The organism is uncultured Shewanella sp., from assembly GCF_947491715.1.
Taxonomy (GTDB): domain Bacteria; phylum Pseudomonadota; class Gammaproteobacteria; order Enterobacterales; family Shewanellaceae; genus Shewanella.
Genome location: NZ_CANLKR010000018.1, coordinates 57672 through 110031 on the forward strand (window position 1 = coordinate 57672; position 52360 = coordinate 110031).

Annotated in this window: 47 protein-coding genes and 1 tRNA gene (1 of these 48 running past the window's edge); 21 read left to right on the forward strand and 27 right to left on the reverse strand. The window is 39.5% G+C overall.

What is annotated here, in order from left to right; all coding sequences use genetic code 11:
* Window positions 1-384, reverse strand: the start of a protein-coding gene (locus tag Q0779_RS13235) for a hypothetical protein (RefSeq protein WP_298773224.1). The gene continues 669 nt to the left of window position 1, outside the view; the window shows 384 of its 1053 coding nt (coding positions 1-384); the start codon lies at window positions 382-384; the stop codon falls past the left edge of the window.
* Window positions 385-688: 304 nt separating this feature from the next.
* On the reverse strand, window positions 689-1045 hold the full coding sequence (locus Q0779_RS13240; protein ID WP_298773226.1) for a cupin domain-containing protein: 357 nt from the start codon (window positions 1043-1045) through the stop codon (window positions 689-691).
* A gap of 161 nt (window positions 1046-1206) precedes the next feature.
* On the opposite strand from Q0779_RS13240, the gene Q0779_RS13245 reads away from it, so the two are divergent.
* On the forward strand, window positions 1207-2106 hold the full coding sequence (locus Q0779_RS13245; protein ID WP_298773227.1) for a hypothetical protein: 900 nt from the start codon (window positions 1207-1209) through the stop codon (window positions 2104-2106).
* A 788-nt stretch (window positions 2107-2894) separates the two neighbouring features.
* On the opposite strand, the gene Q0779_RS13250 is transcribed toward Q0779_RS13245, so the two are convergent.
* A tRNA-Leu gene (locus tag Q0779_RS13250) sits at window positions 2895-2979 on the reverse strand.
* A 357-nt stretch (window positions 2980-3336) separates the two neighbouring features.
* Here Q0779_RS13250 and Q0779_RS13255 point away from each other — a divergent pair.
* Window positions 3337-3471, forward strand: a complete 135-nt coding sequence (locus Q0779_RS13255; protein ID WP_298773229.1) for a DUF3149 domain-containing protein — start codon at window positions 3337-3339, stop codon at window positions 3469-3471.
* A gap of 81 nt (window positions 3472-3552) precedes the next feature.
* Here Q0779_RS13255 and parC read toward each other — a convergent pair whose 3' ends face one another.
* The 7 genes from parC to Q0779_RS13290 all read right to left on the reverse strand — a co-directional run bounded on the left by parC (window position 3553) and on the right by Q0779_RS13290 (window position 11556).
* A complete protein-coding gene (parC, locus tag Q0779_RS13260; protein ID WP_298773231.1) occupies window positions 3553-5829 on the reverse strand; it encodes a DNA topoisomerase IV subunit A in 2277 nt (758 codons plus the stop codon).
* Window positions 5830-6957 (reverse strand): PQQ-dependent sugar dehydrogenase, encoded by a 1128-nt coding sequence (locus Q0779_RS13265; protein WP_298773232.1) that lies wholly within the window; start codon window positions 6955-6957, stop codon window positions 5830-5832.
* Window positions 6958-7012: 55 nt separating this feature from the next.
* On the reverse strand, window positions 7013-8899 hold the full coding sequence (gene parE / locus Q0779_RS13270) for a DNA topoisomerase IV subunit B (RefSeq protein ID WP_298773235.1): 1887 nt from the start codon (window positions 8897-8899) through the stop codon (window positions 7013-7015).
* A gap of 46 nt (window positions 8900-8945) precedes the next feature.
* Window positions 8946-9524, reverse strand: coding sequence for a YqiA/YcfP family alpha/beta fold hydrolase (locus Q0779_RS13275; protein WP_298773236.1), 579 nt, complete (start codon window positions 9522-9524; stop codon window positions 8946-8948).
* A 66-nt stretch (window positions 9525-9590) separates the two neighbouring features.
* Window positions 9591-10430, reverse strand: a complete 840-nt coding sequence (gene cpdA, locus Q0779_RS13280) for a 3',5'-cyclic-AMP phosphodiesterase (RefSeq protein ID WP_298773238.1) — start codon at window positions 10428-10430, stop codon at window positions 9591-9593.
* A 21-nt stretch (window positions 10431-10451) separates the two neighbouring features.
* Complete coding sequence (locus tag Q0779_RS13285; RefSeq protein WP_298773240.1) at window positions 10452-10925, reverse strand: DUF1249 domain-containing protein; 474 nt, start codon at window positions 10923-10925, stop codon at window positions 10452-10454.
* On the reverse strand, window positions 10912-11556 hold the full coding sequence (locus Q0779_RS13290; RefSeq protein WP_298773242.1) for an NUDIX domain-containing protein: 645 nt from the start codon (window positions 11554-11556) through the stop codon (window positions 10912-10914). The genes Q0779_RS13285 and Q0779_RS13290 overlap by 14 nt, the downstream gene beginning before the upstream one ends.
* 273 nt (window positions 11557-11829) lie before the next feature.
* Between Q0779_RS13290 and tolC the strand changes: the two genes are divergently transcribed.
* Entirely contained in the window at window positions 11830-13170 is a 1341-nt protein-coding gene (gene tolC / locus Q0779_RS13295) for an outer membrane channel protein TolC (protein ID WP_298773244.1), read from the forward strand.
* A gap of 83 nt (window positions 13171-13253) precedes the next feature.
* On the opposite strand, the gene Q0779_RS13300 is transcribed toward tolC, so the two are convergent.
* From Q0779_RS13300 to Q0779_RS13310, 3 genes are read right to left on the reverse strand one after another with little or no spacing between them, the layout of a single operon-like run.
* Complete coding sequence (locus Q0779_RS13300; RefSeq protein ID WP_298773246.1) at window positions 13254-13991, reverse strand: TIGR04219 family outer membrane beta-barrel protein; 738 nt, start codon at window positions 13989-13991, stop codon at window positions 13254-13256.
* A gap of 2 nt (window positions 13992-13993) precedes the next feature.
* Window positions 13994-14965, reverse strand: a complete 972-nt coding sequence (locus tag Q0779_RS13305; protein ID WP_298773247.1) for a DUF2333 family protein — start codon at window positions 14963-14965, stop codon at window positions 13994-13996.
* Window positions 14966-14980: 15 nt separating this feature from the next.
* On the reverse strand, window positions 14981-15454 hold the full coding sequence (locus Q0779_RS13310) for a copper chaperone PCu(A)C (RefSeq protein ID WP_298773249.1): 474 nt from the start codon (window positions 15452-15454) through the stop codon (window positions 14981-14983).
* Between the two features lie 41 nt (window positions 15455-15495).
* Here Q0779_RS13310 and Q0779_RS13315 point away from each other — a divergent pair, with 41 nt between their 5' ends.
* Complete coding sequence (locus tag Q0779_RS13315) at window positions 15496-16248, forward strand: enoyl-CoA hydratase-related protein (protein WP_298773250.1); 753 nt, start codon at window positions 15496-15498, stop codon at window positions 16246-16248.
* Window positions 16249-16316: 68 nt separating this feature from the next.
* Here the strand turns inward: Q0779_RS13315 and Q0779_RS13320 are convergent, their stop codons facing one another.
* From Q0779_RS13320 to dusA, 3 genes are all read right to left on the reverse strand, one after another.
* Entirely contained in the window at window positions 16317-16508 is a 192-nt protein-coding gene (locus tag Q0779_RS13320) for a PspC domain-containing protein (protein ID WP_298773252.1), read from the reverse strand.
* 138 nt (window positions 16509-16646) lie between these two features.
* A complete protein-coding gene (locus tag Q0779_RS13325) occupies window positions 16647-16952 on the reverse strand; it encodes a hypothetical protein (RefSeq protein WP_298773254.1) in 306 nt (101 codons plus the stop codon).
* Window positions 16953-17165: 213 nt separating this feature from the next.
* Window positions 17166-18152, reverse strand: coding sequence for a tRNA dihydrouridine(20/20a) synthase DusA (gene dusA / locus Q0779_RS13330; RefSeq protein ID WP_298773256.1), 987 nt, complete (start codon window positions 18150-18152; stop codon window positions 17166-17168).
* A gap of 1189 nt (window positions 18153-19341) precedes the next feature.
* Between dusA and Q0779_RS13335 the strand changes: the two genes are divergently transcribed.
* The 10 genes from Q0779_RS13335 to Q0779_RS13380 all read left to right on the forward strand — a co-directional run bounded on the left by Q0779_RS13335 (window position 19342) and on the right by Q0779_RS13380 (window position 33093).
* Window positions 19342-21222 (forward strand): VTT domain-containing protein, encoded by a 1881-nt coding sequence (locus tag Q0779_RS13335; protein ID WP_298773257.1) that lies wholly within the window; start codon window positions 19342-19344, stop codon window positions 21220-21222.
* A gap of 147 nt (window positions 21223-21369) precedes the next feature.
* Entirely contained in the window at window positions 21370-22095 is a 726-nt protein-coding gene (locus tag Q0779_RS13340; RefSeq protein WP_298773259.1) for an EboA domain-containing protein, read from the forward strand.
* A 312-nt stretch (window positions 22096-22407) separates the two neighbouring features.
* Window positions 22408-23433 carry a hypothetical protein gene (locus Q0779_RS13345; protein WP_298773261.1) on the forward strand — a complete coding sequence of 342 codons (1026 nt, stop codon included), beginning with the start codon at window positions 22408-22410 and terminating at the stop codon, window positions 23431-23433.
* Between the two features lie 177 nt (window positions 23434-23610).
* Entirely contained in the window at window positions 23611-24930 is a 1320-nt protein-coding gene (locus tag Q0779_RS13350) for a hypothetical protein (protein WP_298773262.1), read from the forward strand.
* 126 nt (window positions 24931-25056) lie between these two features.
* Window positions 25057-25668: a LysE family translocator gene (locus Q0779_RS13355; RefSeq protein WP_298773263.1), complete on the forward strand. Its 612-nt coding sequence runs from the start codon at window positions 25057-25059 to the stop codon at window positions 25666-25668.
* 190 nt (window positions 25669-25858) lie between these two features.
* The gene (gene bla, locus Q0779_RS13360) at window positions 25859-26722 is read left to right on the forward strand and encodes a class A beta-lactamase (RefSeq protein ID WP_298773264.1); all 864 of its coding nucleotides are present in this window, start codon (window positions 25859-25861) and stop codon (window positions 26720-26722) included.
* A gap of 288 nt (window positions 26723-27010) precedes the next feature.
* Entirely contained in the window at window positions 27011-27421 is a 411-nt protein-coding gene (gene sicP / locus Q0779_RS13365) for a chaperone SicP (protein WP_298773265.1), read from the forward strand.
* 5 nt (window positions 27422-27426) lie between these two features.
* Window positions 27427-31155: a type III secretion system effector BopA family protein gene (locus Q0779_RS13370; RefSeq protein WP_298773266.1), complete on the forward strand. Its 3729-nt coding sequence runs from the start codon at window positions 27427-27429 to the stop codon at window positions 31153-31155.
* 68 nt (window positions 31156-31223) lie between these two features.
* Window positions 31224-32018, forward strand: a complete 795-nt coding sequence (locus Q0779_RS13375; protein ID WP_298773267.1) for a hypothetical protein — start codon at window positions 31224-31226, stop codon at window positions 32016-32018.
* Between the two features lie 133 nt (window positions 32019-32151).
* Window positions 32152-33093 carry a M14 family metallocarboxypeptidase gene (locus Q0779_RS13380; RefSeq protein WP_298773269.1) on the forward strand — a complete coding sequence of 314 codons (942 nt, stop codon included), beginning with the start codon at window positions 32152-32154 and terminating at the stop codon, window positions 33091-33093.
* A gap of 68 nt (window positions 33094-33161) precedes the next feature.
* Here Q0779_RS13380 and alr read toward each other — a convergent pair whose 3' ends face one another.
* From alr to Q0779_RS13415, 7 genes are all read right to left on the reverse strand, one after another.
* Window positions 33162-34238, reverse strand: coding sequence for an alanine racemase (alr, locus tag Q0779_RS13385; protein WP_298773271.1), 1077 nt, complete (start codon window positions 34236-34238; stop codon window positions 33162-33164).
* Window positions 34239-34335: 97 nt separating this feature from the next.
* The gene (dnaB, locus tag Q0779_RS13390; RefSeq protein WP_298773273.1) at window positions 34336-35742 is read right to left on the reverse strand and encodes a replicative DNA helicase; all 1407 of its coding nucleotides are present in this window, start codon (window positions 35740-35742) and stop codon (window positions 34336-34338) included.
* Between the two features lie 661 nt (window positions 35743-36403).
* A complete protein-coding gene (locus tag Q0779_RS13395) occupies window positions 36404-37072 on the reverse strand; it encodes a response regulator transcription factor (RefSeq protein WP_298773275.1) in 669 nt (222 codons plus the stop codon).
* Between the two features lie 306 nt (window positions 37073-37378).
* The gene (locus Q0779_RS13400; protein WP_298773276.1) at window positions 37379-38182 is read right to left on the reverse strand and encodes a CsgG/HfaB family protein; all 804 of its coding nucleotides are present in this window, start codon (window positions 38180-38182) and stop codon (window positions 37379-37381) included.
* A 6-nt stretch (window positions 38183-38188) separates the two neighbouring features.
* A complete protein-coding gene (locus Q0779_RS13405) occupies window positions 38189-38578 on the reverse strand; it encodes a curli assembly protein CsgF (protein ID WP_298773278.1) in 390 nt (129 codons plus the stop codon).
* An 11-nt stretch (window positions 38579-38589) separates the two neighbouring features.
* Complete coding sequence (locus Q0779_RS13410; protein WP_298773280.1) at window positions 38590-38979, reverse strand: curli production assembly/transport protein CsgE; 390 nt, start codon at window positions 38977-38979, stop codon at window positions 38590-38592.
* A gap of 310 nt (window positions 38980-39289) precedes the next feature.
* Window positions 39290-40576 carry an aromatic amino acid transport family protein gene (locus tag Q0779_RS13415; RefSeq protein WP_298773281.1) on the reverse strand — a complete coding sequence of 429 codons (1287 nt, stop codon included), beginning with the start codon at window positions 40574-40576 and terminating at the stop codon, window positions 39290-39292.
* Window positions 40577-40960: 384 nt separating this feature from the next.
* Between Q0779_RS13415 and yjjX the strand changes: the two genes are divergently transcribed.
* Window positions 40961-41503, forward strand: coding sequence for an inosine/xanthosine triphosphatase (gene yjjX, locus Q0779_RS13420; RefSeq protein WP_298773283.1), 543 nt, complete (start codon window positions 40961-40963; stop codon window positions 41501-41503).
* 292 nt (window positions 41504-41795) lie between these two features.
* Here yjjX and Q0779_RS13425 read toward each other — a convergent pair whose 3' ends face one another.
* Complete coding sequence (locus Q0779_RS13425; RefSeq protein ID WP_298773284.1) at window positions 41796-42416, reverse strand: hypothetical protein; 621 nt, start codon at window positions 42414-42416, stop codon at window positions 41796-41798.
* A gap of 100 nt (window positions 42417-42516) precedes the next feature.
* On the opposite strand from Q0779_RS13425, the gene Q0779_RS13430 reads away from it, so the two are divergent.
* The 3 genes from Q0779_RS13430 to Q0779_RS13440 all read left to right on the forward strand — a co-directional run bounded on the left by Q0779_RS13430 (window position 42517) and on the right by Q0779_RS13440 (window position 45349).
* Window positions 42517-43560, forward strand: coding sequence for an NADP(H)-dependent aldo-keto reductase (locus Q0779_RS13430; RefSeq protein ID WP_298773285.1), 1044 nt, complete (start codon window positions 42517-42519; stop codon window positions 43558-43560).
* 97 nt (window positions 43561-43657) lie between these two features.
* Entirely contained in the window at window positions 43658-44872 is a 1215-nt protein-coding gene (locus Q0779_RS13435; RefSeq protein ID WP_298773286.1) for an aminotransferase class V-fold PLP-dependent enzyme, read from the forward strand.
* 39 nt (window positions 44873-44911) lie between these two features.
* Entirely contained in the window at window positions 44912-45349 is a 438-nt protein-coding gene (locus Q0779_RS13440; RefSeq protein WP_298773288.1) for a SufE family protein, read from the forward strand.
* A gap of 8 nt (window positions 45350-45357) precedes the next feature.
* On the opposite strand, the gene Q0779_RS13445 is transcribed toward Q0779_RS13440, so the two are convergent.
* From Q0779_RS13445 to Q0779_RS13455, 3 genes are all read right to left on the reverse strand, one after another.
* Window positions 45358-46221 carry an alpha/beta hydrolase gene (locus Q0779_RS13445; protein WP_298773290.1) on the reverse strand — a complete coding sequence of 288 codons (864 nt, stop codon included), beginning with the start codon at window positions 46219-46221 and terminating at the stop codon, window positions 45358-45360.
* A gap of 121 nt (window positions 46222-46342) precedes the next feature.
* Window positions 46343-46672: a hypothetical protein gene (locus Q0779_RS13450; protein WP_298773291.1), complete on the reverse strand. Its 330-nt coding sequence runs from the start codon at window positions 46670-46672 to the stop codon at window positions 46343-46345.
* Between the two features lie 371 nt (window positions 46673-47043).
* Window positions 47044-47580, reverse strand: a complete 537-nt coding sequence (locus Q0779_RS13455; RefSeq protein ID WP_298773292.1) for a hypothetical protein — start codon at window positions 47578-47580, stop codon at window positions 47044-47046.
* 264 nt (window positions 47581-47844) lie between these two features.
* On the opposite strand from Q0779_RS13455, the gene Q0779_RS13460 reads away from it, so the two are divergent.
* The 3 genes from Q0779_RS13460 (at window position 47845) to Q0779_RS13470 (ending at window position 52172) form a co-directional block, all read left to right on the forward strand.
* Window positions 47845-48207 carry a YgiW/YdeI family stress tolerance OB fold protein gene (locus tag Q0779_RS13460; protein WP_298773293.1) on the forward strand — a complete coding sequence of 121 codons (363 nt, stop codon included), beginning with the start codon at window positions 47845-47847 and terminating at the stop codon, window positions 48205-48207.
* A 126-nt stretch (window positions 48208-48333) separates the two neighbouring features.
* Complete coding sequence (locus tag Q0779_RS13465; RefSeq protein WP_298773295.1) at window positions 48334-49338, forward strand: cytochrome c peroxidase; 1005 nt, start codon at window positions 48334-48336, stop codon at window positions 49336-49338.
* Window positions 49338-52172, forward strand: coding sequence for a PAS domain-containing hybrid sensor histidine kinase/response regulator (locus tag Q0779_RS13470; RefSeq protein WP_298773297.1), 2835 nt, complete (start codon window positions 49338-49340; stop codon window positions 52170-52172). Before Q0779_RS13465 ends, Q0779_RS13470 begins: the two co-directional genes overlap by 1 nt.
* The last annotated feature ends 188 nt before the right edge of the window (window positions 52173-52360 follow it).

The window sequence follows — 52360 nt, forward strand, 5'->3', positions numbered from 1 at the left end:
ATGATGCGAAACCATCTGTTTATCTTGCCGCCGAATATACACAATGATTTTCACATTAAACCCTAACAGAGCTTGGCGAATATGAGCAATACGGCTTTCACGAAAAATCCAACTCAGCATCTCATTGGAAAAGATAATATTGGTTTGATCCACATCTTCACAATATCGCCTTAATTTATCTAATGCTAATACATGTGCATGACCGGAATGGACATCATCAGTCATCACCCAATCATTAGGGTGTCCATGCTTACCCGAAGGGCCTTTTATATCAAAATAATGAAAATTCTGTCGGTGCAATACACTCTGCTGTGCTAACAAAGCCTCTTGAATCGAAGAGCTCCCTGTTTTATGGCTGCCAATATGCAAAAAGATCTGTTTCATTAAGCGCATTCACTCTGTTTATCATGAAAGTGGTCCTTTTTCAGATAAAAAAAGCAATAAAAGGTTCAGTCGTACCCAACCAATGCATTGAACACTTCACAAACAACACTGAAGACATAAAAAATGCCCACACTCTAGAATATCTAATTAAAAACAATTAAATTCAGATAAATAAATGTCTAGCAAAAAAGGGGGGCAAGACAAAATGAAGAAGCACTCTTTAAAAAACAGTCGTTAACTGACGTAACACCCAACGCTTTTACCTTTTTTTACGCGATAAAACAGAGTCCAACCATCAAAAACATCACACCCAAATACAATCTCCTTCACTCCAATGGGTTTTAAACACGATATATTCAAAGGGTTCAGCATAAGGATTTTCTGCACTGTGAATAGCCTTAGGATTACAGGTTAACGTATCCCCTTTGGTTAAATGGAATAACTCACCATCAATCACCATATTCCCTGCACCGGATGTGATATGAAATACTTCCAGCGTTGATTGGTGATAATGCGCCGCCACCGAAGTGTGAGGTTCAATCACTAATAATTGAATTAATGCCTCTGCCACCAACAAATCGGCCTCACCGGTTAACAACACACTCTTTTTATAGCCTGCCATATTCAACCATCGATTTTTGCTCACGGGAAAATAAGCCATCGTTAACTCGCTTTTCTTCAAATTGATTTGGAATATGGTTTCAGTTTAGTTGAAACATCAGGCTGATACTTTAAGAGCCATAATAATTTAATTTTTCATTTTCTTTGTAGCAACTATGCTTAATTCTAATTAGAAAAATAGATCATATAGGAAGGGGAATAATGTCAGTCTATCAAACAAAAATCACACATAAACAGCAATATCAAACTTCCAAAACCCCACTGTTAACCAAGAAAACACCTTCCAAGAATGTAAAAGAAACCACAAAAGGACCTAAACACAATATTAGCCAACTACAGCTTAAACCGAGTAATACAGGACTACCCGATCATTTAAAAAACGGCATGGAACACTTATCCGGTACCAAGCTTGATCATGTTAAAATGCACTTTAACTTACCCAAACCTGCTATTGTTCAACCCCATGCGTATACACAAGACCACAATATTCATTTAAGTGCAGGCCAAGAAAAACATTTCCCTTATCAGTTAAAAGCAATCAATGGCACCATCGAAAAAGAACGAGGTGCTTGGAAAACAAAAGGCGCATCCCATACACCACCAACAATCAATAATACTCAAGTTAGAGTCGCCCCTGATAACGATGCAACCAAAGATTTATTAACTCCAAGCAATGGATTCATTTGGGGACACTTAATAAAAGCGGCATGGGATGGCGGAAATGAAACATCAAGACTCACACTATGGAATCAAGCTCGAGAAAATGCTTGGACACGTGTCGAACAGAGCGCACAACAGGCCATCAATCGTGATAGCGTAGCTGACGGAGTTTATGACATAAATGTAGAAACCGCTGATGATTTGTGGGGAACAAAAATACTCGGGGGCAACGGCAAGCAGCCTAGCTACAACCCCAAGTGGCTACAAACTGCAAAGAAAATCGATATCAATACAGCACGAATTCACAATGCAAGAAACGCATTGGATACGGTCGTCACATCCGCAACAATGAAAATACTGGATGGGAAGAAAGTCTTGTACGCCTCAGGAAAAGTAGAAGTCGGTAAGCCCAACAACTTGACCGTATTAAATGTTCATTAGGACAAGTTCCTCAGACACAAGCCGTAATAACCTGATAAATCAATGCATTTAAATTTATCATTGTTAATTAGTTTTCCAACCCATTAATATAAATTGCGAAAAAATGGTTAAATAAACCTAATGCAACTCACAACAACGAAAAATGCTCATAACCTATACTCACTCGTTGAATCGACTAAGTGCCCCGTAATGCTCGAACCACTCTCTCATTAGAAGGAGTTAATAATGAAAAAGATGATGATGTTTTTCAATTTGCTTCTCTTAATTTCGGGCTTTACCAGAGCCGAAGGACTATTTATATCCGTGATACCTAGCCGCGAATAAAGTCTGGAAAAATGAAGGGGACTCCCCATCAATGGAGGAAACAATTGCGGCAGCCTAAGTCTCTGAGTTGAAGTTATCCGGTATTTTTTGAGTTTTCACTTTTCTAGGTACATCGACTATCTGATATCCCATGGGTTCTAGCAGTCTATAGGGGGAAACCCAACCTTTGAAAACTTTTACCTAAGCACTTAACAGCATGGACAGGTTATGCTCATCTCAAATCATGACTAAATGGAATACCGTATCTAATAGTTAGCTATTAGTAGAAAAAACAACACAGATAGGGGAAAAGATAGCGGTATTAAGCAGCGCTGCTTAACCCGAGTTCAGGTTATCCTTCAAGGCGAAGATACCTTTACACAAGTATGCCCTTCCTGTCTTTAGCGGCTTATTTTTGGCACAAAAAAACCGACGCTAGGTCGGTTATAATATTTCAACTTTTAAAAAGTTGAAATGAGTATTAATGGTACCGGTGGACGGACTTGAACCGTCACTTCCGAAGAAATCGGATTTTGAATCCGACGTGTCTACCAATTCCACCACACCGGCTTCATTAATACTGTGACTTAACAAAAGTAGTACTAATACTGCTCCCCGTTAAGTTGGAGAGAATTATACTCAAGCGCCGCCTAATGGCAAGTACTTTACTTGAAGTTTATCACTGACCGCGCGAAATTCACTCAGAAGTCCTCTTGCAGGCTTTTTTAAATCCTGAATCCTCCTTCCTTTACATCACCTACATCACATCATAGTGCTCGAAAAAATGTGAGCATGTTAACAAAGTGTATTGATTCTATTTGCTCACTTCTGTTTAGGCTAAGCTGATTGATCCAGATCAATGGTTCAGACTACCAGCAAAGCTATATTGTTTGTCACTGAAGAAAAATAAAGAAAAAGGATTTAATAATGGCATTTTGGCTTGATCTCATGTTTGGTAACGCCATCGGCTTGCTGTCTATGATAGTCATTTTTAGCACCATTGGAATTGTAAGCTATATCCTATGGATGTTTGTTAAAAAGTCTGCAGAGCCTGAAAAATAAAATCAGCATAAAAAAGCCCTTACTCTTGTACAAGTAACAAGAAACACAAGGGCCAAATGTTTATCAGTGCGTAGCACGATATTACTCTTGAGAAGGGCTCTGTGGCATATCTTCTAAGGTCACCTTATCGACACGCTGCAAGCCCCGAGGCAGTTTAGCACCTCGCCGGCCTCTCTCGCCACGGTAATGCTCTAAGTCACTGGGTTTTAAAGTGAGCTTACGTTTACCCGCCCACAATGTGACTGGCGTATCCACAGGCACGAGCTGTAAATGGATCAGTAATTCTTCTCGGTTTTTCGCCCGCTCAGTGGGAATACCAATAATCTTATTCCCCTTACCTTTAGACAATTGAGGTAAAGCATCAAGGCCAAAGAGTAACATGCGTCCTTCATTCGTAATCGCCAGAATGGATTCATTACGTTCAACGCTGACTTTTTGCGGCACTAATACCTTCGCATTGCTTGGTAAAGTAAGTAAGGCTTTACCCGCTTTATTTCTTGAAATCATATCCTTATAATCGGCGATAAAACCATAACCCGCATCACTTGCCAGTAAGTAGCATTGCTCATCGTCACTGAGGAGCACATGTTGCGCACTCATACCCGGCGCCAAATTGAAGCGTGTCGTGATCGGTTCACCCTGAGAGCGCGCTGAAGGTAAACTGTGAGTGTCTGTCGTAAAAGCACGGCCACCAGAATCAATAAAAACGCTGGCCTGATTACTGCGCCCCGCCGCTGAACCTAAGAAGGCATCACCTGCTTTATAAGACAAGGTTGTACCATCAACATCATGCCCTTTAGCACAACGTACCCAACCCTTTTCAGATAACACCACTGTCACCGCTTCGACAGGGATCAATTCTTGTTCAGTGAGTGCTTTGGTTTCAGCCCTCACCACTAGAGGCGAGCGTCTATCATCACCATAAGCCTGCGCATCTTTTTGCAGTTCTTTTTTAATCAAGGTTTTCATGCGGCGATCTGAGCCCAATGTAAGCTGTAACTTATCGCGCTCAGCCTCAAGTTCACTTTGCTCGGCCTTGATTTTGACTTCTTCTAACTTTGCTAGATGACGTAATTTTAAATCTAAAATGGCATTAGCTTGCAGCTCACTGAGCGCAAACCGGCTCATTAATTCGATTTTCGGATCATCATGATGACGAATAATTTCAATCACTTCATCAATATTTAAAAAAGCAATCATCAATGCATCAAGGATGTGCAGCCGCGCTAAGATTTTATCTAATCGATGCTCTAATCGACGCTTAACAGTATTAAAACGGTATTCCAGCCACTCGGTTAAAATCTGTTTTAACCCTTTAACCTGTGGACGACCATTTAATCCTAAAATGTTTAAATTAACCCGATAGCTTTTTTGCAGATCCGTTGTCGCGAACAAATGGGCCATTAATTGCTCACAATCGACGCGATTAGAACGGGGGACAATCACTATGCGTACCGGATTTTCATGATCCGACTCATCACGTAAATCGGACACCATAGGCAATTTCTTTGCCTGCATTTGCCCGGCAATTTGCTCTAATAATTTGGCACCACTCACTTGATGCGGCAACGCAGTGATCACCACCTCACCCGACTCAACGCTATAGACTGCTCGCTGCTTAATGGAACCTTTTCCTGTTTCATACATTTTTTTAATGTCGGCGGCAGGGGTAATGATTTCCGCATCGGTAGGATAATCAGGCCCAGGTAGACATTCCATCAAGCGCTCTAAATCCGCCTTTGGATTATCTAACAATTCCACACAAGCAGACACTAGCTCTTTGACATTATGTGGTGGCACATCAGTCGCCATGCCCACAGCAATACCCGTAATACCATTCATTAAAATATGAGGTAAGCGCGCCGGTAACACTAAAGGCTCTTTCATGGTACCGTCAAAGTTGACTCCCCAATCAACCGTACCTTGACCTAGCTCACCGAGCAGCACTTCAGCACATTTTGAAAGCCTGGCTTCGGTATAACGCATCGCGGCAAACGATTTAGGATCATCCGGTGCCCCCCAGTTACCCTGTCCATCCACGAGCGGATAACGATAAGAAAAAGGTTGAGCCATTAATACCATGGCCTCATAACAAGCACTGTCACCATGAGGATGATATTTACCTAACACATCACCCACTGTACGGGCTGATTTTTTATGTTTCGATTGCGCCGTGATCCCTAATTCACTCATCGCATATATAATACGACGTTGCACGGGTTTGAGTCCGTCACCAATATGGGGCAATGCACGATCCATAATCACATACATCGAATAATTCAGATAAGCTTCTTCGGTAAAGCGGCGCAGTGGCATCTGCTCTACCCCATCAAGGCTTAAATCTATTGCATCACTCATCTATAAAATATCCTGTACTTGATGATCATTATTATTATAAAAGAGTCGATAAACTCGACCTTTAAAATCATCAGAAATAAACAAAGCACCATCAGGTGCCGTGATTAAAGAATAAGGTTGAGCTATCGGAAATTCACTGTCTAAAAAGCTCACCATGGTTTTCCGTTTAACCACCCGTTGAGACTCAAGCACCAATAACATGACTTGATAGCCCACTTTACTTGAACGATTCCAAGAGCCATTTTCAGCAACAAAGAGTTGATTTTGATACTGACTGGGAAATTGATGCCCACGATAAAAATGCAATCCCATTGGACCCACATGTGCCGGTAACTCATACACAGGTTCAGTCACTTTCAGGCCTTTAGGCTTAGTAAAAGCCGCTTCTTTTACCGCTTTACCATGAAAATATGGAAAACCATAATGGGCGCCCACTTGATCCACTCGATTAATCTCATCTGCTGGTAAATTATCACCGAGCCAATTTCGCCCTAAATCGGCAAACCACAATTGATTATCTTTAGACCAATCAAACCCTGTCACTCGACGGATCCCCTTTGCAATCACTTCACTGTCACCGGTGTCGATATTAATCGCTAACATCTGGCCTAAAGGTGGCTTAGCCTCACACACATTACAATCCACACCTAAACTGACATATAAACGTCCATCTGGGCCAAATTGCATGGCACGGCGACTTTTTATCACCTCAGCAGGGAGTTTCTTATACACTTCTTCGGGCCTAACACGTCGCCTAAGATTGTTTTCAATATCCCGATAACGTAAAATTTTTTTCTCACTCGCCACAAACAAATCGCCCTGATAAAAAGCAATTGCTTCCGGCATATTCAGGCCATGAGCCACCACATAGCGTTTATTGACACGACCACTGCCATTTGTGTCAACTAACGCATGAATAAGCCCACTTTTTCCTGTACCAATAAATAACGTACCTTTATCGCCTATGGCTAATTGTTTTGCATCCCCTAGATTAGAAGCATATAAGCTAATTGAAAATCCATCGGCCACTTTCACCTTTGATAAATCAACAGCATGGGACTGAACACTCCACGCATAAACCGTCAATAACCATAATCCAAACCATTGTTTTCTATGAATACGTATCATGATCATTACCCTAAGATTATTCCCTTAACCATTCATGTAACCAGAAGCTAAAACACTAAATTTGTGCTAAATCACCCTTAGTTTCGAGCCAAGCCTTACGATCATTAGAACGTTTTTTGGCAAGTAACATATCCATCAAAGCCATGGTATCTTCTGCATCATCAATGGTTAGCTGCACTAAACGACGCGTATTGGGATCCATTGTCGTTTCTCGCAATTGCAAAGGATTCATTTCCCCCAATCCTTTAAAGCGAGTCACTTGTACTTTCCCTTTGCGTTTTTCAGCAACCAGTCTATCGAGTATGCCTTCTTTTTCAGCTTCATCCAGTGCGTAAAACACCTCTTTACCGATATCGATTCGAAACAATGGGGGCATGGCAACATAAACATGACCTTGCTCGACCAACACTCGGTAATGTTTTAAAAACAAGGCACAAAGTAAAGTGGCAATGTGTAAACCATCGGAGTCAGCATCCGCTAAAATACAAATTTTACCATAACGAAGCTCTGAGATATTATCGCTGTCTGGATCGCATCCAATGGCCACTGAAATATCATGCACTTCACTGGATCCTAATACTTGAGAAGCGTCTACTTCCCAAGTATTAAGGATTTTACCTCTAAGGGGCATAATCGCTTGAAACTCACGATCTCTAGCTTGTTTAGCACTGCCACCTGCAGAATCCCCCTCCACTAAAAATAACTCACCTTTCATAGGATCTTGACCACTACAATCGGTCAATTTCCCAGGTAATGCCGGTCCTGAAGTCACTTTTTTACGGGCCACTTTTTTGGCCGCTTTCAGCCGCTTCAATGCATGATTAATGCACATATCAGCCAGCGCTAAGGCCTGTTCAGTATGAGTATTTAGCCACAAACTAAAAGCATCCCGAACCACACCAGACACAAAGGCGGCACACTGGCGGCTAGACAATTTCTCTTTGGTTTGTCCTGCAAATTGCGGATCTTGTATTTTCACCGATAGAATAAAGGAACTGCGATCCCATATATCTTCAGGGCTCAGCTTTAAACCTCGAGGAATGAGATTGCGAAATTCACAAAACTCCCGCATAGACTCTAACAAGCCTTGTCTAAAGCCATTGACATGGGTTCCACCTAACACGGTTGGGATCAAGTTAACATAACTTTCGTTAAGGTAATCTCCCCCCTCAGGTAACCAAGTAATCGCCCAATCTGCCGCCTCTAAATTACCTTTAAAACTCCCTACAAAAGGGGCTTGGGGTAACATTACCGCCCCTTTTACCGTGGCTTTTAGATAATCTTCCAAACCACTTTCAAAACACCACTCTTCGGTTTCATTGGTTTGTTTATTCACAAACTTTATCTTTAAACCTGGGCACAGTACTGCTTTTGCGCGCAATAAATAAATCAATTTAGAAATAGAAAAATTTTCTGAATCAAAATAACTTGGATCAGGCCAAAAATGCACTCGAGTTCCCGTATTACGACGGCCACAAGTCCCTGTAATCGTTAATGGCTCCACTTTATCGCCGTGTTCAAACGCCATGTCATGAACTTGAGCATTACGTCTTACCGTGATTTCGACTCGACTCGAAAGGGCATTAACAACCGAGATCCCTACACCATGAAGCCCACCCGAGAATTGATAATTCTTGTTGGAGAATTTCCCCCCAGCATGTAACTTAGTCAAAATTAATTCAACGCCAGGGATCCCCTCCTCTGGGTGAATATCCACAGGCATGCCTCGGCCATCATCAATCACTTCAAGGGAATTATCTTTATGTAAAATAACCTCGATTTTACTGGCATGACCTGCAAGTGCTTCATCCACACTGTTATCGATCACTTCTTGACCTAAATGATTCGGGCGAGTGGTATCGGTATACATACCGGGCCGGCGTTTTACAGGTTCAAGTCCATTTAGCACTTCAATGGCATCAGAGGTATATTGATTAGTCATGGCAAACTTAATTCTTATAATATTAGGGCTTAATTGCCCTTAGAGTTTAATGGTCTAGCTGCAAAAAGTCACAAATCGATGTCAGCTGCTTATCATATCCGATAAAACTATGATTTCCGCCGGGCTGAATAAGTAATTGGCAACAATGATATTTTTTTACTGCAAGAGTATAGTCCAGCACTTCATCACCGGTTTGTAACAGCACTAAAAAACGATCAGGATGCAAAATAACAGGCGTATTATAGGCCATAAGCTGGGTTTTATGCTCAGGTTTAATCTGGTATGTTTCATTCGTATAAGGATTATATTGCTCGCCGATTAGCGCATCAAACAACACATCAGGATCCACAGCGGGATTAATCAATACCGCTTGTCCACCATGATGTTCAGCAAGATAACTCGCTAAATATCCCCCTAGTGACGAACCAATATAATGTAATTTCTGCCCTTCTTTTTTAGCCTTTTCAACAATACTCTCAAGTAAGCTGATGGCTGCTTGAATATCACTGGGCAACTGAGGCTGACAAAATGTCACATCAGGGTAATATTGGGCCATAAATTGCGCCGTCATCACAGCTTTGTCGGATAACGGAGAACTATTAAAACCATGAATATAGAGCAGCATACATCCCCATGCTGCGGTTACGACTCACCTTTCATCAAATTCATCGCTTCAATCTTGAGAAAAGGATTAATAACCGCCAGCGTCCTTGTCAGGCGAAAAGTGTTCACCTGGCACACGATACACATTAGTAAGAATGCTACCATCTGCATTGAGATCCAGCAAACGATAACCCGGCTGGAGCGCATCTAATGCGAAATAATCTGATTTAGGCTTAAATTGAATACAAGTCGAAGGGGTAGCCATTAACTTTATGTTACCAAATTGGCCGTGATATGTTTCTTCTATGGTTTGATGAACATGACCCCAGAGCAACCCTTTGACTTGAGGAAAACGGCCTACATGCGCTAAAAATGCATCACCATTTTTCATCCAATGATTATCGAGCCACAAACACCCCACCAAAATCGGATTATGATGCATAGCAAGTAACACATGTTTGTCTGGCGCCGCTTCTATCGCTTGCTCAATAAATTCACACTCAGATTCAGACATCTCGCCACCAGGAGAGCCTTTAATCGTTGAATTGAGCATCAAAATTTGCCAATGACCAATATCAATACATCTATGACCATGCACTCTCTCACCTTGCATGTGTAAATTCATTAACCGTAAGTCATCATGATTACCCGGTAAGTAATGGCAAGGTAATCCCACAGGTTGAATCGCTTGAATAAAGTTATGATAGGACTTATCTGTATAATCTTGACTAATATCCCCAGTCACTAGCATTAAATCGGCTAGATACGCAGTGGCAAGTAAAGTATTTAACACGGCTTCTAAACTGTGCGCAGTATTCACTCCCAGTAATTGTGCATCAGGATCGGCAAATAAGTGAGGATCGGTGATCTGTACCAATCTCACAGCTTGACTGTTTGCAACGGAATAAGAGATCGCCTCTTTCAACACAATTGATTACCTAGCTGATAATTAACAGACGGTTTTCACTAAACCGCCTATTTTCAATAATTCCTCTAGAAAAGCATTAACACGATACTTTTCATCTTCGTGATGCATTTCAACATTAGGGTAATCATACACTGGGCGTAATTGAGAAATCTGTTGACTAGTTAACACTTCTGCTAATTGAGCATCATGAAAAATGCGAACAGAGACATAAGGAGTAGATAATAAGTTAACGGGCTTTGCTTGTGTACAACGAATCGAAACAGGCTCTTTTAAATTAACATCTCTAGATATATTAATAACTTGAGTATAAGGTGTATCTTCTGATATGTGCACATTTAAACAACCAAATTCCCCAACAACTTGCCAGTGGTGTCCTTTTGACAAGCTACTGGGTAACCAACGCAAAATATTGACATAGTTACGCCCACATAAAGCAAGAAATCGGCTTATGTTTGGCTGATATTTTGTTTTCTTCGCAGATCTAAATTGTGTCACTTTCTGTTACGACCTCTAAAGCACTATAATTCATCATTAACCACTGTAAACCTATAATCGTTGGTGCACTGACAATTTCACCTGATATCACTTTATTATACGCATTAATTCGGCTTATCACATGAACACGTATATCTTCGTGTTCACTCGCCAGTCCGTGTATACCACCCGCTTTTGATGCATCCACGATAGCAAGATAAAGTTCAACTCGCTCACTGCACCCACCAGGGCTGGGATAAAAATGATTAATTTTATTCAGTTGTATTGCATCAAGCCCCGTTTCTTCCAGCAACTCTCGTCTAGCCACTTCCTCAGGCAATTCATTTAACTCTATCATACCTGCAGCCAGCTCTAACAGCCAAGGCGATTGCACTGTTGATTCATGCATATGGGTTAAAATAGGTACTCTAATTTGTTCCACTAATATCACCTGATCACAACTGGGGTCATAAGCTAACACAACAACAGCATTGCCTCTTTCAAACACCTCTCGCTTCACCTCAGCGCTCCATCCGCCAGAAAAAAGTTTATGTTTAAAAGTCAACTCATCAACGTGAAAAAAACCGTGATAATTGACTTTTTTATTCATCAATTTGACATCAGCCAAATTAAACGTTTCTTTTAATGTCATATTCTGCATCCTCAGATTCAATTAGAATTATTACTCACCTACTACTTTCATTCTAACTAAATAGAAAGAATACAAAAAATAGTTATTTTGAAAAAAACTGTTACACTTGCTAGTTGACTTAGAAAGTGGATTTTTTTTAAAATCTAAACACAAGTTAATCTGACATTAACTTGAGAAGCGTCGGGAAACGCAATCGTCTAACTCTAATTAACGCATGGCTACACATAATTAAAGCCTTTCCTCTGGAAGCGTTTTTCCTAACAAGGACATAAAATGAAATTTAAGATCCGTTCTCTCTGCATCGCGTTATCGCTTGCAGCATCAGCCAACACCGTTCAGGCGACCGACCTTTTACAAGTTTATGAGCAAGCATTAACCAACGATCCCGCGACCTTGCAAGCGAAAGCACAGCGCAACTCCTTATATGAAGAAATTGAACAATCCCGCGCTTCTCTATTACCCACAATTAGTGGCAGTGTGAGTTATACAGAAACTTGGAATGATCTTCCAAGCAATTTTTCATCAGCAGGCGGTCAAAGCTCTGTTGGACTAAGCTTATCACAGACTTTATACGATAATAGTTTATGGTCCAGTTTAACCATTGCAGAAAAAAGCGCCACTCAAGCCGATGCCACCTATGCAGCTGCCCTACAAGATTTAATTATTCGTGTCAGCACGGCCTATTTTAATGTCTTAAGCGCTCAAGATGATTATGAATTTCAAGGGGCAGAGAGACGCGCTTATGAGCGCCAATTAGCTCAAACAAAACAACGTTTTGCCGTAGGTTTGTCGGCCATTACCGACGTGCATTCGGCGCAGGCCCAATATGATTTAGCCACGGCTACCGAAATTACCGCCAAAAATACTCTGATCAATAACTATGAATCATTGCGCGCCATTACTGGCGTGGATTATAAAAACATTGATATTCTCGATACCAGTCGTTTCTCTGCCACGGCAGTCTCTCCCACCAATGTTAAAGATTGGGTAAAAACATCAGAAGAGCAAAGCCTTTCATTATTGTCCGATAAAATCGGCAAAGATATTGCGGAAGAGACTATTTCTTTCTATAAATCAGGTCATTTACCTACGTTAAGCTTAGATGCCTCTGGAGCCCGAACCGACTCAAATTCCAACAGTTCTATCTATGGTGGAAAGCAACATAACGGCTCACTTGCCGTGACATTAGACGTACCTATCTTCTCTGGCTTCAGCGTGAATTCTCAAGTTCGTCAGGCACAATATGATTACGTTAATGCCAGCGAAGTGCTAGAAGAAACCCATCGCAGTGTGGTCCAAAATGTTCGCAGTTACTTTAATAATGTAAACGCGTCAATCAGCTCCATCCGCGCTTATGAGCAATCGGTAATTTCATCACAAAGTGCACTCGAAGCCACGCAAGCCGGTTTTGAAGTAGGCACGCGTACCATTGTTGATGTGCTTAACAGTACGAGTACACTTTATAGCTCTAAAAGCGAACTCTCAACGGCGCGTTATAATTACATCAATTCTGTTCTAGCGCTTAAACAAGCTGCAGGAACCTTAAATGAACAAGATCTCGCGTTAATCAACCGTGGATTAACTACGCCACCTAAAAACACCACAACGCAATAAAACACCCATTAGGCTAAATAAAAAAACCGCGATATTCGCGGTTTTTTTATACCTACTCGATAAAAATTAAAAAGCCGCTTCCATTAAAAGACCACTTCGACACCCGCAAAGTAACCACTAGACTTAAGATCAGTCGTCACATCAGAAAAATCATTTACATCAAACATAAATTCGCGATAACCCACACGCAAATTATAATCCAGTGCCAAGCCTTCTATTTTCCAGCCCAAACCCAGTGAGTAATCATAAACATTGGATTCATTGGCACCGACCATAACATTAGTAAAACCGTATAATCCTATGCCTGGTACGCTTGCCATCGCATCCACATAGCCCATCACAATCCCACTGTTCACATTCGTTTTAGAGCTTGAACTGGTATCGCTGACTTTAATAGAACCATGCATTTTCTTGTAAGCACCACCGACATCCAATGAAACAATATCGTTGTCCAGTAATTCATAATACAGAATAAAGTCCGTATTACTTAAATCCGTTCGCGTATTTGCCGCACCAGTATAGCTGACTCCATTAAAGGTAAAGTTCGCAGCAGAGGTACTACCATCACTCACAAGACGATTTTCACGGATTTTAATATTAGGAATAATAGGAACGGGATGTTCAAAAGCAAACCAAATGCTGCCTTGAGAGCCATCACTATAATTAAACCCTTGTTGTGAACTTCCATTACTGCCTAAGGTACCACTTGTATCAGCTCTCCAGTAATCCGCTCCGGCTTTAAAACCAAGCAAAGTTGATGCTTGAGCACTTGATCCGATAAAACCACTGAATAATGCACACGCTAATAACGTTTTTTTCATAGTTAACCTTGAGTTAATAAATTAGTAAGATCAATAACGGCCGCATTGGCACGAGAAATATAATTAGCCATCACTAAAGAATGATTGGCCATCAAACCAAAACCCGAACCATTGAGCACAATCGGACTCCAAACCGTTTGCTGTGTTTCTTCTAATTCACGAATGATCTGCCGTAAACTGACTCTGGCATTTTTCTTTTCAAGCACATCCGCAAAATCGATTTCCACCGCTTTCATAAAATTGAGTAAAGCCCAACTCGCTCCTCGAGTTTCATAAAAAACATCATCAATTTTCCACCAGCTGGTTTTCACCATCTCGATATTGGCATTGGGTGTAGACTGCTTAGCGGTTAAGTCACCGGCTAAATCGGTATTTAACCTTTCTTGACCGACACTGGCAGACAAACGCTGAGATAAACTGCCTAAACGCTTCTGGACCTCTTTTAGCCATTCATTCAGGTTATCTGCACGAGCAAAAAATTGCGCATTGGGGGAATTCGGATCGGCTAATCTGGCTCGATAAAGTTTTAACAATTTCACTGATTGTTTATATTCACCTTCAGCACTAGGGACTAACCAACTCGTATGCTCAATATTCAATTTTGACTGTGCCGCTAACAAATCTTTATCTGCTGCTGATTGAGATTGTGAACGGCTAAATTCCTTACGCATAACCAAAGCTAAATCACGTGCTTGCTCTAACGCACCAAACTCAAATGCAGGCATATTATCCATAAAAACAGAAGGTGGCATCACATCATTTGATAACCAGCCTCCCGATTTATTCAATAATGTATCCATTGTCATGATTAATGCTGATGTGGTGGTATAACCAACAACCTCACGCTCACTCGCCGTAGTATAAGTATCAGGGTTAAGCACTGGAGGTTCGATACTCCACCAAACACTCACAAAATAACCAATAATAATTAAGCCACTCACTAAGGCTATGAGCTTCTTCCATGTCAATTTCATCAAATAAAACTCCCGTTAATGGTGAGAATGTGCAGCCGTTGCACTATGTTGTTGTTTTTTTACGGGTAAGCTCACTGGCAATGTTTCACCATTATCAAACAATAAAACTAAATCGACTGTATTACCCACTTCTAAAGTACGATTTAAACCAATGAGCATAATATGATTTCCTGTTTCTACTAGCGTCAACTCACCATTGTTTGGTACCGTAAACTTAGCAGCTTGGCGCATTTTGATCATGCCGTTCTCTTCAATCAAACGATGCAATTGGGCCTCTTCTGCCACATTTGTTTGAACGGACACTAAATCAATCTCCTCCCCTTGATTACTTAAACTCAAATAAGCCGCTGAATTGGGGACGCTCGCTGGCATAGCTCTCACATATCCTGTTAACAATTCGACTTTTGCCGAAACAGAAAAGGATACACTAAACAGAACAACGAAATTAAACAAGTGTTTGAATATTGGCTTCAATGTCTTAAACTCCATTTAAACTTATATTTATAATAATGTCATAAAGGAAATCACGTATGAGCAAAATCCAGGTTAAAGATGTTAATGGTGTGCGCATTTTGATACTTAATCGACCAGAAAAGCGTAATGCAATTGACCTAGAGATGTATACGCAATTAACAGAATACCTCATTCAAGGTAACTCAGACAATGATATTCGCGCCTTTATGATCCAAGGGCAAGCTGATTGTTTTACAGCAGGAAATGATCTAACAGACTTTCTAAAACACACTAATATTGATCCCCAACATCCCGCTTTTCGCTTTCTGTTTACATTACTGGATATCACCAAACCCGTAGTTGCTGCTGTTGCAGGCGCAGCTGTGGGTATTGGCACTACATTGTTGCTACATTGTGATTTAGTGTACGCTGACAAAAGCGCAAAATTTCAATTACCCTTTGTTCACTTAGCGCTAGTACCAGAAGCCGCATCCAGCTTACTCTTAGCTCAAACCGTCGGTCCACAAAAAGCCGCAGAGCTATTATTATTAGGTGAAAGCTTTGATGCAGATACGGCTAATAATTTAAACATTATCAATGAAGTTTTACCATCAGACAATTTGTTTAATTTTGCCTTTAATCAAGCCACTAAATTAGCTTCAATGCCACCTCAGGCATTACAAGCCAGTCGCCGTTTAATGCGAGGAAATACTGACGCTATCCGCACACAAATGCATGCCGAGCTGGAAGAGTTTAGTACTCGCCTAAAAAGTGATGAGGCCAAAACACGCTTTCATGCTTTTTTAAACAAAAAAAATAAACAAACATAACACAGTGTCGAGGAAGCAAGTTCATGTGTCACTGCTAGCAACTCTGCTTCCCTAGAATTGAATTTATTTCATTCATATTTTGACAATATCCATGCAAGCACAAAGTAAGTCAGTAAACCAAATACTGGATTGATAATAATAAAGATACTACTCACAATACGGCTCCAAAAAAGCGACCAACCAAATCGTGATGATATTCTTGCTATCACGCCACAAAAAATATAATCACTATCTGATGATTTAACAGTACTTGAACGCATATGAACCTCCTTCGCTGGTTAATGTAAACGTTAAATATGCAAATTACTCCGCCGCATTAAAATAATGAATAATCACGGCAAAAAACGCTAAACTCGCTATGGGTGTTAATAATATGATTAAAGTCACGTACAAGAAGCTCATTCTTGCTCCCACATTTGACTTTTCGTATTTTCAACTGCAGTTTTAGAAGCTGAGTCGAATGCTGCATCTAACTCATGCTCAAATAACATTTCAGCCATTTGCAATTGGATTAAAAGCGATAATTCTGATTTAAGCGAGTCGACAGCCTCATCCATTTGCGTTGTCATACTGTTTTCAATATGACGGGATAAGTCTATATCGAATAGCGAGTCAGCATGAGCCGATACCGTTAACCCCGTTAGTAAAACAAATGACACTAAACCTTTTTTAGCTGTATTGGTAATATTTGTTAAAGTAAACATGATGGCCTTCCTTCTCCAGTTTAAACAACTCAATTTAATGAACAATCACAATTTACTTAACTATAGCAATCAACATGCCAAAGATTATAATCGCATGATTTTATTGAGTTATATAAATATTAAGGAAAGGGAAGCTCTGATTTGAATATTCAATACATAAGAAGGTTTTGCAAAATTAACCAACATATGGTCAATTTTGCAAAATAAAAGCTGTTACGACACTTGCTCCATTTTTTCTCTTGCCTGTAAAACCACTTCAACACCGGCACCACTTCTGTGCGCATTTTCACTTAAATGACGTCGCCAAACCCGCGACCCCTTCTCTCCCTGATAGAGTCCTATAATATGCCGAGTAATATGGTTGAGCTTACCCCCTTCACTGACATGTTTTTCGATATAAGGTAACAGAGCATTCAATACGTGATCTCGGCTCAGTATTACCTTGTTCAATCCACATAATTGTTGATCGACCTCAGCGAGAATATAAGGATTTTGGTAGGCTTCTCGCCCTATCATCACACCGTTTAAGGTTTCTAAATGTTCCTTCGCATCAGCTAATGTTTTTATCCCCCCATTAATACTCAGGTTTAGCTGCGGATAATCTTGCTTTAATTGATGCACTCGAGAATAATCTAACGGTGGTATTTCTCTATTTTCCTTTGGACTTAAGCCATTAAGCCAAGCTTTTCGGGCATGAATAATAAAAGTATCACATCCCGCTTCCTTCACAGTTTCAACAAACTCAGTTAAAAAAGCATAACTGTCTTGTTCATCAATGCCGATGCGTGTTTTCACCGTAATAGGAATGTCGGCCACTTGTTTCATACTTGACACACACTCAGCAACCAACTTAGGTTCACTCATTAAACACGCGCCAAACCGACCATTTTGCACTCGATCGGATGGGCAACCCACATTAAGATTAACTTCATCATAGCCTCGGTTATAGGCCTCTTTAGCACAAACGGCTAATGCTTGAGGATCTGATCCCCCTAATTGCAAAGCAAGTGGGTGCTCTTCTTCGTTATAGGCAAGGTAATCGCCTTTCCCATGAATAATAGCGCCCGTCGTGACCATTTCGGTATACAAAAGGGCTTTAGAAGACATTAACCGAGCAAAATAACGATAATGTCGATCAGTCCAATCCAACATAGGCGCAATGGAAAGCGTCCTATCAATAATTTTTTCTTTACTTTTCATCACTTACCTTAAAAATACTACTCTTTACTTTTAGCCTAAACTTCCTGTAAGTGCTTGTAAATTCCTCTGACTTCGATATAGAGTACCCCATATGTACCCCATTTCGGGTGGGATTGATCAATAGCTTAGGAAACATCATGGCATCTTATTCTATCGAAAATCGCAAAAAAGCAGATGGAACGTTTAGCTACCGTTGCGGCGTCAAAGTTAACAATCTGACGAGATTATACAGGCTGGTAAGTCAACATGGAAACCATCATCAAAAATCAATCAACCAATAAAGGCGGGGCACTCAAAGCAACGACAAATTTAAATCCTGACTCATTCAATGCATACCTATTCAGAGAGCGAATACTCAACCTTCTTTTTGCCTATCTCCTTTATCAATAATGAAATAAAAGTCTGCACATTTGTCCCCATTAAATAAAGCATGATTACAAAATTAAAAAAATGAAAACACCAGTAAGGCAATATTCTGCTTTATATCAGTAGAAAGAACCTTATTTAGTTGAATTCGTTATAATCATTAGCCATTACGCTCTTATACCCGTGATACTTGAAGATGCCTGTTTTCAGAGCTTGTAAAAGTGCCTAATTCAAGGCGTATTACTGCAAGAATGCTTATTGCCTTTTAAGGTGATACAACGCAGAAGTAGGTGATTTTACAGACTCCCAAAGGGCTGGTTTAAAAGCCTTTTATACTGCGTTATTGAACATCAGCTTAGAATGACTAGGCACGCTGTTCAAAGCCTTGCCTAAAAGGCTTTTAATTCCAGCTGAATCCTGCATCTTCAAGTATCACGGGTATAAGTCTAAGTCAGAAATTTATTGAAGGAATATCATTCTCAACTGACTCAGGGAAGACAACTAAAGCATGTATACCCATACTCAATATCAATGTAAGAAAAGTGACATATTTCACATTTTTATGATTATGACTATTGCGTTAATTATTTGTAGACACTATGTTGCTATAAATTAAGTTTTAATATTCATTTGTATATTTTGTATCAAGAAAAGCCATTTGGTATCAATTTTCAACCGACTAACGAATAGATACCACAGACAAAGGCATATTGAGTCGCATTGGGATTAAACAATATCGCTTTTGCCACCTTGACTAAAGATGCTCATCATTCATTTGATTTAGGGCAGCCGTTTTAAGGGCCAATTTACACAGGAGAAAAACATGTTGCGTTCGGCTCACCTTTGCATCCTCTTAACCAGCCTAACCTTAATGGTCATTCTCTCTTTTCTCTTTTTAGAACAAAATACAACAGAAATCATTTCAAATACTTTCCTAAAATTACAGCAAGAGAGCCAACAAACTTATTTATCAGCCATCTTTTTAATCTTGATATTAAGTATTAATGTCATCTTACCCGTCCCCGATAACTTAGCATCCGTTTTTGCAACGAGTCACTTTAATCACTTTTTAGCCCCAATGATAATATGCATAGGTCTCACCATCAGTTCTATGGTTGGATATTGGCTCGGTAGCACACTGCATAAAATCACTTCCCAACACAAATCCAACTACCCGATGACTGATAAAACAAAGAAAAGTGCTCATAGTGCATCAATCATAATGCTAATATTGTTTCGTGCTATCCCTGTCCTAGCTGAAATATCCGTCATTACCGCAGGGATCATACGCCTTCCTTTTAAACAATTTATTTGGCTCATCATTTTAAGTAATATAGGGTTAGCATTCGCCTACAATCAATTAGGTGTTTTAGCCTCAAGTAGCCATTCCATTTTATTCTTAATCATTGCCAGTACTCTTTTGCCAAGCAGCATCATTGCCATACGAGTCTGCCACGCATTCATCACACACTTATTAGCCCATAAAGAACAACACATCAATAGAAGGACGAAGGCAGTCCTTACTACACAGAAAAGTGCCCCTATTTCGGCTTCACACTCTCTCTCCCCTCATGTCCCTGTATTTGTTGTTAATCATTTATGGTCAACCGTGCCCAATCAACCTTCTCCTTTGCTCACTTTTTTGAATGCTCAGCAAAGCCACTCTCATTTTTGTTGTGTTTTAGATCAAAATATCCTTAAAAAACATGTTCGCTTATCGGAAGATATCCAACATTTTTTCAACCTATATTCTCACCTAAACCTAATCGCCCCCCCCATCGTGACCAAGGTGGATCCTGTTAAAACAATCAAAGCATTACTTCCCTTTTTACTCACAAAAGATGTCAGTGAAAAAACCCTATTTATTGCCGTTGGTGCAGAAGGCTTATTTAATGCACTCCGCTTAACACTCAATCAATATAATCTCACATCGCCAACTATCTATATCCCTTCAAGCTTATCGACACAAGCCTATACTAGCATCATAGAACACCCTGCCTTCACCAAAAGTGTGTCAGAAAAAACCAGCAAGCCTGCCTCAGCGCCATGGGCTATTTTTAATGACTTTAGTTTACTCGCGCCAGTCCAAAAACAGGATCAACTACGAGGACTGATATTAATCATCAAAATAGCATTACTAAAAGATGCACAATTCTTTAACTGGATTGAAATTAATATCAAGCCACTACTTGCATCTGAAGCAAAAGAAACCCAATATGCCATTTCGCGTTGCACGCAATTAATCCTTCAACACATCAAGAGTTCATCACATTTTTATCATCAAGAGAATGTCAGTCAACTTGAATATGGACAGTGGAGCCTTCAAGCCATATCAAATAAGCTTGCACTACCATTAGAGCATGCTGAAGTTATCGCAACAGGGATCCTATTAGATGCCTATTATTCAAGCCAAATAGGCTTACTCAGTCAGGATAACACCTTAAGGGTCGTTAAATTATTCAGCAAAATAGGGCTCATTTCATGGCATACAGAGCTGGCAGATGAACAACAATGCCAGCACTTCTTAGGTCCCTCCAACCTTGAATCTCTATCGAGTTTATCCATTCCTTTATTAACTACAATCGGATACAGTAAAACAGTGCAAGGCATAGAACTACATCAAATGAAAAAAGCATTTAACACTTTAACCATGCATGAATCTATAATAAAACCAACACCTACAAAGGAAGCTTTTGTCGCATGAAGACATTATGGAGGAGGGAGTAAATAGCTTTCTTTATAAAAATAAAGAGACCCTATACAGTACAGAGTCTCATAATAAATAAATCCTATTATTTGAAAATGAAGTCGAATAATCATAGTTAAATGAACAACAATGCAAGGAGCTACGATGGTTTCATCAAATAAAAAAGCAATTAAACAATTAACACAACAACTCACTGAAACATTAAATACTGAGCAAACTCATTGGTTTTATGACGTAATAGGTCAAATACAAGCCACTCTACCGAATAATACACCAATACAACTGGCAAAATTATGGAGTGAGGCGAGTAATAAAACATCCCATTACCTCGACAATACCATCATAAAATATAAAACGACCTGCTGGGAGTGTGATCATTTGGCTCGCTTTTTATTGTTTACACATACATTATCTTGCTGCCACGAGCTCCAAAGAAAAGAATTATGTGAGTTATGTTTTCATTTTGCGGATGATGCAGAAGCCATATCAATTGTAAAAGGTTTAGATCTTGCCGATACTGAAGGAAAGTTAGTCCAACAATTTATCCAATTAAGTCATACAAACTACCCACCTTTATTTTCGGCCATCGCACTCAATCACCCTTGGCCAGCCACCCACTTTGATACCGAAGAGTTTAACCAACTCGTTCTAAAAACCTTATTCCTTGATTTAGATGCCTCTGAAATTATCGATCTCAAAAAACGACAGAATCCAGCATTATCAATCTTAGCAGCCGACTTATTACGTGAACGTTTATTAAGCAAGCGCCAGCCACCACAAGCCATTTTAGCGGTGATAAACCCCAAGCATCTTAATGTCAACGATAAGACCTTAATCAATCGTTTTTGTTTAGAAGGGATTCCAGCGTAAAAATACTAGCCAAATAAAATCATACCGCAATCAGGCTAACGCATATCATTATATATGCCAAGTTCGTTCAATCATTGAATGAGATTAAGGATAATCTGAGCCGATTGAGGTCCACAAGCTAAATCACTGGGCATTTTTCTATTCCAAAATACCCGTTTATCAATATCACTTTCACAATATCGGTTTAATCCTTTTTTTGATTATATTGCCCTGCTAAATGTCGCTACAGAAGCTAAAATAAAAAACAAGTGTATAAGATTGTCAATTGACTGTGCAACCCACTCTTGATCACGTTGAAAGAAGGAAGCAATAATGTCCCCATTTCACCTACTCACTTGTCTTCACCGCTTTGTGCTAAAAGCAAGTTTTTCACTATTATCTTGTCTCATGATTTTCAGTACAAACACTCAGGCAAATTCACTTTCAAACAAGCATAAAGCCAGTACCAATAAACCCTCTAATAATTATGAAACCTACGGGGTACATAATAATTTAGGCTGTGACAAAGACAATGCATATTGCCTCGCTCCTCGTTCTAGAAATGCCCCAAGTAATCCCATTCTTCCACTAGAATGGATCAGTGATTGGGTCATGTTCAGAGTGACAAAAAACTACAAAGATAATCCTCCCCCCTACACTAATCCTCCTTCAACATTAGAACCTGAAGATTACAGCGTTTCCTATGGCACCACTTTCTATGACGCCAACTATCTGCCTCTGCATGGTGACGGTACAGGCGCAATGATGGTACATTACGATAAATACTGCCTGCCTATTTTTCCCATTGAAAATAATAATTACACATGCAGTTTCATATCATTAGGCAACAAAAGCTATTTTCTTACCTACCAACATAATAGACCTAAACACATGCCAGCTTGTTGCTTGTTCTCCTCAAATCATCACGCAATGCGTCCCGATTTTGTCAAACACCTAAACTATGATTTTTTACGCAGCAAACAACTTAATCATTCTATTTTAGCGTATTCAAGAGAACAATTAACCCTGCATGGACAAGTACTTTTTGGCTTTGCTTTTCACAAGGCTGTGTCACCAGATGCTTTTAACACTCCAGGGTATCAACACCCACATTCTTACTTTTTCTCGGGCGATTTTAACACAGCTAACGCCCCCATAGTCAGTCAAAACTACACCAGTTTTCGAGCTGAAAAGCCCGATCCTGAGCAGACATGGGAACGTATATCGAGAATGTGCCCAGCAACACCAAAACCCTGTCAGCTTTTTAATTATTCAAGTTTACTGAAAACAGATAAAAATAAATTAAAAATATTGCCTGCTGGATCGGGCTGGGACAAGATTAAATCCGAAAAAAATTGATAACAGTACCTAAACTTGAATATGAAAATAAATATCATCATTCAGTGACTTTCCTGTTCAAAAAAAGCACTGTTCGACATTGTATTTTCATTATAAAGTCGCACATTAATTGAGCCATAACATAGATAAAATGATACATCCCCCCTTTCTTAAAAAGACTATTAAAAAGGATATATTATGAATAAAATTATTGTTTATTTAGCGCTTGCCATTATTATTGTTTGTGTACTATCACTGATCTTTTCACCCCAGCATTCAACACAAACAAGCTCAATTTCCCCCTGTCACTTCCCCAATTACGCCCCTTCCCCAAAGGGAACGATAACCGATTTCAATCAATACAGTTGGCGACAATTTATCGCACTGAATTGGCCCTCACAAACACAGCACAAAGGAAAACCTGATTGCAGCTTATCTCTTAATGATAAGCAACAAAGTGTCTGGCAAAGCTTTAAAAACATCAATGAACTTTTTAATAATGCCCAAAAGTTCCCACCTCTTTGGAACAAAAAACAACAGCAAGCACCTTTGTCTCAATTAACCAAAGTCACAAGCCAAGCAACCAACCTGTCTACCTTACAACAGATAGGCGGTTGGCTCATTGATCAACAAGGTAACCCTACCTATTACGAAATATTAATCAATCAAACATCATTCGATTATATCGTAAAAAATAAACTCTATGATTACAGCCAACTCAAAAACAAACAGATGCTCCGCTTCCCTCACTCGTCCACGCACATTAAAGCAAGTTGGCGGTTGTTAACCCCCATGAAAGATGACTTAAGTCGCTATATAACTAAACAGGCCAAAGTACAAGTGTTTGACTCTTTTGGACAAGCAACCAATGAAATTAAACATGCAACACTTGGGCTTGTCGGGCTACACATAGCCACAAAGGCGGCAGGGTACCCTCAATGGATTTGGTCGACATTTGAGCACAATGATAATGTACCAATACAAATAATGGAAAATAATACTATTGTCAACCAGCCAAAATCCGATATTGATTATCATTATTACAATGCTAATTCTCCTTCCAGTGACGTCAATCAATCGCCTTGTCTATGGATTGAAAAGCCCTCTTTTGATCCCCTAACCCTCCCCCTTACCTCAATGAACGTCCCAGTCATTTGCCAAGCCAAAAAAAACATTAATTTTAACACTCCAACACCATTGGATCGTGTCATCCCTATCAATGAAATGACAAAAGAAGTCAATCAATACCAACAAAAAAATATTCCCGTCAAGCAAACGGCATTAGCAAACTACCAACTGATTGCCACCCAATACCCAACTGAACCGAACAATGCCAGCGATCCACTTGGAAAACCGACACCGACGCTAGTGGCCAACACCACAATGGAAAGTTATATACAAGACACAAGCAGCTGCATTGATTGCCACTCTCAGGCAACCCTCCCCAGTACGCAGGTCCATTCAGATCACAGCTATTTATTTTTATCCCTCCCTTCATCACCCACGCCACATCAATAAACGCCTCCCCTCAAAAAATCTACCTTCTATTCGAACATTAGTTTTCTTCCTCAAAAAATGTTAATATATTGATAGTATTTAATTTTAATAAAAAATTAGAATACAATCATATCAAGGAGTCAGATTTTGATTGAAGCAATAATATCCTTAATCACCACAACAGCCTTATTACTCGGGTCGCCAGGTCCAGCACCACTTGCGTTAGCTGCAACAGGCGCGACACATGGCATTAAGAAAGGAACCCCCTTTTTAATCGGCATCTTGCTCGGCTTATCTGTAGCCATTATCGGAGCTACATTTGGACTCGCCACGCTTTTCTCTTACTGGCCTAAACTACAATTCGGCATGCAATTACTCGGCGCCCTCTACCTTGCTTATATTGCCTTTAAAATTGCTACTGCTCCTATCACTTCAACGCTTCATACCACAGAGGATTCGACGCCTTTATTAAGTGATGGATTTATTTTAAATCTGCTCAACCCAAAAGCTTATGCGGCATTTTTGGCTATTTTCTCCCAGTTTATTCTTCCCTTCTCCAACGAAACTCATTCTTATATCGCCACAGGCATAGTCTGTTTAATCGTCGCAGCTGTTGTCGATACATTATGGTTATGTTTCGGAGGACTATTGCGCCCTCTTTTTAGTCATCCTCTCCAAGCAAGGGTATTAAGGGTAACCTTTTCTACTCTCATGATGCTTGCCGTCGTTTGGACCTTTATACCGAGTTTAGAATGGTAGAGCCAAATACTACCCACATCATTTTATTGACATATTTAATCTTAATATCGCCTTTATCAAGTAATGCATGTTTAATTAAAAATATGGTCTAATACTTAATACTTCATTTTCTACTTGGCTCTATATGCGATTACAAAAAACCATAGCTTGCTGTCTATTTAGTGCATATCTGCTATCAGTTACTCCACTGATGTCATATGCAAATTCCGCTATAAAAGCTGCAAATACCAACACCCCAGCATCGCAGCAATCAATCAACATGCAAGTGACTCAAAAGCTGCTTGCCCTTGAGAAGCAATATGGCGGCCGCATTGGCATATCACTCATAAATATCCAGAATAATAATACTATTGATTATCGCGCTAATGAGCGTTTTCCATTAGCCAGTACCTTCAAAGTCATGGCGGTTGCAGCCATACTGAAAAAAAGTGAATCGACACCTCAGTTATTAGCAAAAAATATTATTTATACTGAGCAACAAGTGAAAGATTCCGGTTATGCCCCTATTACCTCAAAACATTTAAAAACAGGAATGACCGTTGAGGCTTTATGCGCCGCAGCCCTTCAATTTAGTGATAACACTGCAGTGAATTTATTAATGCAACAACTGGGCGGCCCAGAAAAGGTAACCGCATTTGCACGCAGTATAGGCGACACGCAATTTAATCTCACTCGATGGGAGCCAAAACTTAACCTTGTCTACCCAGGCGAAACTCAAGACACAACCACACCTAATGCCATGTCGTTAAGCCTTCAAAAATTAGTCTTTGGCGATATATTGCAAAAATCACAACGAGACAAACTCAAAAACTGGCTCATTAATAATACAACGGGTGACACAAAAATTCGTGCGGTAGTGCCAACCACTTGGATTGTCGGTGATAAAACCGGAAGTGGCAGCTTTGGCGCCACAAATGACATTGCTATACTCTGGCGCCCCAAAAAGGAACCTGTAATTCTCAGCATTTATTACGTACAAAAAGATATAGATGCAACGCAAAATAACCAGCTTATTAAAATAATAACAACGACCGCATTAAAACATCTAAATTAATTCACTCAAAAAAACACATGGAAACCAAAAAGCTAAATTTTACAACAAATTAAAGTTAACTATAGATTAGCTATAGATTAATTAATTTTTAGCTAATTAAGCCCTAATACAATGAATAATATCAAAGCCTTTATTTTTAAAATGAAAATTTCTACTTAGTGGAAATAGTGTTATCAAACTACCTACCTCAATATAAGGTCTACACCTTATATTGAGAACGAATACATCTCTTTATTCTCATTGCCTGATAGCCCCCACTATATCTCCATTTATAATAGGTTAACTCATATGGAATCCAGTAAATTATTAGCAAATCTTGGCCAATCATTAGGTTTACCTTTACATTTTGATACCAATAAACAATGCCTGCTCCTAATGGACGAAAGTTTAATAATTTCAATTCGTAGAAAAGAAACATACTGGCTACTTTATTGCTTGTTAGGCGAAATTAACACAGATATATCCTCCCCACTATGGGAATGGTATTCAGCAACTAATTTATTTTTGATCGAAAATCAGTTAGGAGGACTCTGTTACGAGAAAAAAACAAATACCTTATTTTATATCCACTCTGTCGACACACCAAATACAGATGAATTTATTTTCAATGCCTTCGAAACAATTGTTGATACTTATGATGGCTTATTATTGAAAATAAAAGACACAAACTTAATCACTCCACCCATTAACAACAGGTAATCATAATGGCATTAGATTTAAGTCGTTTTTCAAACGTCTCTCAAAATGAACTTTCTGACGCTCCCATGCATGTAAGTGGAACAGATACAGACACTACACTCATCACGGCTAAAATGGGATTTAAGGGAAAAGTCCTCTCAACATTAAGCCGTATTCCCTTACTTAAAGATTTAACTGCAGTACAAGAACATGTTGATAATTCTCAAGTCAAAAATAAAAATGCAGTCACACAATTTTTAGCGGCTATTCGTGTACGCCATGGCGAAGATGTGTCTAATGAAATAGCAAAAAGTGCACTTATTGACGTCAATGGTGCCAAACCCCTCACTGAACGCACAGTTAAAACATTAATGGATTTAGCTGAAACATGCGTAAATATCAAAATCTTACAAACAAAAATTGCAAACCAAGCGAATCCATTGACAGTCAAAGATCTCCCTATAGCGCCTAATGCCCCCAATGAAGAGAATGAGGCTAATTATGTTCATGTTATAGCCGCTCCAGCACCTAAAAAAATACCTCAACAGCCTCAAGTGGCCACTCAGCACCACCAAGACTTTTCTCAAAAGTTATCACAATTTCAACAGTCAACCTTACCTAAAACACTAATATTAGAACAAGGTATATTAAGTGGGGTTGGTAATTGGTTAGTTGGTCATTCCGATCCTAAAATGGAAGCCGTACAAACACAAGTTAATCGTTACAACAACTTACTCACACGTACTAACGTACCACAAGAAATAGCAAGAATTTTGTTAGCAATCGATCCAAAAGCCAAGCACATTATTGATGGCGCGACTCCATTTGAACCTTTAAGAATGGGGCTACAATTAACCGTTGACGCATTAACCGATACACTAACAGCAATCGAAAAGCAGTACCCTAATCTGAAAGAGAGCCCACGACCTGTATTAATACAAAATCTTTATAATGCTGCTCTAGCGGAACGTGATAATATTATTGCATTAGGTCAGAATACTGGGGCCCTGCGTACTATTAATCAATCTTCATTGCATAAAGAGATAAAACAATTTTACAACAGCCTACCCGACACACTCCAATCAGGTCTAACTACTCAACAGTTACACTCTTGTTTCGATCTTTTTCATCAACTCCCCCATGAAGAATCGCAAGCAGCATTAAAAGAGCGTTTAAGTGCAGCAATTTACAACAGAGTCGATTTACCAAAAGTCGAATTTCTCACGCAGTTAATCACACTCTTTTCACCAAATTTAAGCCTTGAAGAAACATTACCTCATCTTAAAGATACTCAACAAGCTGAGGCAGCACTCACATTATTCAACGAATCTAACCGATGGGCTAATGCTTGTTTACAGCAAAATTTAAAAGAAGTGCGCCAAGAGTTTAAACCCAGTCAAAAAGTTGAACAGCTAACTCAACAATTCAAGGTACTAGTAACACCGAGAAAAGAACAACAAAAAGGATTGCTAACACCAGAAATCACACACAACTTATTACAACAGTTAGACCCGAAATCAGGTGTAGAACGCAGCGATATTGGATCTCAAATCATCAATCAATCTAAAGCCGGTTTAGCAGAAGCTGCTCATCAATTTTTAACGATTGAGCAACACCTCGAAAACCAAGCTTCTAAGATGGCCTTATCAATAGCACTAGAAAGTAATCAAGGCGTGACTGAAACTGCATTAATTAAACGTTTTAAACAAGACCCCTCGCAATATATTACTGATTTGGAAACCCTTGTAAAACTTAATACGCAATATATTCAACACTTAGAGCATTTAATTACACAATTGCCAAAAGATGATCTATTCACCAAAGTACTTCAGCAGAAAGTCACGGATATGGAAGCCATTGCTCAATTTAACAAACAACTCCTCACTTCAATGGTATCAACGAACATCGCTTTAAGTCAGGAGATCCCCGTAATTAGAGCACTAAAGCGCACCAAGGCAATTAACCAAGCAATAGTTCAGAGCTCGACGGCACTAAAAAGGACAAAAGCACAAGCAAATCAAGCAAAATATATTGAATTTACAACAAAGTTAAAAAATAAAAACAACCAGCTCAGAGCCATATTGACCATGAAGGCAAAGCTCGATCCTAAGAACCCAAAGGATCAGCAAGCCATAGCGATATTTGATGAAGGAATTCAAAAAAATAAACTCGAATATCACAAAATATTACTCGAGTTAAAGCAATTTGATACTCAAGCGCCTAAATTAGGCAGCTACCCACATCAAGGAGACTATAATAGCCTTGATGCTTGGCAAAGCTGGGCAGGACAGACATTTGCAGGTGAATTGTCCCCTAATTACCAAGCAACCATGCAAGAGCTCATTTTAGAACGGCAACTTGCTAATAATAACATGAGCAGCATAACAGAGGCTTATAGTCACTTATATCAACAGTACAGTGGTGGCGCGCTTGAAAGCATAGAAAACTTGGCCATACCAGAAACGAAAGAAATGGTTGAAAGGGTGAAAACCGCTGTTGCTGACTTACACGCATGGGCAATGAATCACCCAATAGAAGCACGCGAGTTAGCCGGCGATTTAACCCAAGTCTATAACATTATTAGTTCATCACCGGGCACTTTTGGTACTGATTTCGCCAAGTTTGTCAAAACCAGCTGGCAAATAGGCACTGTCGAAAACCAAGTAACTGATGTTCTATTGGGCAAAAGAGCACTTATCCCATCTGAAGCTGGCTTGGAAATGACACCTGAAATGATTGCTCTACTGCATATGGCGCGTATTGCTCCTTATGTTGCAGGTGGCGCTCAGGGCGCATCAGGACAAGGGCTCGGTGCACACCTGTTAACAGGGGTTGCTGGCCATTTCATCCCAGGTGGCAAATTACTAACCGGTGCCATTGGTGGCATCATGGAAGTTAAGGCTCAAAAACTAGCCGCTCAGAAAGTGGTAGAACATCGAGATACTGAAGTCATGGTTAATGCCTTGCTAACTGCAATTCAAGGTACTGATGGCTTAGGCTTAAAAGCGCGAACAGCACGAATGAGCACGTACATGGCACAGCGTAATGCAGTGCAAAGTTTAGGTACCGTTAATCGAGATGTATTTGAAGTTGGAGCTAAAGGCACCGCAACCCGCTTTGTCACTGATATGACTAATTGGTGGCAATTTTCTTCCACTAAAGCCAAAGTCGCTACCTTAGCAATTACCGCTACAAGTATTGTAGGCATGTCGGCAGCCGCGGTCGGATTTGGTTTATTAACCGTCGGAACAGGCGGCGCAGCTGCTATCATTCTTGCTGCAATTTTAGGTGTCGGTGGTGCGACCGCTGGTATATTTACCAGTCAAAGCTTGCTCAACTGGGTCGCCTCACTTCCTTTTGCTGATCCTCTTGGTTTAAAAGAGGCACAAGCGAAAGTAAAAGAAGCCATGACAGAGCAGCGGCTAAATGAAGCGCTTAAACAAATTAAACTCAGTAAATCTGATGCGATAAAGGCGCTAAACATCGATGCTAATAAGAAAGCAGAAATGCTTGAAGCATTGAATAAAGAGTCTGAAAGCACTCAAGGAACTGTATTTCAAAAGCTTATTTTGCAGCAAGCTCAAGAAACACAAACACAACTCGATAATGATATTACCGAGAGCGATCCCAGCATCATTAGAAAAGCACAAGAAGCCCTCAAAGGATATGGCTTTAGTGCAGAACAACTTCAGCATACGCTTAGCACTATGAATCAAGTTTTCTTCTCAACACCTGTAGAAAACGTCAAAATTTAATCAATGGATTAACAGATAACCTATCCAAGTGCCCTCATCAACTGAGGGCACTTTCATTCATTTAATATTTGGCTAAAAAAGGTAATAAAATAGAAACAAGTAATATCGCCACAAGCTTAACGTATCAATTTAATATTTCTGATGACCCATTATCTCAATTAAAAAATTTATTCGATGGAACGGTACTGAATAAAGAGCGTATAAACGATATATTGATAGGTAAGGTGGATAATGCAACAAAATTACACTTCTTTGAAAAAATCATTGATATTCTTTTTTGTGGCAGTCAAAAACATCAAGCAATGGAATACTTAAAAAGTAACCTAAACATGTTTGACTTGAGCAAGGCCACAAAAGAAGAGTATTCAAAACAGCTCATCAATAATTTCAGTGCTTTAAAAGCATTAACTGATGCAGGAAGTAAAGATAAAATCAATATCGACATTAACGATGAAGCGCTAAGCTTTAATATTGATGGATATCGTTTTCAAACCACCTCAATGACAACACAACAGTACCTTCATTATTTACATATGGATAATGAAGGTGATGATTTATTTAAAATTATTGAAAACTTTGAGACCTTAAAATTACTTTTACTTGAAAGTTCCAAAGGAAAAATGTCAATTGAAATGGGGGTGAACTCTATTGAATTTATCATTGATAATCAAAAAATACTTGAATCTGATATTAATTATGAACAATATTGCCAACTCCTAAAAATGGATAATGTGATTCAAAATGAACAAATGGAAAATGCTGACTTTATAAAGGGTGGTATTGATGTTAATCGTTTAGATGATGATACAGGTATATCCGACAATGAGCTTGAGCAATTATTTGAAGATTTCGAAATAGAATAATCGTTATTTCTTTAACAAAGCAGGGAAGCTTTATTCAATCAATAAACGTAATGCCCATAAACAAACCAAGAACATCTTGTTTTTTGTCACGGCTTCACGTTTAATATTTCCAAAGAATATTTGGAAAACAAAAATGGACACTTTATTACCCAAATGGGGCCTAAAGGAAAAAAATGATTGGTTAGCAACGCAAGCAATAAAACGCTCATACCATGAGCAGGTAATAAACCAAATTCATGCGCTCGACAAGCAGTTCACCATTAAACAATATGGCGCTTTATCCTATGATGCAGCCCGCTACCCTCTTTACGTGATAACCACACCCGATTGGCATAAAAACAAGCCGATATTACTGATAACAGGTGGTGTTCACGGCTATGAAACCAGTGGTGTACAAGGCGCTTTAGCTTTTCTGAAACAAGAAGCGCTCAATTACATTGATGCATTTAATATTATTGTTGCCCCTTGCATCAGCCCTTGGGGCTATGAAACCATTAATCGATGGAACCCCCATGCCGTCGATCCTAACCGCTCATTCTATCCTGCCGCCAACACACCAGGCATTAACCATGAGGCTGAAGAGTCACGTTTATTGATGCAATATCTAGCTGGCATTGAACAACCCATACTGATGCACATTGATTTACATGAAACCACAAACACAGACAACACTGTGTTTAGGCCAGCACTCGCAGCAAGAGATGCGACCCCACAAAAAACATGGAATATTCCCGATGGTTTTTACTTAGTCGGCGACAGCAATAATCCACAAGATGCCTTTCAAAAAACAATCATTGATGCCGTGCAACATGTCACTCATATTGCACCTGCTGATAGTGAAAACAGATTAATCGGCGAACCACTCTCACAATTTGGGGTCATCAATTACCCAACCCAAGCATTAGGCCTGTGCAGTAGCGTAACAAACGCTCAATACACCTCCACCACTGAGGTTTATCCCGACAGCCCAAACGTGACTGATGCAATATGTGTTCAAGCACAAGTAACCGCCATTAAAGCAGGAATTGATTACCTGATAAATAATCACGTCAGTAACTCTACTAATATACAATAAAAACACTATACAAAATAAAAAAGGCGTCATAGCATGACGCCTTAATAATCAGCAAAACACAAAAATTGTTAATCGAGACAAACAGCCACTCTTGGCGTCAATTTCGTCACAAGTTCATAAGCAATGGTACCTATATGCTCAGCGACCACCTCAACAGGTAGCTCACTCCCCCACAACACAGCCTCATCACCGACTTGATCGCTAGCATCAATGCCTAAATCGACACTCAGCATATCCATTGATACCCTTCCAACAATGGGGACTAACCGGCCATTTATCCACACAGGCGTGCCCTCGGGGGCATTGCGCGGATAGCCATCACCATAACCGATAGCCACTATGCCTAATTGTGTATCTTGCTTTGCTAACCAATGACTGCCGTAGCCCACCGGCTCGCCCGCTTTATGACGACGTACAGCAATCAATCGAGAAACTAAATCCATCGCAGGAAGTAAACCATGATCTCGACCTAAATCTCCGATCACTGGCGAAACACCATATAAAGCAATACCCGCCCGAACCCAATCGGCTTGCGTTTCTTTCCAATATAAGGTGCCAGCAGAGTTAGCTAACGTACGATGTCCGGGTAGATCGCGAGTGAGCCCAGAAAACACTTCAAATTGAGCCGATGTCATCGGATTATTAGGCTCATCGGCACATGCAAAATGTGTCATTAAATGAACGGGCTTTGCCACATTATCACATTGCATTAACCGCTCATACATTAAGTGAAATTCTTCAGGAGTAAAACCTAATCGATGCATACCCGAATCGATTTTTAACCAAACCTGCACAGGCGAAGAAAGTGTCACTTTCTCTAGCATGTCTAATTGTGAGCTGTGATGCACAACCGTTTCAATATCATGTTCAACAAGTTTATAAAGGTCTTCGGTACGAAACACACCTTCAAGCAATAATAACTTGGCTTTCACCCCACCAGAGCGAAGGATTAACGCTTCTTCAAGTCGGGCTAGCCCAAACCCATCAGCCGTATCTAAACAACTTGCAACATTCAATAATCCATGCCCATAACCATTGGCTTTAACCACGGCCATAACCTGACTACTTGGCGCGATTTCACACAAGCGTTTCATGTTATGTTGCAAAGCAGAACGACTAATTTCAGCACGAGGAAAGGGTTTCAAACAATCACCTAATTTTATCTTTTATTATGAGTTAACGACATGTACGTGAGTACTTTAACCCAATGAACATGCATGGATATTGAATGAGAATAAAAAACTAATCTTCTTCAAATTGTGGTCCTGCATAATTATCAAACCTTGAAAATTGCCCTTGGAACGTCAAACGCACCCGTCCAATGGGACCATTACGTTGCTTACCGATAATAATTTCTGCTGTACCTTTATCTTCAGAATCATCATTATACACTTCATCACGATAGATAAACATAATTAAATCAGCATCTTGCTCAATAGCGCCTGACTCACGTAAATCAGAGTTAACTGGGCGCTTGTCGGCACGTTGCTCCAAAGAACGGTTAAGCTGTGAAAGCGCAACCACTGGAATTTCAAGCTCTTTTGCCAATGCTTTTAATGAGCGAGAAATTTCAGAAATCTCTAAGGTACGATTATCTTTTAATGCTGGTACTTGCATTAATTGCAAGTAATCAATCATGATCATCGACAAGCCTCCGTACTCACGCGCAACACGCCGTGCACGACTGCGAACTTCTGTCGGCGTTAAACCCGAACCATCATCAATATACATTTTGCCTTGCTCAAGCATAATTCCCATGGTCGATGACACGCGTGCCCAATCATCATCATCCAGTTGACCTGTACGGATTTTGGTTTGATCGACTCGGCCAAGTGATGCCAACATACGCATCATAATTTGCTCAGAAGGCATCTCTAAACTAAAGATCAGGACCGGTTTATCTTCGTGTAGCGCGGCTTGTTCACATAGGTTCATTGCAAAAGTGGTCTTTCCCATCGAAGGACGCGCTGCAACAATCACAAGATCCCCCGATTGAAAACCTGCTGTCATGCCATCAAGATCGCCAAAACCACTGGATACTCCAGTCACACCATTAGTGGGGTTATTGTATAACTGCTCTATTTTATCGACGGTTTTCTCTAAAATAGTTTTGATGCCTTCTGGACCTTCATTGGCATTGGTTCTTTGCTCTGCAATTTTAAAAACCTTTGTTTCAGCCAAATCAAGTAGCTCTCCAGAATTACGGCCTTCTGGATTAAATCCAGCATCCGCAATCTCATTGGCGACTTTAATCATATCCCTGACAACGGCTCTTTCTCTGACAATATCGGCATAAGAATGGATGTTTCCCGCACTGGGTGTATTCTTGGCAATTTCACCTATATAAGCAAAGCCCCCAACATCCTCTAGCAAATCTTCAAGCTCTAACTGCTCTGCAACTGTAATTAAATCAATAGGCTGACCGCCACTTACCAGAGCTTCCATTGCGCCAAAAATCATTCCGTGAGCACGGGAATAAAAGTCCTCTTTAACTATCGCTTCAGCCACTTTATCCCACGCATCAGCATCAAGCATCAACCCGCCTAATACCGATTGTTCAGCTTCTATCGAGTGAGGTGGCATTTTTAATGCGTCCATTTGTAGATCGCGGACGGAAGCTTTGGCCTTAAAGGCACCTTGTTGTGACATTGATTCTCCAAAATACAGCAAACATGCAAAGCATGATGTAATACGAGCTTTAAAAACAATAAATTGTAAGCAATGTTGCATGGTTTAATATCACGACATAAGTCGGTATTAGAACGAAAACACAAGGCCTAACACAGCAACATAAACTCTATAGCGCATTATGCAACCGCTATTGTACAGCCTGTTGCCTCAGTGCCCAAGGGTTAAGTGAGGATTATGACACTGCATCATTCTTAATAGATAAAATCAATCGACAAAAATACTAAGATTCAAAATAAAAGAGGGAATAATAAGGGTAGTGAAGTCATCAAGCTCACATGAGGTTAAACACCATCACTGTCGATCACTGTTTGTGATCGCTATTAACGCGTCAGCTTCGATTAATAGCTCGCTATGGTTCGTGAAACTTTACCTTAAATATTGATGAAAAATGCCATAGTTAACCTAAAGCTTAAAAAGGAGTAAGCAAAGCATTGATTTTAAAGTAATCAACAAGTAAAAACCACCCTATCCATTTAAGATTAACAAAAAGATCTTGAGGAAGAGTGAAAAACACTTTACTGAAGTCAATCATCAGCAATAGTTGACGCCTTGAGGTTGATTATTCAGCCTCAAGCACGACACAAATAATAATTACCAATGAACAATCGTCAATAAAATGTTAACTCACATTCAACTCAAATTGGCTTTGGTGAGATTGAGCCCAACGTAATAACTCTACACGATTTCTCGACTGAGTTTTTCTAAAGATAGAAGAAATATGGGCTTTAACCGTATGTTCACTAATACATAGCCGATGCGCAATTTCTTTGTTTCTCGCACCACTGGATACTAGATGGATAATCGTTCTCTCTCGGCTTGTTAGCATTTGAAGCATCACTACCGTATCTTGTAATGCATTTTGTCCACCATCGAGTCGACGAATAAGCTGACTAAAAGTTTGACTTAACAAGACTCTATCAAACCACAGTTCACCTTCAAGCATTTTTCTCAGCGCACTCAATAATAAATCCATTCCCTGATCCGCATACAAGATACCTTTTATCCCTAACAACAATGCAGATTCAGCCTCAATGGTTCCTCTTTCAACTTGATACAAAGCAACAGGATATTGAGAAACTAATTGCGAAGCCAATAAAGGAATACCTTTACTGTCCATCGCAGCCCCTTTCTGTGAAATAAGACAAAAGCCTTGATTAGCATTTTCTGAAGTTAATTCAGAAACTTGTTTGACGACTCGCGTTTTAAAACCAATTGATTCGGCCAATATAGCCAAATGACATGGCGCTGCCAATTGATGAATAAACACTAACTCATCGATTTTACCCATAGGATTGTTCTCCCTGAAAGTTTATCTCTGATCAAACTCACCTCCTGATTGATCAGTATTTTCTCTAGCCTAACAATAGGATTAGCTCGCCTCAAACGACTAAGACACAACATTAATATAACATTTAGCATTAAATTACTAGTAAAGTCTTCAATAACTGTTAAAGAGAGTAAAAAAGAAAAATGCAATACAAAAAAACAATATTTGAGCAGAATAAAATAAAAAAGGATAAAGGCGTAATATGTGAAGAAACTGAGATTAGACACAGTTTCCTCACCAAAAAGTTAACATTTTGTATAATCAGACTTAAGATGCAGTGAGCTCTGATTTATTGTCTTGAACTTTGACATTTAATGGGCTCCAATAACCTAATTCTGTCCCTTGTTCAATTAATTCAGCCACCGCAAGTTCAATGGCTTGCAAGACACAAAATTGCACAGGTTCATTGGTTGTATAGCCAATTTCAGCTTCAGCTAAACGATTAAGGCTTGTATAACGAAATAATCCTGCACGCATTTCTTGAGAATAAACACGTTTTGTTGTCGACACGGACATCATCACTTTTCCAGTATGGACATCAACCGCTCTGAGATAAATGGTGATTTGATCTTCACGGTATAATTCTGATGCTCCAATACCATAATACTCCACACCAACGCCCCCCGTACTAGTATTGGTTTCATAACTAATAATGCCCCCCTCTAATAACAAGCGTGCATCCGTTAAATGAGGGACTTCAGCGGGCTTAGATTTGATCACTTGCTTTTTAATAATTTTTCTTTCTGTTAATAAATTTTGTAACCCTTCTCGCTCAACGGGTGAGAACCATTTTGAATCCAACAAGGTTTGCACTAACATTGAAGTCGCCCCTTGAGTCACTGCAGTTGAAAAGGAACTGACATTTTGTTGTGGCTTATATTGACCAGTCTGATCACGAAAAGAATACACAGCAACAGGAATAGGGTATTTAGGCTTAGGCTTACTCTGCAGCGCTTTCATTGTATCGCTGATCGTGTTCAACTCTGCAGGCGTCACGTTTAACACAGGTTTTGGAAATAAACTGCAACCAGATAGACAAAGTAAACCAATAAAGGGAAGTATTTTTTTCATTATTATTTACCCAAAATCCGACATTCTAATAATCGTCACTTCAGTCGGATCTAATACATTTGTTATTGTGATAACCGTATCACCACCTAAGGACACGATATCAATTAAGTAATCACCCGATGTAAAGGTACCATTCTCTATTTCACCATTTGTGACACCTCGAGTAATTTCGCTGATCATGTTCCTCTCTAACGACTCTTGAAAACGCGTAACAAAATCATCTTCATTACCTTCTTCGGTATGATCATTTTGCGCATTCGCTTTATTTAATAAATACGATCCAAGAAGAGGATTTCCGCCAAAACTGGGGTTCAATGGGGTATACACTAATTCTGTTGCTTGTAAACCTGCACTTGATAACCATGCAGCTGCTACCATTAACATCCTGATGTTCATTATTCTCATTCCTAAAAACCATCATTGACTGTCGACAACTCACCGGCCATTGCACTTGCTCGAATTCGAGCAATATGGTCAATTGTCAATAAAATAGCTTGTTCGGCTCTTTCCTTTATAGGGTTGGCTCGGCGTCCGAAATGAGTCACATAAATTTTTTCGCCATTAAGTTCTAACGTTAATTCTGTGCCCGCTTGTGGAAATACGGTTTCATAAAGCGTCACATTGAAACCTTGGGTAAAAGGTAAACTGCGCCAATAACTAGAATAATAAAAATTAAAATCTTTACCAAATCGCGTTAAGGTTCTGTCTATCACTAACCCACTGATCTCAATATCATCATCAGCTGACAATACCGGCCAAGCTAAACAAAAACTTAATAATAAGGTCACTAACCTCATTTCTCCTCCGACATCCCTGTAAACTGCCTTTGAAATTTTACGATAAATATAGGGAAGTGAAACATTCCTTGTGACCAGTGAACCTCAAATTATCGATAAATAACACTCCCTTATAAAAAAATAACCCTTTGGAACTAGTTCTTTTGTACTAGTTGGATACCCTCTCCCATTTCAAGAAAATAACCAATAAATGTAGTTCAGAATAAAATAAAACACATAAAAAAAATGAATAGCCTTAACAAAAGGCTATTCATTTCAAAATAGAACGCGCAAACTCAAATAATTTTAAATAACTTAGCTGATATACCCGTTAAAATAAACCGAGCAAAATGGCTGTAATTGACAACAATCCTGCAAATATAACAAATAGATTACTCAAACGTCCTCTATAGGCTTTTAATGCTGGCACTTTATAAATGGCGTACATCGGCATAAGATACAATATAGCAGCAATAACGGGGCCACCTAAAGACTCAATCATTCCTAAAATACTAGGGTTCAGTATGGCGACTCCCCAACAAGTCAAAAACATAAAGGCAATAATGAATTTATCAATTTTGGGTGTCGCAGTTTGTTGAGCATCCACCTTAAATTGCTTAGTGATCAGTCCTTTTAACCCTTCTCTTGCACCCATATAGTGTCCAAAGAAAGATGAAATAATGGCAACAAAAGCAATAATGGGACCGAAATAACTCACAAAATCACTTTGGTGCATATTGGCTAAATAAGAAAGGATCGGTAAATTATGAGTTTTAGCTTCCGTCAATTGAGTCGGCGATAGTGACAATACGCAGGAAAAAACAAATAACATCACAAATCCCACCAACATCAAGGTGGTATTACGCAAAATAACATCAGCTTTAGCTGCGGCATGTTCTCCATGCTCTCGTTTTAGTGACACTGAAAACTGTGAAATAGCCGGTGAATGATTAAAGGCAAAAATCAATACAGGTATCGTTAACCAAACGGTACTCAAGAAGTCACCTGTTGAAGGGACGCTCAGTAAAGCATCGATTTTCCAATCAGGTATCAGATAAAGAGACATAAAAGCCAATATCCCCACGAGAGGATAAACAAGCAGCTGTGTGACCTTCAACATAAATTGCTCCCCCGCCATCATCACAGACATCATCGCAATGATCAGCCCTCCTGATAACAACCAGCGAGGGGGGGAAGTTAACCCTAATTGATGAACCATAAAGCTATCAACGGTATTAGTGATACCAACAGCGTAGATAAGCACAATAGGGTAAATAGCTAAAAAATAAAGTAAAGTAATAGCTCTGCCCGCTCCTTCACCAAAATGCTCTGTCACCACTTCTGTGATATCACTGTTTTTTTTAGCCGATGAACAAACAAACCGTGATAAACCACGGTGAGCTAAATACGTCATAGGGCCAATTAATGCTGCCATCAATAACAAGGGCCAAAAGCCTCCCATTCCGGCATTAATCGGTAAAAATAAAATACCCGCTCCAACTGCAGTACCAAATAGACTTAACATCCATGTAGTATCTTTTGTTGTCCAAGTCGCTGAGTTAACATTATTTTGTGTACTTATCAGTACATCTTGATTTTTTATCTGTTCTCTATGCATCCATCCACACCTTGTAAAAATAACCTCTAAAACCAATATTCAATCAATGATATTGTTATCTGTATATTCGCTGAATAGGCGATCGAGGGTATACCAATGGATTCCGCAACAAAAGAAATGAGCCGTACTTTATTCCAACATATGTCATTAATTGTTCAACGGCAACAAAATGAAACCAATATCGACAAAAAATACAACAAAACATACAAGTAAAAACAGTTATAAAACAAAATAAACACAAATAAATACCGTAAAAGATCTTATTTAAAATAAAAAATGCTCGCTTGAACAGCAAATGACATTGTATGCTTGTTTAAACCGTTAAAAACAATTAGAGATTTTTAACTCTACATTATTTCAATTAGTTACCTAATGAAGTGAAAAATGAAAACCACACTAAATATCATCGTCGGCTCTACAAACCCTGTCAAGATTAATGCTGCCAAAAACACTATTGCCACTTTCTATCCAAACGCAATCATTCATTGCCAAGGGGTAAAAGCCCCCTCTTTAGTCGCAGAACAACCCATGACAACGGCAGAAACAAAACAAGGTGCTATCAATAGAGTAAAATATTGTCAGTCTCATCATGACGCTGACTTTTACTTTGCCATGGAGGGAGGGGTCGATTTATTTGAGCATGGTCCAGCCACATTTGCCTATTTAGTCATTGCCACAAAAAACACCTTATCAGTTGGCAGGAGTGCTTCTTTACCCCTGCCTCTCAGTGTTTATCAAGCATTAGAACAAGGTGAAGAATTAGGTCTTGTGATGGATAGACTATTCAATACACACAATATCAAACAACAAGGCGGGGCAATAGGGCTACTCACTCACCAAAAAGCCACCCGTGAAAGTACATACACACAAGGACTCATTCTCGCAATGGCACCACTGCTAAACCCTATGTTATTTGAAAGTCATTAGGGCCTGTTGATCTTTAGTGATGATTTCTCCAGCAGTTTGTGGGGTCTGTATACAAGGCAGAGCTTATGTAGTGTAGTTATTCTCGGCTTTGGTTCAAACGTCGCTCTCCCCTATCCATGGGGTCGTACATCAATAAGCGATAACGCTGTAAAAAGGGACCGTAAACGCTGTCCTCATTCTTTTATAAAGCAGGCTCCAGCTAAAGGTGTTTTACTCTTTGTTGAGAGCCCCCTTTGTTAAAGAAAAAGGGCTTAGAATGACTAGCCATCACCTCTCTCGAAGCGATTAACGCTCACATAGTCGCCTTAATCGCAAGCTTTATTCCTTCAACACAAGTATGCAATGACATGCTCGGCTGCCCGATATATTCAGGTAAAGCCGCTTTTTTTGGCAACATAGGCAGATTTATCCAACCTGAAGGGATAGATAACTGATGTATCGCAAGATAATGTAACACACCATAAAAAACATGATTGCCATAAGCAGCGCCATTTGAATCTGAAATATTAGCAGGAACACCATTTTCTCTCATCTCATTGAGCATCACTTGGATCGGCAATTGGCTAGCATAAGCCACAGGTCCAGACATAGACGTAAACTCATTATTCACATTCATTTCATTGATGTCGTCGATCCGATCACCTTTTGCATCATTGAAATTATGTGCAATACGCTCAAGTGATATCATACTTTGACCGATACTTTCCCCCATCATAATAATCACGTCAGGTTTAAACTCTGTCATTGCTAAACACACAGCTTCAATTGAATCAAAAAATGTTTCTTCTATTAACTGAGAATAAATATGAATTTTTCCCTCTTGCGTACCATGTAACGTGTCAGCAACAGACTGAGCTGAATAAGTATATCGAGGAGCATGTGCTTCAAAAGCGGTGAGTAATACTTTTTTCATGGCATCTTTCAACCTGAATGTTAAAGAGGGCTTTATTTAGTCTAGCCATAAAATCGAAAGCTTGATAACTTAAAGACATAGCAATGCAATGGACTCATCTATGGAATATCGCCGCCTATCCCATTCAAATTTAATCGTCAGCCAATTATGCCTAGGTACGATGACTTGGGGAGAACAAAACTCCCAGCTTGAAGCCTTTAAACAACTCGATTTTGCCATAGAACAAGGTATCAATTTCATCGACACAGCAGAAATGTACCCCGTTCCTCCCAAAGTGGAAACCCAAGGAGAGAGTGAACGAATATTAGGGCGCTACCTTAAACAAAAAGGTAACCGACATGATTTAATTATCGCCACTAAGGTTTCAGCACCAGGAGAGAAAAGTCAACATATACACCCTCAACAAGCGCTTAATTGGCAAAATATACACCAAGCGGTTGATAAGTCACTTGAACGATTGCAAATTGAGACTATTGATTTGTATCAAGTACATTGGCCTGATAGAAATACCAATTTTTTTGGCCAGTTGGGCTATGAACAACAAGATGAACATGAACAGCTCACCCCCATAATTGATACATTAGAGGCGCTTTCTGCATTAGTGGACGCAGGAAAAATTCGCTATATTGGCGTATCCAATGAAACAGCTTGGGGCTTAATGAAATACCTGCAACTGGCGGATAAACACCAGCTGTCAAAAATAATCAGTGTGCAGAATCCTTATAATTTACTCAACCGCAGTTTTGACATTAATATGGCCGAGGTCAGCCATCGAGAAAACCTCCCTTTATTGGCTTATTCCCCCCTTGCTTTTGGTATGTTGACAGGGAAATACTTAACAACCCCCTTTCCTTCAAATTCGCGATTGCAATTATTTAAGCGTTTCAATCGATATAATCGACACGATGTCGCCATCAACGCCACTCAAGCGTATGTAGATCTCGCTCAACGCTTTTCACTCACTCCAACTCAAATGGCACTCGCTTTTGTCAACTCTCGACCTTTCATCGCCAGCAATATTATCGGGGCGACTCAGCAATCTCAACTAGAAGCTAATATCGACAGCCTTAAATACACAATCACACCAGAAATAATGCAAGCAATTGATGAAATAAATCAAATTTATCGTATTCCTTGCCCATAATAAGCTTGAATATATACCCATTGCACTTGCATTCAATCAACAGATCTTAGAAGATCGGTTCAGCTGACTCATTCATGAACATTTTTGGACTGCATTAATGGATTTTACCCAAGTGCGTACTCAGTTTCCCACACTGGCACAGACCCTCAATGGTTACCCCTTGTGTTATCTCGATACCGCTGCCACAAGCCATAAGCCTCATCAAGTTTTAGAGGCCATGACACAGTTTTATCGCAACACAAATGCCAATGTTCATCGAGCTGCTCATCAATTATCCAGTCAAGCAACACGAGAATATGAAGCTGTTCGCGATCAAGTCATGCACTTTATTCATGCTAAACAACGAGAAGAAATCATTTTTACCCATGGCACCACCGAAGCCATTAACATGGTCGCTAATGGTCTCGTACACTCGATTCGTTCTGGACAATATATCTTGATCGACAGCCTTGCGCACCACGCCAATATCGTTCCTTGGCAGGTGATTGCCGCACAAACAGGCGCCATAATCAAGCCCATACCGCTGACCGCAGAGGGCCGATTGGACACAGTAGCGTATGAAGCATTGCTCTCACACAATCCAGCCATCGTTGCGCTTAGCCATGTGTCTAATGCGCTAGGGGTTCTCAATCCTATCGAAACACTCATTCAAAAAGCCAAAGCAGTGGGGGCAATAACGCTTGTCGATGGGGCTCAGGCAGTGGCACATTTAGACATTGATGTGCAGCAGATTGGTTGTGATTTTTATGCTTTTTCTGGCCATAAAATGTATGGGCCAACAGGCATTGGTGTCCTCTATGGTCGCTTTCACAAACTGGACTCTCTCACACCTTTAATCACGGGTGGAGAAATGATCAAATCAGTGACCTTTAAACATACCGAATACAATGTGTTACCCAACCGATTAGAAGCTGGCACGCCTCCCATAGCAGAAGTGATCGGGCTAGGGGCTGCAATTTCATTTTTAACCCACATATCGCAGCCCAAACGTTCAGAACATGAAATAAGCTTATTGCATTATTTGCAAAATAAACTGTCAAACCTTGAAGGGATCACGCTTTATGGCGCCCATAGCGACAATGTTGGGGCAGTAGCGTTTAATTTACATAATGAACATCATCAAGATGTTGGTGCATTACTCGATCAACAAGCCATTGCTATCCGCTGTGGTCATCACTGTGCGATGCCATTAATGCAAATTTTAAATATCAAAGGTTGCTGTCGCGCCTCCATTGGGATTTATACCAACAAACAGGACATAGATCATTTTATTGATGGGCTTAAAACCGTTCAAGATATGTTATACCCGTAACTGATGAATCCCCAATCATCCAACATTATAGAGGTTTTCGTGAATTCCGACATTTTCTTCCCCCTCACATTAAATGCTGAGCAAATATTAGCTCGTTTCAATGATGCAAAAAATTGGCAAGAACGTTTTCGTCAGTTAATGTTGCTTGCAAAGCAATTGCCCAAGTTGGCTGAAGAATATCAAACACCGAATGCGAAAATACAAGGATGTGAAAGCGATGCCTGGCTTTATCACTATGAAGAAAAAGGTCGTCACTTTTATATGGGCGACAGCGATGCCAGAATAGTCAGAGGACTTATCGTATTATTACTCATTGCATACAATGGTAAAAACACGAAAGAAATTAATGATTTTGACCATCATCAGTATTTTGAACAACTCGGCTTAAGTGGGCAACTCAGTCCTTCTCGAAGCAATGGACTCCATGCATTAATTAATGCCATAAAGCATTATGCAAACACCAATACCGCCACTTAACGCGCTCCCTAAGCCACACTATCAGATTGTATGAAGTCGTGTAAAATACGATTAAAGCGAAATGGATTTTCAAAAAACATAAAATGCTTACCCCCCTCATGCTCTTCAAAATAAACAATTTTTGACTGGGGGAGTTGCTCCGCAATCCATTGTTGAGAGCGCCAAGCAGTAAGACTCGCTCGACCAGAAACAACCAAACAGGGTAAGGTTATTCTTGGAAAGAGATCGCGCCAGTCTTGATGATAATTACTGTAAAAAAGTTTAGCCGCCTGTTTCAGCGGGAATTTAAGACGAGATTGAAGAACACTCTGGCGCTTTTCAGGGCAAATATCTTGTGAAAGCATACACTTCAATACTGTTTGGCGGTATTTATCCCCTTCACAACTTTTAATCACATTCATCACATCTAACACATTCATAGGATCCACTAAAGGGCCATAAGAGTGCATTTCTAACGGTGACCAAATAGGGTTTGACACTAACACGGGAGGCATATCAACCATCACTAGTTTAGATAATAACGCCTCGCCAAATAAATCCCAAAAGCACAACATAACAGCTGAGCCCATAGCGTGGCCAACAAGAACAATATCCTCTAATTCTAAAAAACAAATTAGTTCATATAAATCCTTTGCCAACCTAGGAATGCGATAACCATACTCAACCTGTTCAGATAAACCATGACCACGCATATCCAGTGCAATCATTCGGTAATCATGCTGCAAAGCTTCAATTTGATATTTAAACTCTTCCACACTTTGAGACCAAGCAGGAAGCATCACTATCGGCGTGCCACTTCCGCAATCGATATAATGCAATTTAACATCATCTTGAGTGGTAAAATATCGGCTTACAGTCAACTGAAAAGCCATAGTTGATACCTCAAAATTGTCCAATAAAGATCGATTCTCCACCTATTTAATATTTATATCTGTAGTACTTCATTCGGTTAATACATGATGACTTTAAAAAATTCAATTACTCCATCAAAGATCAATAACTTTCCTCGTGGATCACTAAAATTTGATTATAATGATCACCAGAATAAGTCAATAATTCGTCAATTTCAGATAATGCCCAATTTGCATGAGAGTGGGAATGATAGCCGTTAGCCGATTCATAGCCTAAAGCTGCATTAATATGGAATTTTATACCTTGAATACGGTGATTAACCCACTCATTATAAGCATTTCTTTCTAAGAAGTTTTTCACAAACAACTCTGTCGCAGAGAAAACAGCCGCCTTCTCAAAACCCGTTTCCGCATTTTTAGCAAGCAAACAAAGAGACTTTAATTGCTTAACGAATTGATTTGGAATATGCATTCCTCCCCCCCCCTCATTTCGGCAAATAACGCTATATAAACTAAGCTAACACATATTCTTTTTTAGGTGAATTACTCAACTCAAACTTGGCATGCTCTTACTGATAATTGTTAATTTTCAGAAATGAGTAAAATTGTGACAATCTTTTGTTTCAGCATGTTACCGGTCATGCAAAATTAACAAACCTATACTAAAGCTTGTATTTTATTCTTTAATATACAAAGAGTTTGAATAAAGACAATCCATCCAGACACAATGATAAACAATATCACCACTTTAGCTAACACTTATAACCCTTGAATATCAAAAAAAACAAATAACCAATAAGGTTATCGTTAAAAACACATTCAGTTGAACTGAATGTGTTTTTATCAGCCAATAGCTGAACGAGAGAGTTTCTCTCCCCAGGCCCAAGCAAGAGATAATTCAAAATGACTCAAGGGGGCTCCCCCTTCAGGAAATTCATCGATAAAAGGCGTCATTATTATGCCTATCCAAGGAAGCATTGGCTTGACCACATCGGGAGGGCGGTGATAGATAGCATGATAACAATCCACTAATTCATTCCAATATAAAGTATCATTCTCCTTAAAAGCGATGAAAAAAATCATTAAAGTGGCCAAACTATTTCCATGAAAAGGTCTCCCTTTTACATGAGGCCCCATGGGAGCATATAGCGTGCCTTTCAACGCATCCCCCACGCGGTGACATTGAAATTGTAAATGGGAGAGGCTCTGATCTGTCACAGGCATAGGCTCATGGCGAGCTAATGATAAGTTAATCCCTCTTTTTGCTGCATCAATCGCGTGCCTCGGGCATGAAAATCGATTATAACATTCATTATTCCCTGAATGAAAAATCACCTTTTCAATAGCAGTTTTATGTTTACATTGATTAAAAGCAGACATCTCTCACCACCAATATAAAACTTCCATGAACTTAAATCATAGTTGACTTAATGTAAAATGAAAAAACATATTCAAAAACGTTTGCCGACTCGTTCACACACGCTTCAATCAAAAAGACTATTCCAAATGACATCCATGGAACTTCAATAGACAAATTGGCGAGAATGTTTTATTGGCATTCTACAATATGTCCATCTATTGTTATCTATTCAATCCTCCCTCCTTTTAATATTACACAGTAAAAGTCAACATAAGGAAAAGAACATGAATAAATTATTTGTCAGCCTCATGCTATTCATCTTTAGTTCTGTATTCACTGTCACAACGTTGGCTGAATCAGGTGGGTTTGTCGGCCCAATGAAAGACAATATAACTACCGTCAAAGAAGCATTAGATGCCGAAGATGATACTCAAGTGACATTAACAGGTTATATCACTAGCTCATTAGGTGATGAAAAATATCACTTCAAAGATGACACAGGTGAAATGGTCGTCGATATCGATGATGATGATTGGAATGGGCTCAAAGTCACTCCAGAAACAAAAGTCATCATACAAGGCGAAGTTGATATGGATGGCACTAATATTAAAATTGATGTCGACACTATCGATGCCGCCGCACAATAAACAGCCCAGTCCTCCGACGTCTCAATGCATGGCATTCAATAACAAACTATCATCAATAAATCTGAATTATACCTGTGATATGTTCTAAAATAAAACTAGCATTGATGAAACCAAGGATGCCATTCAATGAAAGTTGATTACAGGTGGGGGATAGCACTATCAATTGTTCTCGGATTTAGTCTTTATCTGTACATCACTTTCCGTGAACCGCTCATTAATCCCGCTCCCCAGCCAACTACGGTTAATTTTAATCAAGCTATTTCCCCCATTCCACTGCCGAACATAAAACCTGATGATAAGCATAAATTACAGCTTGGTTTACGCTTATTTCTCGACCCTCGTTTATCGTCAAACAATCAAATCAGTTGTGCTTCTTGCCATAACCTCTTTATCAATGGCGCTGAAAACACCCAAGTATCAACCGGCGTTTTAGGTAAAGGTAACCGCAACTCACCCACTGTGTTTAACATCGCCTTCAATACCCGTTTTTTTTGGGATGGGCGAGCGGCCAGTTTACATGAACAAATTGACGGTCCCGTGCATCACCCTCTTGAAATGAACAGTAATTGGAAAGACATTAGCTCAACGGTTCAGTCAGATAACACGTATCAAACAGCATTTAATCAAGAATATAATGGCGAAATTAATGAGCAAACCATAAAAGATGCCCTTATCCGTTTCATGCAAGTGCTCAATACCCCCGGTGCTGATTTCGATCGCTATTTATTAGGGGATCAAACAGCCATGTCACAAACCGCTATAAATGGCTGGAAAAAGTTTCAAAGCTTAGGGTGCATTTACTGTCATCAAGGGCAAAATGTAGGGGGAAATATTTTTCAAAAATTCGGTCATGTTGAATCCATTGACGCCAACGCGAGTGACTTAGGCCGCTTTGCTATTACTCAGGAAGAAAATGATAAAAATGTCTTTCGTGTGCCTAGCCTACGCAATGTCGCCATCACGCCACCTTACTTCCATGATGGCAGAGCGGCAACGTTAGAAGAAGCAATTACTCTCATGGCAAAAGCCCAACTAGGACAAGACCTCGATCCCATTACCCTACTTGAGCTATCTGCCTTTCTGAATGCACTCAGTGCTCCTCTTCCTCCAGCATTAAAGGCATTACAATAATGAAAGCACATCATCACAATGTTATGAGTGGGCTACTTATTACGGTCTGTACCTTGCTTTTAATGAGTCTCGCTATCTTATTCACTAAAATACATCTCATCAAACAATATCATCATGCCTACGTCGATTTAACCCATCAAATACTATCGACCAGAGATGCTGTTTTTAAATTCCAAGTCGGCGATCAAAAAAATTATGACAGGATTTCACAAGCACTACTGCAATCAGAACGGCAAGCCACTCAAATTGAAACTAGCCTGTCTGATAATAATCTCCATTATATTGCCTACTTGCTCATTGGTGGGAAATCCATTGAAATGGAAAGTCAACATTTAACAACGGCAATATCACAACTCATTAGTGAACTTGAAACCTTATTGAGATTGATGATTTCACAAGAATATTCTGGCAATACCATAAACTTATTACAGAAGAAGCTATTCAATAATAATCCAAACCTTCAAGACAAGTTACAAATTTTATCCTTATTAAATGGTATAGAAAACCCTCAAGCATTTTCACCAATGTTATCAAGTAACAATACCTATACCAGCCTCAATAACCACCTTAAACTTGCTAACGATGTCAAACTCAATATCGAGCAAAAAAATATCAGTATCCTTAATAATCAAGTGCGTCATTTACTCGAAAATAATACCTTTACTTGGTTAGAAAAAACAGAAAATACCAAACAAGCTATTTTTATCGCCTTATTATTATTGGCCCTAACATTGTTCAGTTATTACATTCTACAATTTAAACTAAGAGCACAAAAAGAACTGCATATTCAACAAACCTTAGTCAATATAGAAAAAGAAAAGCATCAATTAGCACTCGTTGCCGAACATGCCCAAGATGCCATTATTATCACAGATGAAAAGGGACAAGTGACATGGGTTAATCAAGCCTTTACTGTGTTATCTGGCTATTCACTCAATGATATGCTCAATCGAAAACCAGGAGAAATATTACAAGGCAGTGACACTGACAAAAACGAAATTAAGCAGCTCAGCCATGCCATCAAGCAAACAAAACCGATTAAAACAGAAATCATTAACTATCACAAAAATGGTGATCCCTACTGGATAGACATCGCAATAACGCCCATTTTTAATGATGAAGAGCAGTTAAGTAACTATATTGCAGTGGAAAGAAATTGCAGTGAGAGAAAAAAAATGCAATCGGACTTAGCCCAAGCCGTTAAAACAGCCGATGCTTCCAATGCGGCAAAATCCACCTTCTTAGCCACCATGAGCCACGAACTGAGAACCCCACTCAATGGTATCTTGGGCATGGCACAAATTGTCGAATCCAATTTATCCGAGCCCACTCAACGAAAGCAACTGCAAATTTTACTGGAATCAGGTAACCACCTCACCTCACTATTAAATGACATTTTAGACTTTTCGAAAATTGAACAGAATAAGTTAGAATTAGAAAATGAGCTTTTTGGCTTTAACAATGTGATTGATCCTATCATTAATACTTACGGTCCCATTTGCGACGAAAAAAATATTAAGCTCATACTCAATAATGACATTAGTGAAAACCAAGCTTTTGAAGGTGATAAAGCCAGAATACGCCAAGTCATTTATAATTTACTCAGCAACTCTGTGAAATTCACCCATGAAGGCAGTATTACCTTAAGCTTTAGTCAAGTCACACGACAGAATAATGAAGGAGTAAATATCACCTTAGCCGACACAGGTATTGGTATAAGACAAGAACGTCTTGACACTATTTTTAATCCTTTTATACAGGCTGAATCATCAACAACGCGTCAATATGGAGGCACAGGCTTAGGCCTCTCCATTGTTAAACAGCTAGTCGAACTCATGGAAGGAAACATCAGTATTAGCAGTAAAGTCGGTAGCGGAACCACTTTCGATATTTTTATCGTTCTAAAACAATCAGACAAACCACTCCCTAACGTTCAACAGCAAAAAGAGTCCATTAAAGATTTACCTCAGAATCTCACTATTCTTATTGCAGAAGACAATAAAATCAATGCATTAGTAGCAAAAACTTTTTGTCAGCGCCTAGGACATAAAGCCACCATTGCCAATGACGGACTCGAAGCCGTTAACCAACTAAGAGAAAATGACTTCGATCTCATCATCATGGATAATCATATGCCAAAAATGGACGGCATAGAAGCCACGATAGCCATCAGGCAAGAGTTGAAAAAAACCACCCCTATTTTTGCCTGCACCGCCGACGTTTTTCAAGAAGCTCATGACAGTTTCATTGAAGCGGGAGCCAACCATGTACTCACCAAGCCACTGCAAGAACAGAGCTTTATGGATGCATTACATCAACACGCTGAATTAATTGCTCATCACAATATTGCTGATAACCCGCATCAAAATCAGATTATTAACGAAAATGATAAGACGGCAACGCCCCCAGAAACAGCGCATATCATCGCCTTATCTCGCCACATAAAGAGCCAATTAAACCTAACCGAAGCAGAAATAAAACTTGATCATTTACAGAGCATTAGCCAAGCACATCACATGCCATTAAACACCTTAATTAATGCATTTCAAAGCAATGCCGAAAATATGATCTCAGAGATAATACAGTCTGTTGAAAATAAAGATGTCCACAAAGTTTATCTCATTAGCCAGCACATACATGCCCTCGCCACTGAATATAAATTAACACGCATCCTCAAACAAATTCAGAGCCTTTCTTCCGACTCATTAGAAAATCAATTACCCGCCTTAGAGCCTATGCAACATCTGATCAATTTACTGGAAGTGAACATACATCAAGCACGGCGTTTCATCATCAAATCATCAATGAAAAAAAATAAAGATGCTGACGGCTAAGTCACGTTACCCACATCCACATCATCCGCTTCCATCGACAACATGTGATCAATTTACTGGAAGTCCATATGCATCAGGCATCAAGCATCAAGCATCAAGCATCAAGCACGACGTTTCATCATCAAATCATCAATGAAAAAAAATAAAGATGCTGACGGCTAAGTCACGTTACCCACATCCACATCATC

What these genes read in the sequence shown, in the direction of transcription:
- Q0779_RS13240 (WP_298773226.1), bottom strand. Translation starts at nt 1,045, where the DNA reads ATGGCTTATTTTCCCGTGAGCAAAAATCGATGGTTGAATATGGCAGGC.
- Q0779_RS13245 (WP_298773227.1), top strand. Translation starts at nt 1,207, where the DNA reads ATGTCAGTCTATCAAACAAAAATCACACATAAACAGCAATATCAAACT.
- Q0779_RS13255 (WP_298773229.1), top strand. Translation starts at nt 3,337, where the DNA reads ATGGCATTTTGGCTTGATCTCATGTTTGGTAACGCCATCGGCTTGCTG.
- parC (WP_298773231.1), bottom strand. Translation starts at nt 5,829, where the DNA reads ATGAGTGATGCAATAGATTTAAGCCTTGATGGGGTAGAGCAGATGCCA.
- Q0779_RS13265 (WP_298773232.1), bottom strand. Translation starts at nt 6,957, where the DNA reads ATGATACGTATTCATAGAAAACAATGGTTTGGATTATGGTTATTGACG.
- parE (WP_298773235.1), bottom strand. Translation starts at nt 8,899, where the DNA reads ATGACTAATCAATATACCTCTGATGCCATTGAAGTGCTAAATGGACTT.
- Q0779_RS13275 (WP_298773236.1), bottom strand. Translation starts at nt 9,524, where the DNA reads ATGCTGCTCTATATTCATGGTTTTAATAGTTCTCCGTTATCCGACAAA.
- Q0779_RS13290 (WP_298773242.1), bottom strand. Translation starts at nt 11,556, where the DNA reads ATGACATTAAAAGAAACGTTTAATTTGGCTGATGTCAAATTGATGAAT.
- tolC (WP_298773244.1), top strand. Translation starts at nt 11,830, where the DNA reads ATGAAATTTAAGATCCGTTCTCTCTGCATCGCGTTATCGCTTGCAGCA.
- Q0779_RS13300 (WP_298773246.1), bottom strand. Translation starts at nt 13,991, where the DNA reads ATGAAAAAAACGTTATTAGCGTGTGCATTATTCAGTGGTTTTATCGGA.
- Q0779_RS13305 (WP_298773247.1), bottom strand. Translation starts at nt 14,965, where the DNA reads ATGAAATTGACATGGAAGAAGCTCATAGCCTTAGTGAGTGGCTTAATT.
- Q0779_RS13310 (WP_298773249.1), bottom strand. Translation starts at nt 15,454, where the DNA reads ATGGAGTTTAAGACATTGAAGCCAATATTCAAACACTTGTTTAATTTC.
- Q0779_RS13315 (WP_298773250.1), top strand. Translation starts at nt 15,496, where the DNA reads ATGAGCAAAATCCAGGTTAAAGATGTTAATGGTGTGCGCATTTTGATA.
- Q0779_RS13320 (WP_298773252.1), bottom strand. Translation starts at nt 16,508, where the DNA reads ATGCGTTCAAGTACTGTTAAATCATCAGATAGTGATTATATTTTTTGT.
- Q0779_RS13325 (WP_298773254.1), bottom strand. Translation starts at nt 16,952, where the DNA reads ATGTTTACTTTAACAAATATTACCAATACAGCTAAAAAAGGTTTAGTG.
- dusA (WP_298773256.1), bottom strand. Translation starts at nt 18,152, where the DNA reads ATGAAAAGTAAAGAAAAAATTATTGATAGGACGCTTTCCATTGCGCCT.
- Q0779_RS13335 (WP_298773257.1), top strand. Translation starts at nt 19,342, where the DNA reads ATGTTGCGTTCGGCTCACCTTTGCATCCTCTTAACCAGCCTAACCTTA.
- Q0779_RS13340 (WP_298773259.1), top strand. Translation starts at nt 21,370, where the DNA reads ATGGTTTCATCAAATAAAAAAGCAATTAAACAATTAACACAACAACTC.
- Q0779_RS13345 (WP_298773261.1), top strand. Translation starts at nt 22,408, where the DNA reads ATGTCCCCATTTCACCTACTCACTTGTCTTCACCGCTTTGTGCTAAAA.
- Q0779_RS13350 (WP_298773262.1), top strand. Translation starts at nt 23,611, where the DNA reads ATGAATAAAATTATTGTTTATTTAGCGCTTGCCATTATTATTGTTTGT.
- bla (WP_298773264.1), top strand. Translation starts at nt 25,859, where the DNA reads ATGTCATATGCAAATTCCGCTATAAAAGCTGCAAATACCAACACCCCA.
- sicP (WP_298773265.1), top strand. Translation starts at nt 27,011, where the DNA reads ATGGAATCCAGTAAATTATTAGCAAATCTTGGCCAATCATTAGGTTTA.
- Q0779_RS13370 (WP_298773266.1), top strand. Translation starts at nt 27,427, where the DNA reads ATGGCATTAGATTTAAGTCGTTTTTCAAACGTCTCTCAAAATGAACTT.
- Q0779_RS13380 (WP_298773269.1), top strand. Translation starts at nt 32,152, where the DNA reads ATGGACACTTTATTACCCAAATGGGGCCTAAAGGAAAAAAATGATTGG.
- dnaB (WP_298773273.1), bottom strand. Translation starts at nt 35,742, where the DNA reads ATGTCACAACAAGGTGCCTTTAAGGCCAAAGCTTCCGTCCGCGATCTA.
- Q0779_RS13395 (WP_298773275.1), bottom strand. Translation starts at nt 37,072, where the DNA reads ATGGGTAAAATCGATGAGTTAGTGTTTATTCATCAATTGGCAGCGCCA.
- Q0779_RS13400 (WP_298773276.1), bottom strand. Translation starts at nt 38,182, where the DNA reads ATGAAAAAAATACTTCCCTTTATTGGTTTACTTTGTCTATCTGGTTGC.
- Q0779_RS13405 (WP_298773278.1), bottom strand. Translation starts at nt 38,578, where the DNA reads ATGAACATCAGGATGTTAATGGTAGCAGCTGCATGGTTATCAAGTGCA.
- Q0779_RS13410 (WP_298773280.1), bottom strand. Translation starts at nt 38,979, where the DNA reads ATGAGGTTAGTGACCTTATTATTAAGTTTTTGTTTAGCTTGGCCGGTA.
- Q0779_RS13415 (WP_298773281.1), bottom strand. Translation starts at nt 40,576, where the DNA reads ATGCATAGAGAACAGATAAAAAATCAAGATGTACTGATAAGTACACAA.
- yjjX (WP_298773283.1), top strand. Translation starts at nt 40,961, where the DNA reads ATGAAAACCACACTAAATATCATCGTCGGCTCTACAAACCCTGTCAAG.
- Q0779_RS13425 (WP_298773284.1), bottom strand. Translation starts at nt 42,416, where the DNA reads ATGAAAAAAGTATTACTCACCGCTTTTGAAGCACATGCTCCTCGATAT.
- Q0779_RS13430 (WP_298773285.1), top strand. Translation starts at nt 42,517, where the DNA reads ATGGAATATCGCCGCCTATCCCATTCAAATTTAATCGTCAGCCAATTA.
- Q0779_RS13435 (WP_298773286.1), top strand. Translation starts at nt 43,658, where the DNA reads ATGGATTTTACCCAAGTGCGTACTCAGTTTCCCACACTGGCACAGACC.
- Q0779_RS13445 (WP_298773290.1), bottom strand. Translation starts at nt 46,221, where the DNA reads ATGGCTTTTCAGTTGACTGTAAGCCGATATTTTACCACTCAAGATGAT.
- Q0779_RS13450 (WP_298773291.1), bottom strand. Translation starts at nt 46,672, where the DNA reads ATGCATATTCCAAATCAATTCGTTAAGCAATTAAAGTCTCTTTGTTTG.
- Q0779_RS13455 (WP_298773292.1), bottom strand. Translation starts at nt 47,580, where the DNA reads ATGTCTGCTTTTAATCAATGTAAACATAAAACTGCTATTGAAAAGGTG.
- Q0779_RS13460 (WP_298773293.1), top strand. Translation starts at nt 47,845, where the DNA reads ATGAATAAATTATTTGTCAGCCTCATGCTATTCATCTTTAGTTCTGTA.
- Q0779_RS13465 (WP_298773295.1), top strand. Translation starts at nt 48,334, where the DNA reads ATGAAAGTTGATTACAGGTGGGGGATAGCACTATCAATTGTTCTCGGA.
- Q0779_RS13470 (WP_298773297.1), top strand. Translation starts at nt 49,338, where the DNA reads ATGAAAGCACATCATCACAATGTTATGAGTGGGCTACTTATTACGGTC.